This is a genomic window from Burkholderia sp. 22313, assembly GCF_052045245.1.
Taxonomy (GTDB): domain Bacteria; phylum Pseudomonadota; class Gammaproteobacteria; order Burkholderiales; family Burkholderiaceae; genus Burkholderia.
In genome coordinates this window covers 1-55,089 of record NZ_JBQEON010000019.1, presented here as the reverse complement: position 1 = coordinate 55,089, position 55,089 = coordinate 1, and the positions used below count along the sequence as shown (strand labels likewise).

Annotated in this window: 52 protein-coding genes and 1 pseudogene (1 of these 53 only partly in view); 24 read left to right on the top strand and 29 right to left on the bottom strand. The window is 67.9% G+C overall.

The window, feature by feature from the left end; genetic code table 11:
- Positions 1-246, bottom strand: the 5' end (the start) of a protein-coding gene (gene cydB, locus ACTJKF_RS17250) for a cytochrome d ubiquinol oxidase subunit II (protein WP_440624709.1). Its footprint begins 762 nt before the window's first position; only the first 246 of its 1,008 coding nucleotides appear in the window; it begins with the start codon at positions 244-246; its stop codon lies beyond the left edge, outside the window.
- A gap of 29 nt (positions 247-275) precedes the next feature.
- Positions 276-1,688 carry a cytochrome ubiquinol oxidase subunit I gene (locus ACTJKF_RS17245; protein ID WP_440624708.1) on the bottom strand — a complete coding sequence of 471 codons (1,413 nt, stop codon included), beginning with the start codon at positions 1,686-1,688 and terminating at the stop codon, positions 276-278.
- 444 nt (positions 1,689-2,132) lie between these two features.
- Between ACTJKF_RS17245 and ltaE the strand changes: the two genes are divergently transcribed.
- On the top strand, positions 2,133-3,146 hold the full coding sequence (ltaE, locus tag ACTJKF_RS17240; RefSeq protein ID WP_440624707.1) for a low-specificity L-threonine aldolase: 1,014 nt from the start codon (positions 2,133-2,135) through the stop codon (positions 3,144-3,146).
- Between the two features lie 39 nt (positions 3,147-3,185).
- Here ltaE and ACTJKF_RS17235 read toward each other — a convergent pair whose 3' ends face one another.
- Positions 3,186-4,094: an HTH-type transcriptional regulator ArgP gene (locus ACTJKF_RS17235; RefSeq protein WP_440624706.1), complete on the bottom strand. Its 909-nt coding sequence runs from the start codon at positions 4,092-4,094 to the stop codon at positions 3,186-3,188.
- A 250-nt stretch (positions 4,095-4,344) separates the two neighbouring features.
- Between ACTJKF_RS17235 and ACTJKF_RS17230 the strand changes: the two genes are divergently transcribed.
- Together ACTJKF_RS17230 and ACTJKF_RS17225 are read left to right on the top strand one after the other, a co-directional pair.
- On the top strand, positions 4,345-5,415 hold the full coding sequence (locus ACTJKF_RS17230) for an MBL fold metallo-hydrolase (RefSeq protein WP_440624705.1): 1,071 nt from the start codon (positions 4,345-4,347) through the stop codon (positions 5,413-5,415).
- A 132-nt stretch (positions 5,416-5,547) separates the two neighbouring features.
- Positions 5,548-6,207: a glutathione S-transferase family protein gene (locus ACTJKF_RS17225; protein WP_440624704.1), complete on the top strand. Its 660-nt coding sequence runs from the start codon at positions 5,548-5,550 to the stop codon at positions 6,205-6,207.
- 136 nt (positions 6,208-6,343) lie between these two features.
- Here ACTJKF_RS17225 and ACTJKF_RS17220 read toward each other — a convergent pair whose 3' ends face one another.
- Positions 6,344-7,039, bottom strand: coding sequence for a phosphatase PAP2 family protein (locus tag ACTJKF_RS17220; protein ID WP_440624703.1), 696 nt, complete (start codon positions 7,037-7,039; stop codon positions 6,344-6,346).
- Positions 7,040-7,474: 435 nt separating this feature from the next.
- A complete protein-coding gene (locus tag ACTJKF_RS17215; RefSeq protein WP_440624702.1) occupies positions 7,475-8,707 on the bottom strand; it encodes an MFS transporter in 1,233 nt (410 codons plus the stop codon).
- A 100-nt stretch (positions 8,708-8,807) separates the two neighbouring features.
- Between ACTJKF_RS17215 and ACTJKF_RS17210 the strand changes: the two genes are divergently transcribed.
- Positions 8,808-9,791, top strand: coding sequence for a LysR family transcriptional regulator (locus ACTJKF_RS17210; protein WP_440624701.1), 984 nt, complete (start codon positions 8,808-8,810; stop codon positions 9,789-9,791).
- Between the two features lie 6 nt (positions 9,792-9,797).
- Here ACTJKF_RS17210 and ACTJKF_RS17205 read toward each other — a convergent pair whose 3' ends face one another.
- The 4 genes from ACTJKF_RS17205 to ACTJKF_RS17190 all read right to left on the bottom strand — a co-directional run bounded on the left by ACTJKF_RS17205 (position 9,798) and on the right by ACTJKF_RS17190 (position 12,042).
- Positions 9,798-10,436, bottom strand: coding sequence for a 2-hydroxychromene-2-carboxylate isomerase (locus ACTJKF_RS17205; RefSeq protein WP_440624700.1), 639 nt, complete (start codon positions 10,434-10,436; stop codon positions 9,798-9,800).
- Between the two features lie 182 nt (positions 10,437-10,618).
- Entirely contained in the window at positions 10,619-11,095 is a 477-nt protein-coding gene (locus ACTJKF_RS17200; RefSeq protein WP_440624699.1) for an SRPBCC family protein, read from the bottom strand.
- A 121-nt stretch (positions 11,096-11,216) separates the two neighbouring features.
- Positions 11,217-11,702: an SRPBCC family protein gene (locus ACTJKF_RS17195; RefSeq protein WP_440624698.1), complete on the bottom strand. Its 486-nt coding sequence runs from the start codon at positions 11,700-11,702 to the stop codon at positions 11,217-11,219.
- A complete protein-coding gene (locus tag ACTJKF_RS17190; protein ID WP_440624778.1) occupies positions 11,665-12,042 on the bottom strand; it encodes an ArsR/SmtB family transcription factor in 378 nt (125 codons plus the stop codon). The genes ACTJKF_RS17195 and ACTJKF_RS17190 overlap by 38 nt, the downstream gene beginning before the upstream one ends.
- A 180-nt stretch (positions 12,043-12,222) precedes the next feature.
- On the opposite strand from ACTJKF_RS17190, the gene ACTJKF_RS17185 reads away from it, so the two are divergent.
- Positions 12,223-12,801 carry a hypothetical protein gene (locus tag ACTJKF_RS17185; RefSeq protein WP_440624697.1) on the top strand — a complete coding sequence of 193 codons (579 nt, stop codon included), beginning with the start codon at positions 12,223-12,225 and terminating at the stop codon, positions 12,799-12,801.
- A gap of 181 nt (positions 12,802-12,982) precedes the next feature.
- Here ACTJKF_RS17185 and fabV read toward each other — a convergent pair whose 3' ends face one another.
- On the bottom strand, positions 12,983-14,185 hold the full coding sequence (gene fabV, locus ACTJKF_RS17180) for an enoyl-ACP reductase FabV (protein WP_440624696.1): 1,203 nt from the start codon (positions 14,183-14,185) through the stop codon (positions 12,983-12,985).
- A gap of 208 nt (positions 14,186-14,393) precedes the next feature.
- On the opposite strand from fabV, the gene ACTJKF_RS17175 reads away from it, so the two are divergent.
- The 4 genes from ACTJKF_RS17175 (at position 14,394) to ACTJKF_RS17160 (ending at position 17,560) form a co-directional block, all read left to right on the top strand.
- On the top strand, positions 14,394-14,927 hold the full coding sequence (locus ACTJKF_RS17175; RefSeq protein WP_322022759.1) for a GbsR/MarR family transcriptional regulator: 534 nt from the start codon (positions 14,394-14,396) through the stop codon (positions 14,925-14,927).
- Positions 14,928-15,068: 141 nt separating this feature from the next.
- Positions 15,069-16,328 (top strand): SDR family oxidoreductase, encoded by a 1,260-nt coding sequence (locus ACTJKF_RS17170; RefSeq protein WP_440624695.1) that lies wholly within the window; start codon positions 15,069-15,071, stop codon positions 16,326-16,328.
- Positions 16,325-16,795, top strand: a complete 471-nt coding sequence (locus tag ACTJKF_RS17165) for a DUF2269 family protein (RefSeq protein WP_440624694.1) — start codon at positions 16,325-16,327, stop codon at positions 16,793-16,795. Before ACTJKF_RS17170 ends, ACTJKF_RS17165 begins: the two co-directional genes overlap by 4 nt.
- Positions 16,796-16,936: 141 nt before the next feature.
- Complete coding sequence (locus tag ACTJKF_RS17160) at positions 16,937-17,560, top strand: glutathione S-transferase family protein (protein ID WP_440624693.1); 624 nt, start codon at positions 16,937-16,939, stop codon at positions 17,558-17,560.
- 74 nt (positions 17,561-17,634) lie between these two features.
- On the opposite strand, the gene ACTJKF_RS17155 is transcribed toward ACTJKF_RS17160, so the two are convergent.
- Together ACTJKF_RS17155 and ACTJKF_RS17150 are read right to left on the bottom strand one after the other, a co-directional pair.
- Positions 17,635-19,050: a serine hydrolase domain-containing protein gene (locus ACTJKF_RS17155; RefSeq protein WP_440624692.1), complete on the bottom strand. Its 1,416-nt coding sequence runs from the start codon at positions 19,048-19,050 to the stop codon at positions 17,635-17,637.
- 193 nt (positions 19,051-19,243) lie between these two features.
- On the bottom strand, positions 19,244-20,410 hold the full coding sequence (locus ACTJKF_RS17150) for a hypothetical protein (RefSeq protein ID WP_440624691.1): 1,167 nt from the start codon (positions 20,408-20,410) through the stop codon (positions 19,244-19,246).
- A gap of 281 nt (positions 20,411-20,691) precedes the next feature.
- Between ACTJKF_RS17150 and ACTJKF_RS17145 the strand changes: the two genes are divergently transcribed.
- From ACTJKF_RS17145 to ACTJKF_RS17125, 5 genes are all read left to right on the top strand, one after another.
- Positions 20,692-21,111, top strand: a complete 420-nt coding sequence (locus ACTJKF_RS17145) for an HIT family protein (RefSeq protein WP_440624690.1) — start codon at positions 20,692-20,694, stop codon at positions 21,109-21,111.
- Between the two features lie 255 nt (positions 21,112-21,366).
- Positions 21,367-21,531 carry a hypothetical protein gene (locus ACTJKF_RS17140; protein WP_014900893.1) on the top strand — a complete coding sequence of 55 codons (165 nt, stop codon included), beginning with the start codon at positions 21,367-21,369 and terminating at the stop codon, positions 21,529-21,531.
- Between the two features lie 164 nt (positions 21,532-21,695).
- Complete coding sequence (locus ACTJKF_RS17135; RefSeq protein WP_440624689.1) at positions 21,696-22,355, top strand: methyltransferase family protein; 660 nt, start codon at positions 21,696-21,698, stop codon at positions 22,353-22,355.
- A gap of 378 nt (positions 22,356-22,733) precedes the next feature.
- Positions 22,734-23,171 (top strand): hypothetical protein, encoded by a 438-nt coding sequence (locus ACTJKF_RS17130; protein ID WP_440624688.1) that lies wholly within the window; start codon positions 22,734-22,736, stop codon positions 23,169-23,171.
- 879 nt (positions 23,172-24,050) lie between these two features.
- The gene (locus ACTJKF_RS17125; protein ID WP_096506528.1) at positions 24,051-24,887 is read left to right on the top strand and encodes a bifunctional allantoicase/(S)-ureidoglycine aminohydrolase; all 837 of its coding nucleotides are present in this window, start codon (positions 24,051-24,053) and stop codon (positions 24,885-24,887) included.
- A 102-nt stretch (positions 24,888-24,989) separates the two neighbouring features.
- On the opposite strand, the gene ACTJKF_RS17120 is transcribed toward ACTJKF_RS17125, so the two are convergent.
- Positions 24,990-25,784: an aminoglycoside phosphotransferase family protein gene (locus tag ACTJKF_RS17120; protein ID WP_440624687.1), complete on the bottom strand. Its 795-nt coding sequence runs from the start codon at positions 25,782-25,784 to the stop codon at positions 24,990-24,992.
- A 217-nt stretch (positions 25,785-26,001) separates the two neighbouring features.
- Between ACTJKF_RS17120 and ACTJKF_RS17115 the strand changes: the two genes are divergently transcribed.
- Both ACTJKF_RS17115 and ACTJKF_RS17110 read left to right on the top strand, forming a co-directional pair.
- Positions 26,002-28,116 (top strand): penicillin-binding protein 1A, encoded by a 2,115-nt coding sequence (locus tag ACTJKF_RS17115; protein WP_440624686.1) that lies wholly within the window; start codon positions 26,002-26,004, stop codon positions 28,114-28,116.
- 8 nt (positions 28,117-28,124) lie between these two features.
- Entirely contained in the window at positions 28,125-28,736 is a 612-nt protein-coding gene (locus ACTJKF_RS17110) for a trimeric intracellular cation channel family protein (protein WP_440624685.1), read from the top strand.
- A gap of 176 nt (positions 28,737-28,912) precedes the next feature.
- Here ACTJKF_RS17110 and ACTJKF_RS17105 read toward each other — a convergent pair whose 3' ends face one another.
- The 4 genes from ACTJKF_RS17105 to ACTJKF_RS17090 form a co-directional block, all read right to left on the bottom strand.
- Positions 28,913-29,140: a hypothetical protein gene (locus ACTJKF_RS17105; RefSeq protein WP_440624684.1), complete on the bottom strand. Its 228-nt coding sequence runs from the start codon at positions 29,138-29,140 to the stop codon at positions 28,913-28,915.
- Positions 29,141-29,211: 71 nt separating this feature from the next.
- A complete protein-coding gene (locus ACTJKF_RS17100; RefSeq protein WP_440624683.1) occupies positions 29,212-29,595 on the bottom strand; it encodes a DUF6232 family protein in 384 nt (127 codons plus the stop codon).
- A 133-nt stretch (positions 29,596-29,728) separates the two neighbouring features.
- Positions 29,729-29,989, bottom strand: a complete 261-nt coding sequence (locus ACTJKF_RS17095; RefSeq protein WP_440624682.1) for a DUF2866 domain-containing protein — start codon at positions 29,987-29,989, stop codon at positions 29,729-29,731.
- A 222-nt stretch (positions 29,990-30,211) separates the two neighbouring features.
- Positions 30,212-31,366, bottom strand: coding sequence for a porin (locus tag ACTJKF_RS17090; RefSeq protein WP_440624681.1), 1,155 nt, complete (start codon positions 31,364-31,366; stop codon positions 30,212-30,214).
- A gap of 306 nt (positions 31,367-31,672) precedes the next feature.
- On the opposite strand from ACTJKF_RS17090, the gene ACTJKF_RS17085 reads away from it, so the two are divergent.
- The gene (locus tag ACTJKF_RS17085) at positions 31,673-32,479 is read left to right on the top strand and encodes a MetQ/NlpA family ABC transporter substrate-binding protein (protein ID WP_440624680.1); all 807 of its coding nucleotides are present in this window, start codon (positions 31,673-31,675) and stop codon (positions 32,477-32,479) included.
- Between the two features lie 155 nt (positions 32,480-32,634).
- Here the strand turns inward: ACTJKF_RS17085 and ACTJKF_RS17080 are convergent, their stop codons facing one another.
- From ACTJKF_RS17080 to dkgB, 6 genes are all read right to left on the bottom strand, one after another.
- Positions 32,635-33,750 (bottom strand): succinylglutamate desuccinylase/aspartoacylase family protein, encoded by a 1,116-nt coding sequence (locus ACTJKF_RS17080; RefSeq protein WP_440624679.1) that lies wholly within the window; start codon positions 33,748-33,750, stop codon positions 32,635-32,637.
- 257 nt (positions 33,751-34,007) lie between these two features.
- Positions 34,008-34,790, bottom strand: a complete 783-nt coding sequence (locus ACTJKF_RS17075) for an ABC transporter substrate-binding protein (protein WP_440624678.1) — start codon at positions 34,788-34,790, stop codon at positions 34,008-34,010.
- Between the two features lie 225 nt (positions 34,791-35,015).
- Complete coding sequence (locus ACTJKF_RS17070; RefSeq protein WP_440624677.1) at positions 35,016-35,936, bottom strand: LysR family transcriptional regulator; 921 nt, start codon at positions 35,934-35,936, stop codon at positions 35,016-35,018.
- Between the two features lie 364 nt (positions 35,937-36,300).
- On the bottom strand, positions 36,301-37,689 hold the full coding sequence (locus tag ACTJKF_RS17065) for an NCS2 family permease (protein WP_440624676.1): 1,389 nt from the start codon (positions 37,687-37,689) through the stop codon (positions 36,301-36,303).
- Positions 37,690-38,254: 565 nt separating this feature from the next.
- Positions 38,255-39,370, bottom strand: coding sequence for an alkene reductase (locus tag ACTJKF_RS17060; protein ID WP_440624675.1), 1,116 nt, complete (start codon positions 39,368-39,370; stop codon positions 38,255-38,257).
- Positions 39,371-39,447: 77 nt separating this feature from the next.
- Positions 39,448-40,254 (bottom strand): 2,5-didehydrogluconate reductase DkgB, encoded by an 807-nt coding sequence (gene dkgB / locus ACTJKF_RS17055; protein ID WP_440624674.1) that lies wholly within the window; start codon positions 40,252-40,254, stop codon positions 39,448-39,450.
- A gap of 167 nt (positions 40,255-40,421) precedes the next feature.
- Between dkgB and ACTJKF_RS17050 the strand changes: the two genes are divergently transcribed.
- The gene (locus ACTJKF_RS17050; protein ID WP_440624673.1) at positions 40,422-41,363 is read left to right on the top strand and encodes a LysR substrate-binding domain-containing protein; all 942 of its coding nucleotides are present in this window, start codon (positions 40,422-40,424) and stop codon (positions 41,361-41,363) included.
- A gap of 138 nt (positions 41,364-41,501) precedes the next feature.
- Here ACTJKF_RS17050 and zwf read toward each other — a convergent pair whose 3' ends face one another.
- The 3 genes from zwf to ACTJKF_RS17035 all read right to left on the bottom strand — a co-directional run bounded on the left by zwf (position 41,502) and on the right by ACTJKF_RS17035 (position 44,326).
- A complete protein-coding gene (zwf, locus tag ACTJKF_RS17045) occupies positions 41,502-42,977 on the bottom strand; it encodes a glucose-6-phosphate dehydrogenase (RefSeq protein WP_440624672.1) in 1,476 nt (491 codons plus the stop codon).
- A gap of 351 nt (positions 42,978-43,328) precedes the next feature.
- Entirely contained in the window at positions 43,329-43,907 is a 579-nt protein-coding gene (locus tag ACTJKF_RS17040) for a peroxidase-related enzyme (RefSeq protein ID WP_440624671.1), read from the bottom strand.
- 116 nt (positions 43,908-44,023) lie between these two features.
- Positions 44,024-44,326, bottom strand: a complete 303-nt coding sequence (locus tag ACTJKF_RS17035) for a hypothetical protein (RefSeq protein WP_440624670.1) — start codon at positions 44,324-44,326, stop codon at positions 44,024-44,026.
- 380 nt (positions 44,327-44,706) lie between these two features.
- Here ACTJKF_RS17035 and ACTJKF_RS17030 point away from each other — a divergent pair, with 380 nt between their 5' ends.
- Together ACTJKF_RS17030 and ACTJKF_RS17025 are read left to right on the top strand one after the other, a co-directional pair.
- Entirely contained in the window at positions 44,707-45,897 is a 1,191-nt protein-coding gene (locus ACTJKF_RS17030) for a M20 aminoacylase family protein (RefSeq protein WP_440624669.1), read from the top strand.
- Between the two features lie 63 nt (positions 45,898-45,960).
- On the top strand, positions 45,961-47,292 hold the full coding sequence (locus ACTJKF_RS17025) for an MFS transporter (RefSeq protein WP_440624668.1): 1,332 nt from the start codon (positions 45,961-45,963) through the stop codon (positions 47,290-47,292).
- A 39-nt stretch (positions 47,293-47,331) separates the two neighbouring features.
- On the opposite strand, the gene ACTJKF_RS17020 is transcribed toward ACTJKF_RS17025, so the two are convergent.
- Positions 47,332-48,252, bottom strand: a complete 921-nt coding sequence (locus ACTJKF_RS17020) for a LysR family transcriptional regulator (protein WP_440624667.1) — start codon at positions 48,250-48,252, stop codon at positions 47,332-47,334.
- A gap of 107 nt (positions 48,253-48,359) precedes the next feature.
- Here ACTJKF_RS17020 and ACTJKF_RS17015 point away from each other — a divergent pair.
- Both ACTJKF_RS17015 and ACTJKF_RS17010 read left to right on the top strand, forming a co-directional pair.
- Positions 48,360-48,902 (top strand): annotated as a pseudogene (locus ACTJKF_RS17015) (transporter substrate-binding domain-containing protein); the annotation flags it as partial.
- A gap of 44 nt (positions 48,903-48,946) precedes the next feature.
- A complete protein-coding gene (locus tag ACTJKF_RS17010) occupies positions 48,947-50,062 on the top strand; it encodes a succinylglutamate desuccinylase/aspartoacylase family protein (protein ID WP_440624666.1) in 1,116 nt (371 codons plus the stop codon).
- Positions 50,063-50,322: 260 nt separating this feature from the next.
- On the opposite strand, the gene ACTJKF_RS17005 is transcribed toward ACTJKF_RS17010, so the two are convergent.
- Positions 50,323-51,111, bottom strand: a complete 789-nt coding sequence (locus ACTJKF_RS17005; RefSeq protein ID WP_440624665.1) for an IclR family transcriptional regulator — start codon at positions 51,109-51,111, stop codon at positions 50,323-50,325.
- Between the two features lie 227 nt (positions 51,112-51,338).
- On the opposite strand from ACTJKF_RS17005, the gene pcaF reads away from it, so the two are divergent.
- The gene (gene pcaF, locus ACTJKF_RS17000) at positions 51,339-52,541 is read left to right on the top strand and encodes a 3-oxoadipyl-CoA thiolase (RefSeq protein WP_124611489.1); all 1,203 of its coding nucleotides are present in this window, start codon (positions 51,339-51,341) and stop codon (positions 52,539-52,541) included.
- 103 nt (positions 52,542-52,644) lie between these two features.
- Here the strand turns inward: pcaF and ACTJKF_RS16995 are convergent, their stop codons facing one another.
- Positions 52,645-53,172: a DUF523 domain-containing protein gene (locus tag ACTJKF_RS16995; RefSeq protein WP_440624664.1), complete on the bottom strand. Its 528-nt coding sequence runs from the start codon at positions 53,170-53,172 to the stop codon at positions 52,645-52,647.
- A gap of 469 nt (positions 53,173-53,641) precedes the next feature.
- Between ACTJKF_RS16995 and ACTJKF_RS16990 the strand changes: the two genes are divergently transcribed.
- On the top strand, positions 53,642-55,089 hold a 1,448-nt coding region (locus ACTJKF_RS16990; protein ID WP_440624663.1), incomplete at its 3' end, for a methyl-accepting chemotaxis protein.

Genomic DNA, 55,089 nt, shown 5'->3' with positions numbered 1-55,089 from the left:
GTACAGCGCCGACAGCACCGTCGAATAGACGATCGGGAACACCGCGAACAGCCCGGCGCCGCCGAGCACGAGCCACGTCTCGTTGCCGTCCCACACGGGCGCGACGGTGTTCATCATCAGGTCGCGTTCCGTTTCGTCCGGGAAGAACGGGAAGACGATGCCGATGCCGAGGTCGAAGCCGTCGAGCACGACGTACATGAAGAGCCCCAATGCGATGATCGCGGCCCAGATTACGGTGACGTCCATAGGTTTTCTCGTTTGCGAATGGGATGGGCTCAGATGGTCTCGATCAGTTCGTCGACGGCCGACATCGGACGGCGTGCGGTGTGATCGAGGCGCGTGTCGGGGGTGTCGTCGTGCTTCGCGTCGGGCAGCGCGGGGCCGGCCTTCATCAGCTTCAGCATGTAGTACACGCCGGTGCCGAACACGAGGAAATACACGATCACGAACGTCATCATCGACAGGCTGACCTGCTGCACCGACAGCGGCGACACCGCCTGCGCGGTGCGCATCACGCCATACACGACCCACGGCTGGCGGCCCGCTTCGGTCGTCACCCAGCCCGCGAGCAGCGACACGAAGCCGGTCGGGCCCATCACGAGCGCGAAGCGCTGGAACCACTTCGATTCATACAGGCTGCCGCGGCGGCGCAGCAGCCACGCGAGCGCGGCGAGACCGATCATCGCGAAGCCGAGGCCGACCATGATCCGGAAGCTCCAGAACACGATGGTCGAGTTCGGGCGGTCTTCCGGCGGGAAGTCCTTCAGCCCGCGGATCTCGCCGTCCCAGCTGTGCGTGAGGATCAGGCTGCCGAGGTGCGGCACCTTCACCGCGTAGCGGGTCGTTTCGGCCTTCATGTCCGGAATGCCGAACAGGTTGAGCGCGGTGCCGCCCTTTTCGGTATCCCACAGCCCTTCGATCGCGGCGATCTTCGCGGGCTGGTGCTTCAGCGTGTTGATGCCGTGCTGGTCGCCGATCACGGCCTGCAGCGGCGCGAGCACCAGCAGCAGCCACAGCGCCATCGAGAACATCTTCTTCACGCCCTTGTCGCGGCGGCCCTTCAGCAGGTGCCATGCGCCCGTCGCGGCCACGACCAGCGCGGCGACGATGAAGGCGGCGATCGCCATGTGGAACAGGCGGTACGGGAACGACGGGTTGAAGATGATCGCGAACCAGTCGGTCGGCACGACGCGGCCGTCGACGATCTCGAAGCCCTGCGGCGTCTGCATCCAGCTGTTCGATGCGAGGATCCAGAACGTCGAGATGATCGTGCCGACCGCGACCATCAGCGTCGCGCCGAAGTGCGCGCGCGGGCTCACGCGGTTCCAGCCGAACAGCATGATGCCGAGGAAGCCGGCTTCGAGGAAGAACGCGGTCATGACCTCGTACATCAGCAGCGGGCCGGTGACCGAGCCGGCGAAGCTCGAGAAGCCCGACCAGTTGGTGCCGAACTGATAGCTCATCACGACGCCGGAGACGACGCCCATCCCGAACGCGACCGCGAAGATCTTCGACCAGAACAGGCAGAGGGTTTTGTAGTACTGCTTGCCGGTCTTCAGCCAGCGATATTCGAGCACGGCGATGAAGCTGGCGAGGCCGATGCTCAGCGCCGGGAAGACGATGTGAAAGGAGACGGTGAACGCGAATTGCAGGCGGGCCAGATCGAGGGCCGAAAATGCGGTGTCCATACCAGATGACCGAGGCTGACGATACCCGCCGGCGGGTGCCGGCGGCCCCCGACGGAGGGGGCGTCGGGGTTGGCTGGAGTATGGGTCGCGATGTTGCGCCGCGAAATGTGCCAACTCGTCGCAGATGTCCAGCCCGCCGGCCGCGATTTCGGGATAAATCGTTGATTCGTATCAAGAACGCCGCGTGCGACGCGGGCGGCCGCGGCGTGGCGGTCTGCCGCACGTGCGGCAATATGGCGCGTCGCATCATCGGAACGATGCGGCGGATGCGGAGACGTCGGCGCGCGGCGCGGTGCCGCCCGGTATCGGGCCCGGCGGCCGGCGGCCGGACGTGGTGCGCAGCCGGGCATCGGCACGTGCCGCACGAATTGCGTACACTCTGAGTCTCGTTTCGGCAGGGCCGGGCGCATCGGTTCCGGTCCGCGTTCACTCAGGGCACGAAGAATGATCGATCTACGCAGCGATACCGTGACACGTCCGAGCCAGGCCATGCTGGCCGTGATGACTGCCGCCGAAACCGGCGACGACGTATGGGGCGACGACCCGACCGTGCTGCGCCTCCAGGCGGTCGCGGCCGAGCGGGCCGGCAAGGAAGCCGGCCTGTTCTTCCCGAGCGGCACGCAGAGCAACCTGGCCGCGCTGATGGCCCATTGCGAACGCGGCGACGAATACATCGTCGGCCAGCTCGCGCACACCTACAAGTACGAAGGCGGCGGCGCGGCCGTGCTCGGCAGCATTCAGCCGCAGCCGATCGAGAACGCGCCCGACGGCACGCTGCCGCTCGCGAAGATCGCCGCGGCGATCAAGCCGCTCGACAATCACTTCGCCCGCACGCGCCTGCTCGCGCTCGAAAACACGATCGGCGGGCTGGTGTTGCCGGAAGACTATGTGCAGGAAGCCGTCGCGCTCGCGCGCGGTCGCGGGCTCGCCACGCACCTCGACGGTGCCCGTGTGTGCAATGCGGCCGTCGCATCGGGCCGCCCGATCGCCGCGTTGTGCGCGCCGTTCGATACCGTGTCGATCTGCTTTTCGAAAGGGCTCGGCGCGCCGGTCGGTTCGGTGCTGGTCGGCAATCGCGCGCTGGTCGAGCGCGCGCAGCGCTGGCGCAAGGTGCTGGGCGGCGGGATGCGACAGTCGGGCATTCTCGCGGCGGCCTGCCTGTATGCGCTCGACCACAACGTCGAGCGGCTCGCCGACGATCACGCGAACGCCGCGCATCTCGCCGAAGGGCTCGCGCGCATCGAGCCGGTGAAGGTGTTGTCGCACGCGACCAACATGGTGTTCGCGCAATTTCCCGAAGCAGACTGCGCGCCGCTCGAGGCGTGGTTGAAGGAACGCGGGATCCTCACGCAGATGCTGTATGCGTCGCGCTTCGTCACGCACTGCGACGTGTCGCGCGCGGATATCGACACCTTCATCGACGCGGTCGGCGCGTATTTCGCGCAGCGTCGCGCGTAAGGCCACCACGGTGCCGTGCGCGACGCGCGGTGCCTCACGTCACGTCGGCAGCGGCGCGAGCAGCCGGCGCGCCGCTTCGACCACCCGTGCGGACAGCGACGCCATCGTCGGCGACTGCACGGTCCACGCATGCCAGTACAGCGTGATGTCGGTCGGATGCACGGGTGCGAGATCGACGAGCCCCTGCGCATCGAGCGGCGCGCCGCCGATCAGCGGCTCCGGCACCATCGCGTAGCCGAGCCCGTGCCGCACCGCCGCGAAATGCGCGTGCGTGCCCGGCACGTAGTGGCACGGATACGCGCCTTCGGGCAACCCGAACTTCTCCTTCAGGAACGACGACTGCAGCGTGTCGCGCCGCGAATACGCGACGACGGGCGCCGCGCGCGCGCTCGTGCGATTCAGGCCGCGCGGGAACCAGCGCCCCGCGAACGCGGCCGCCGCGAGCAGCCGGTAGCGCATCGTGCCGAGCGGCGTCGCGACGCAGCCGCGCATCGGCTTCGGCTCGGTCGTCACGCAGCCGACGGCCATCCCGCTTTCGAGCAGCGCGAACGTGTGGTCCTGGTCCTCGACGATCAGCTCGAACAGGATGCGCTCGCCCGCGAGCACCGACGTCAGCGCGGGCAGGAACCAGGTGCCGAGGCTGTCGGAGTTCAGCGCGATCGTGACCGAGATCGGCGATTCGCGCTCGGTCGCGAGCGTGCTTTGCAGGTCGGCCTGCAGCAGCGCGACGCGGCGCAGATGCTGCAGCACGCGCTGTCCCGCGACCGTCGGCCGGCACGGCCGCGTGCGCAGCACGAGCGGCGTGCCGAGGCTCGCCTCCAGCGCGCGGACCCGCTGCGTGACGGCCGATGCGGTCACGTGCAGGCGCACGGCGGCCTGCTCGAAGCTGCCGGTGTCGGCGACGGCCAGCAGCGCGGCGGCCTGCTTCGGATCGATCGTCAGAGACATGGGACGCAATTCCTGTGAACGTAAGACGAGAACAGGCGGTAGTGTAAGGGCGTAAGGCAGCGCGCGCGATGGTCCGGGCGCGGCACGAGGTCCCGCCGCATGCAACGATGCGGGTGGCGCGCGCGTTTTGCACTACGCTGTAGGAACGCGCGCGCCGCGCGCCGGCGCGGCCGGTTGCGCAACCGGCACCATGCGCACGAACCGCACCCTCCACCCAACCCGCACGCCCAGCCGACGGAGCGACTTCGCCATGATCTTCCGGCAACTTTTCGACCCGCAATCGTCGACCTACACGTATCTGCTTGCCGACCGCGCATCGCGCGAAGCGCTGCTGATCGATCCCGTGTTCGAACAGGTGCGCCGCGACGCGGCGCTGCTCGACGAGCTCGGGCTGCGGCTCGTCGCGACGATCGATACGCACGTGCACGCCGATCACGTGACGGGCGCGTGGCTGCTGAAACAGCGCACCGGCAGCGCGATCGCGATCTCGGCCGCGAGCGGCGCGCAGGGGGCCGACCGCTACCTGAACGATGGCGATCGCTGCGCATTCGGCACGCGCTACCTGACCGTGCGCGCGACGCCGGGCCACACGAGCGGCTGCATCAGCCTCGTGCTCGACGACGAATCGATGGCGTTCACCGGCGACTGCCTGCTGATCCGCGGCACCGGCCGCACCGACTTCCAGCAGGGCGACCCGCGTGCGCTGTATCGCGCGGTGCACGGCCGGCTGTTCACGCTGCCGGCCGCCTGCCTGCTGTATCCCGCGCACGACTATCGCGGGCTGACGGTGACGAGCGTCGGCGAGGAGCGGCGCTTCAACCCGCGTCTGGGCGGCGATCTCAGCGAGGACGATTTCGCGGGCTACATGCGCAATCTCGGGCTCGCGCATCCGCGCCAGATCGACGTCGCGGTGCCCGCGAACCTGCGGTGCGGCTTCGCCGAGAACGCGCCCGATGTGCCGGTGCAGGCGGACTGGGCGCCGCTCGTCTACACGTTCGCCGGGTTCTGGGAAATCGATCCGCAATGGCTCGAGGATCACCTGCCGGCCGTGCAGGTCGTCGACGTGCGCGAGCCGGACGAATTCAGCGGCCCGCTTGGCCACCTGCCCGGCGCGACGCCGATTCCGCTCGGCGAACTGGCCGCCCGCACCGGCGAGCTCGCGCGCGACCGGCCGATCGTGACCGTGTGCCGCGCGGGCGGCCGCTCCGCGCAGGCGACGGTGATCCTGTTGAAGGCCGGTTTCGACGCGGTCGCGAACCTCGGCGGCGGGATGCTGCGCTGGCGCGGCGAAGGCCGCGTCGTGATGGACGGCCGATCGTAACGGCGGCGCGATACCGCACCACGGAAAAAAATAGTCGGACCGGTGTCGAATCGGCCTGATGCCGTTCGTCGTCAAGGTATCCGATCACATGGCGCCGCATGACGCGGCGCCGAAACCCCGGGAGCCCCCGCGATGACGCCGACGCTATACGCCCATCCCTTTTCGTCCTACTGCCAGAAGGTGCTGACCGCGCTGTACGAAAACGGCACGCCGTTCGACTATCGCGTACTCGCGCACGACGATCCGAAGCCGATGCAGGAACTGGCCGAGCGATGGCCGATGAAGCGCTTCCCGGTGCTCGTCGACGCGGGCCGCACCGTGATCGAGGCGACCATCATCGTCGAGTACCTCGACCTCTACCATCCGGGCCCCGTGCGGCTCGTGCCCGATGACCGGCGCGCGGCGCTGGACGTGCGGACGATGGATCGTTTCTTCGACAACTATGTCGCGACGCCGCAGCAGAAGATCGTGTTCGACGCGTTGCGGCCGGCGCACGAGCGCGATGCGCGGGGTGTTGCCGATGCGCGCGCGATGCTCGACACGTCGTACGCGTGGCTGGATCGCACGATGGCCGATCGCGAATGGGCGGCCGGCGACCGCTTCAGCCTCGCCGACTGCGGCGCGGCGCCGTTCCTGTTCTACGCGGACTGGACGCACCGGATCGATCCGTCGTTCTCGAACGTGATCGCGTATCGCAAGCGGCTGCTGGCGCGGCCGTCGTTCGCGCGGGCGGTCGACGAAGCGCGGCCGTATCGTGCGTTCTTCCCGCTCGGCGCGCCCGATCGCGACTGACGTGCGCGGTCGCGATCGCGGCTGCGGCGGCGACGCGGGCGGCGGCATGCACATGGCGCGATGCGACTGCACAGGGCCGGCAGCGCGTGCCGGGGCGTCGTGACGACAGCAGCGGATGCATCGCGGCGCCGTCCCGTTACATCGCCGTGTGCTTGACCGACCGCGCGAGCGTCAGCAGTTCGTCGAACTGCGTGATCAACTCGAAGCACAGCAGGAAAGCGAGCGTATAGGCCGGCGCGGGGAAGCGCCGGATCGCCTCCAGCACCTGCGGCGCGAATCGCGCGCGAATCCCGTCGCGCGTCAGCAGCCACGCGATCGCGATGCCGATCGCCGCACCGGCGATCAGGTCGGTCGGATAGTGATAGCCGAGATACGCGCGCGGCACGCAGATGAACACGACCGCATACAGCAGCGCGAACACGCCGGCGCGGCGCGCGATGATGAAGATGCCCGTTGCGATCGCCATCCACAGCATCGCGTGATCGCTCGGGAACGAGCTCCATGCCTGCAGCGTGGCCGCACGCAGTTCTTCGGACGGAAAGTGCAGGTGCAGATCGGGGTTGTAGATCGGCCGCACGCGAAACGGCAGGACCTTTGCGAGCAGCCGGCCGAACGCGAGCGCGAGGAGCCCGCTCGCGACCGTCGCGACGACCAGCTCGCGTTGCCGTTCGCGTTGCGGCCCCGGCTGGAACCATAGCCAGCACAGCACGGGGATGAGCACGAAACCCTTGAACGTATAGAGGCCGGCGATCACGCGGATCGCATGGTTCATCAATGGGTCGAGCGTGATGTGGGTGAGGAAGATCTGGATCGTGGTGTCGAAATTGTTCATGTTCTGCGACCCCGGCGGACACGCAGCGCATGACATGCGGCCGACAGGATCAGGAAGCGCGCTCCGACCGGAGCGCAATGGGTGGCAAGTATGTCACCGGTAATTTCGAAGAAAATGGGAAAAAATACCGGGAATCCCCTGAGAAAACGCGTTTTTTTGACGGGGCCGGATTGGAGGGGGCCGTGCGGCGCGGCCGGCCGAATCCTCATACGGTTGCGTGCGCATCCTTCCGTCAGGGCGGAGAAATAATCGGTTGAACTGGACAATGCCGCGAGCCGGCGCGGACCTTGCATCGGATGAGCGAATGCGGTTCGTGCCTTGCACGGCACTATCGCGCCGCGCCGTGTCGCGTAGCACCGAACGAAAACAAAAAGAAAAGGCGGGCAAGCCCTGCGGCCTGCCCGCCTCGCATTCGCGCTGCCAGCGCTGCCAGCGTTACCGGCGCCACACCCGCACGGCCAGCGCCGCGAGCGACGTCGCCACCGCCAGCACGATCACCGCATTCCAGCCCAGTTGCGCGAGCAGTGCACTGCCGAGCGCGGCACCGGCTGCCATCCCGATGAACATGCCGACGAACAGCACTGCATTGAGGCGGCTGCGTGATGCCGGATCGATCCGGTAGACAATCGACTGGTGCGCGATCAGCGTGGCCTGCGTACCGAGATCGAAGCCGATCGTCGCGGCGGCGAGCAGCGCGAGCTGCGCGTGCGGCGTCATCAGCGGCGCGGCGGCCATCACGGCGAACGACACCGTCGCGATCCCGATGCCGAGTCGCGTGACGCGCTCCGGTCCGTGGTGATCGGCGAGGCGTCCGGCCACCGGGGCGGCCAGCGCGCCGGCGGCGCCTGCGAGACCGAATGCGCCGGCGGCCGCGCTGCCGAGGTGGAACGGCGCGCCGTGCAGCATCACCGCGAGCGTCGACCAGAACGCGCTGAACCCGATGGCCAGCAGCCCTTGCGCGAGCGCCGCGCGGCGCAGCGCCGGATGACGGCGCCACAATTCGCCGAGCGAGCCGATCAGCGCGCGATACGACAGCTGCGTGGTCGGTTCGAAGCGCGGCAGCCGGCGAGCGGCCACGATGCCGATCGCGGCGACGCTGGCGGCCGCGAGCGCGAACATCGCGCGCCAGCCGGCCGTTTCCGCGACGAAGCCGGCGACGACGCGCGACAGCAGGATGCCGAGCAGCAGCCCCGTCATCACCGTGCCGACGATGCGGCCGCGATGCGTGTCGTGCGCGAGCGTCGCGGCGGCCGGCACGACGTCCTGCGCCATCGTCGCGGTCAGGCCGATCGCGAAACTCGCGGCCAGCAGCAGCCCGAGCGACGGCGCGAGCGCCGCGAGCAGCAGCGCGCCGACCAGCGCGGCGGCTTTCGTCACGATCACGCGGCGCCGGTCGAAGCGATCGCCGAGCGGCGCGAGCAGCAGGATGCCGAGCGCATAGCCGAGCTGCGTGAGCGTCGGCACGAAGCCGATTGCGCGTGCCGACGCGCCGAGATCGGGGCCGAGCGCGGCGAGCATCGGCTGCGCATAGTAGAGCGGCGCGACGCCGAGGCCGGCCGCTGCCGCGAGCAGCAGCACGAGGCGGCGATCGGGCATCGAGAAAGCGGCCGCGGGGGCCGAGGCATGGGCCGCGCGGGGCGCGGCGGCGAGGCGGGTCGGAGTGGACATCGCGTACATCCTTGTTCGGGTAACGGATGGACGGCAGTGTGCCGACCGGCGGCCGGCCACGGTAGTGCCGCCCGGCGCAGATTTGTTATACGCTTCGCGAATGACCGAGAAGACCTCTGCTTTGCCCGCTGCTGGCGGGTTTCAGCGCATTCAGACGGTGCCAGTCGACGGTGCCGGCTATCGTTTCGAGCTGATGGAAACCTTCGTGCGCATAGTCGAGTCCGGCAGCCTGTCGGCTGCCGCCGTGCAGTTGCATACGACGCAGCCGACCGTCAGCCGACGGCTGCAGGCGCTCGAACGCTCGCTCGGGATACGGCTGCTGCAGCGGACGACCCATGCGATGCGGCTGACCGTCGACGGCGAGCGCTGCTTCACGCGCGCGAAGGCGTTGCTGGCGAACTGGGCGGCGTTCGAGGCCGATCTGCGCGGCGCGCAGGAGGAGCCCGACGGGCTGCTGCGGGTCGCGGTGCCGCACGCGTTCGGGCAGGAGCGCTTCGTCGCGCCGCTCGCGCAGTTCCTGCGCGACTATCCGCGGGTGTCGGTGGAATGGCTGCTGCAGGACGAGGTGCGCGACTTCGTCGGCAGCGGGATCGACTGCGCGATCCAGGTTGGCGAGCCGACCGATCCGGGTGTCGTCGCGATCCGGCTGACGAAGGTGCCGCGCTTCGTGGTGGCCGCGCCGTCCGTGCTGAACGGCGCGGACGTACCCGCCGATCCCGACGCGCTCGCCGCGTTGCCGTGGCTCGCGCTGCGCACGTACTACCGGACCGAGCTGACGCTGACGCACACCGTCACCGGCGACACGCGACGCATCGCGATCCGCCCGCGCTTCACGACCGAGAACCTGTACGCATTGCGCAGCGCATCGCTGCTCGGGGTCGGCGCGTGCGTCGGTTCGTCGTGGCTGCTGGCGGACCCTCTCGCGCGCGGCGAGCTCGTGCATCTCGCGCCGGACTGGCAGGCCGCGCCGTTGCCGGTCTACCTGACCTACCCGCACGCGCAGTTCTATCCGTCGCGGCTCGTGCGCTTCGTCGCGATGATGCGGGAGGCTGTCCCCGCGCTCGTCGAAGGGCGCGAATCGTAGGCGCCGTCAGCCACGCCGGATACCTTCGGGCAGCGCGCTGATGCGGCGCACTTCGGGCGAGTCGAGCCACGCGCGGGAGGTTGCGCAGTCGACGAACATGTCGGTCGCGTCGTCGCCCCAGAACAGGTCGCCGTCGAGTTCGAAGGTCGGCACGCCGAACACGCCATGCGCGATCGCCTGATCGGTGTTCGCGCGCAACGCGTCCTTCACCGATGGGGCTTCGACGGCCGTCACGCCTTCCGGAAAGCCCACGGCCTCGCACAGCGCGGCGAAGCCGTCCGGCGTCGCTACGTCGTGGCCGTCGCGCCAGATGTGGCGGAAGATCCGCCGGATCGCGTCGGGCGAGTTGCCCATCGCGATCGCGAGACGCAGCGGCCGGATCGGGTTGAACGGATGCGCGGGCGGCATCCGGAACGCAATGCCGAGCTTGTCCGCGCGGTATTGCGCGTGGCGATAGGTGAAGATGCGCTTCGCCGCGATCTCGGCCGGCGCCTTCTGGCCCCAGTGCGTGAGCAGCGCGCCGAGCACGATCGGCTTCGGCGTGTAGGCGGCGGCGGGCGGCAGTTGGTCGAACCGTTCCTGCTGCAGATACGCGAACGGCGAAACGAAATCGAAATACCAGGTGGCGGTACGCGCGGCGTTCATCGTGCGGGGCTCCTCGTGCGGATCCGGATGGGCGCGTGCGCAGGCCGGGCGGGGTGGCGAGCGAGGCACGCGGGGGCGGGCCAGTGTCGCACGCGGCGGCGTTTCGTGCTGCCGGGCAGCGCGAGCGGGGGAATCCTGGATGTGGCCGGGGCGGCTCCGGCGCCGCGCAACGCGAATGACCGCTAATCCTGCTCCACCAGCGCCGCGAGCCGGGCGAGCGCCATCCGCCAGCCAGTCTCGTTGTCGGCCGCCGGCACGCCGGGCGGCACCCCGTCGTGCACCGCATCGACGCGCGTGCCGCCTGCTTCGTCGGACAGCGTGATCGTGATCGTCATGGCGCCGCGCAGCATCGGATCGTCGGTTTCGAACACGTCGATTTCGACGATCTGCCGGTCGGGCACGAGCGTCACGAAGCGGCCGTGATAGGTGTCGGTGTGCGCGGTGGTCTTGCCGGTGCCGTCAGACGATTCGTCGTGACTCAGCGACACCCGCAGCGCGCCGCCTTCGCGCGCGTCATAGGCGTCGACGCGGCATGTCATGCCGTCGGGCACCTTCCATTGTTCGACGGCATGCGGGTCGAGCAGCGCGCGGTAGACGCGCCCGCGCGGCGCGTTCAGGTGCCGGCTGACCCGGGTCGAATGCGTGTGCATGTGCAGCATGTCGCCTCCCGCGGAACGCGCACGACGGTGCACGCCGGATGCCGGCGTGTCGTCGTGCTTCCATCTGGAATCCTAGGCGCCCACGTGACGGCATGCAATCGAACCGTACACTCGGCCGCATTCAGCGCAACGCGGCCGCGAATTCGTCGAGCTGCGTGATGCAGATGTTCCAGCCCTCGAAGAACCCGAGTGCCTCGTGCCGCTCGCGCGTCGCCGCGTCGGGATGCATCACGCGTGCTTCGTAGCGGCAGCCGCCGTCGTCGTCGGCCATCGTGATGACGGCCGTGAAGCCCATCCACGGTACCTGCGGCCGCCAGCCGCCCGCGAGCATCGACGTGAACGCGATCCGCGCTTGCGGCACGATCTCGAGGAAGCAGCCGGGGTTGTCGCTCGTGCCGCCGTCCGGGCCGCGCATGAACGTATGGAAGGCGCCGCCCGGGCGCAGGTCGAATGCACGCACTTCGGTGGTCCACGGTTTCGGGCACCACCATTCCTTCAGCAGTTCGGGGTCGGTCCACGCGCGCCAGAGCGCGTGGCGCGGCGCGCGCAGCGTGCGGGTGATGACGAGGTCATGGGCTTCGGCGGGGTCGACGTGGCTGGCAGACATGTGCTTGCTCCTCCTGGTGGCGGCGTTCGACGAATTCCACGAGACGATCGGAGCGCGCTTCCCACAGCGCGCGCTGCGCGGCGAGCCACTGCTCGGCTTCCGCCAGCCGGCTGCCGACCAGCTCGCAGGTGCGCGAGCGGCCGGCTTTCCGGGTCTGGACGAGGCCGCTGCGCTCGAGCACGGTGATGTGCTTCATGAACGACGGTAACGCCATGTCGAACGGCGCGGCCAGTTCGGAAACGGTCCGCCCGCCGCCGCCGAGCGCGCTGACGATCGCGCAGCGTGTCGGATCGGCCAGTGCGTGGAATACGTCGTCGATGCCGGGTTGAAAGTTAGCCATGCGGCTAAGTATAGGCGATGCAGCGGGCATTTTCATCGGGTAGGATGATGGGGCCGTAACACGCGCCGGCCGGGCCGGGCGGCGGCGAGCGCCGCGGCATCAATAGCCGCGCCGCGCGTCGCCGGTCCGATATAGTGGCGCTGGAAATCGCCCCGGAACGCCAACGGAATTGCCGCCTCGATGAAACGCTCCCATGTCGCTTTTGTCCTCACGGCGCTGCTCGTCGCGCTGCCGATCGCCGCCTGGGCGCTCGTCAAGCCGCTGCGCGTCGTCGCGCCCGCGCTGCTGCCGGGCGTGTCATGCCCGAGCGCGGACATCTGCACGGACGATGCCGCGAAGCTCGGCGACGCGCAGCAGCTCTATCGCGACGGCTACGCGCGCGCGGCGGCGGCGGTGGGCCCGTTCCACGCCGCGCCGCGCGTCGTGTTCTGCTCGACGCGCGCGTGTGCCGACCAGTTCGGGCTCGGCGAACGCGCGGCACTGACGCTCGGGAATTTCGGCGTGGTGATCGCGCCGCGCGGCTGGCAGACCTACTTTCTCGCGCACGAACTGATTCATCACCGTCAGGCTGAAGTGCTCGGCAACCTCGCGGTCGCGACCAAGCCGCGCTGGCTGATCGAGGGGATGGCGTATGCGCTCAGCGACGATCCGCGTCATCCGTTGAAGGAGCCGTTCGAGTCGTGGCGCACGCGATTCGAAGCGTGGCATGCGGCGCTGGGCCAGCGGCCGCTGTGGGACGCCGCAAGGGCGGTGGAGTAGAGGTGGAGTAGCGCGGGACGCGGTCGCCCCGGGATGCGGAGGGGGCCGCCGATGCGTTCGCGCGGCAAGGGGAGTCGCGTTGCCGGCGCGGGTGTGTCCGGACGAGGCGACGCCGTGTCGACGTCGCTCGCGGAAGCGGCCGCCCGCCGCCCGCGCATGCGCGCGGCGGGCACGGCAATCGTCAGACCGTCGTATCGATGATGCCCGGGATCTTCACATCCGGGTTCACGTCCGCGTCGTAGTCGACGCCGGCGATCTCGAAGCCGAACAGGCGCAGGAACTCGGTCTTGTAGCCGGAGAAGTCGGTCATCTCGTACAGGTTCTCGTTCGTGACCTTGTCCCACATCGCGACGACCTTGCCCTGCACTTGCGGATCGAGCTCCTTGTAGTCCGCGCGCAGGCGGCCTTCTTCGTCGATGTGCGGCGTCGCGCCGTACAGGCTGTCCTTCAGGAGCCCGTACACCTGCTCGATGCAGCCTTCGTGCGTGCCGGTTTCCTTCATCACCTTGAACAGCAGCGACAGGTAGAGCGGCATCATCGGGATCGCGGAGCTTGCCTGCGTGACCACCGCCTTCAGCACCGACACGCGCGCGTCGCCGCCGTGCGCGGCCAGCTTGTCGCGGATCGACAGCACCTTCTTGTCGAGATCCTTCTTCGCTTCGCCGATCGAGCCGTTCCAGTAGATGTCGTGCGTAATTTGCTCGCCGAGATAGGTGAATGCGGTCGTCTTCGCGCCGTCGGCCAGCACGCCGGCTTCAGCGAGCGCGTCGATCCACATCTGCCAGTCCTCGCCGCCCATCACGGCGACGGTGCCGTCGATCTCTTCCTGCGTCGCCGGCTCGAGCGACACTTCGCGAATCACTTCCTTGTCGGTGTCGAGACCGCGGAACGTGACCGCCTTGCCGACCGGCTTGAGCGTCGAGCTGATGGTTTCGCCCGTCTTCGGATGCGTGCGGCGCGGTGCCGCGAGGCTGTAGACGACCAGGTCGATCTTGCCGAGATCCTGCTTGATGGTGTCGATCGTGATCTGCTTGACCTTGTCGGAGAAGGCGTCGCCGTTGATGCTGCGCGCATAGAGGCCCTTTTCGGCGGCGAATTTCTCGAACGCGGCGCTGTTGTACCAGCCGGCGGTGCCCGGCTTCGTTTCGCTGCCGGCGCGCTCGAAGAACACGCCCAGCGTGTCCGCGCCCGAGCCGAATGCGGCCGAGATCCGGGCGGCGAGGCCGTAGCCGGTCGACGCGCCGATCACGAGCACCTTCTTCGGGCCGTTGGCGATCGGGCCGTGCGAAGTCACGTAGTCGATCTGTTCCTTGACGTTGGCTTCGCAGCCGACCGGATGAGTCGTCACGCAGATGAAGCCACGCACGCGCGGTTTGATGATCATGGAAACCTCTGTCTATCAGGAAAGGCGGGGACGGCCTGAAATCGGAAAAATCCCGCGCATTGTAATGGAAGCGGGCCGGCACGGCGGGAAAGGCGCGGCACGGCGACGGGCGCAATCGCCGAGGGTCCGACCACGCACGTGACGATTCGTGTCGGTGCCATTTATTTCTCTCTTGACAGAAATAACTGAAAAAACTAAATTTCCCGTCATGGAACTCACACCGATTGCCGAACGATTCATTCTCCACTGGGGCGAGATGGGCTCGCGCTGGGGCGTCAACCGCACCGTCTCGCAGATCCACGCGCTGCTGTACCTGGCCGGGCGGCCGGTCGCGGCCGACGAGATCGCCGAGACGCTCAACGTCGCGCGCTCCAACGTCAGCACGAGCCTGAAGGAGTTGCAGGCATGGCGGCTCGCGAAGGTCGTGCATGTGCTGGGCGATCGCCGCGACCATTTCGAGACGTCGACCGACATCTGGGAACTGTTCAAGCTGATCGTCGAAGGGCGGCGGCAGCGCGAGATCGAACCGACGCTCACGGTGCTGCGCGATTGCCTGACGAGGCCGGAGATCGCCGACGAGAGCCGCGAGACCGAACAGCGGATTCGCGACACGCTGCAGTTCGTCGAGACGCTCACGACCTGGTCCGACGAAATGCTGCGGCTCAAGCCCGACACGCTGATGAAGGCGCTCGGCATCGGCGCGAAGATCAGTCAGACGGTCAGGCGCAAGTCGTCGAAGTAAGCGGTACCGGACGTGCGGGCACGCAGCCCGCTTTTTTTGGAATCTGCATTTCTGTCGTTACAGAAATAACTGTAAATAGAGGATGAAAATGAGCACGGCATGGTTGTCGATGCGCCGGCATGCGGCACCGCGGAGCGCGACATGAACATCCTCGTCTGCGGCGCGAACGGCTTCATCGGGCGGGCGCTCGGCGCGCGGCTCGAAGCCGATGGCCATCGCGTGCTGCGCGGCGTGCGTCATGCGACCGGCCCGCACGACGTCGCGATCGATTTCGCGAAGGATATCGATGCCGATGCATGGCGCGCCCGGCTGGACGGCGTCGACGTCGTGATCAACGCGGTCGGGATCCTCGCCGGCCGGCGCGGTGCGACGCTCGATGCCGTGCACCGGGCGGCGCCGTGCGCGCTGTTCGCCGCATGCTGTCGCGCCGGTGTGCGACGCGTGATCCAGATTTCGGCGCTGCGCGTCGAGCGTGGCGATACGCCGTACTTCGCCAGCAAGTACGCGGCCGACTGCTTCCTGCAGACGTTGCCGATCGATTACCGGATCGTGCGCCCCGCGCTCGTCTACGGGGCGTCCGGCACGTCGGCACGGTTCTTCCGGATGCTTGCGAGCCTGCCCGTGCACGTGTTGCCTGCGGGCGGCCATCAGCGGTTGCGTCCCGTGCATGTCGACGATCTCGCCGAACTCGTCGCGCGGCTCGTCGATGCGCGGGCGTCCGGCAATCCGGTCATCGAAGCGGTCGGTGGCGACGAAGTCGAGTACCGCGAGATGCTGAGCGTCTATCGCACCGCGCTGGGCTTCCCGCCGGCCGCGCGCGTGGCGTTGCCCGGTCCATTGGTCGGCGCGGCCGCCGCGCTGCTCGGCACGATGCCGGGCGCGATGCTGACCCGCGACACGTGGACGATGCTGCGCGGCGGCAACACCGGCGATCCCGCGGCGCTCGCGGCGGTGCTTGGCCGGCCGCCGCGCGGGCTGCGGCGTTTCATTGAAGCGGACGCGGACGCAGCCGCACTGCGCCGCGACGCGCTTGCGATGTGGCGGCGGCCGCTGCTGCGGGGCGCACTCGCGATGGTCTGGATCTGGACGGCCATCGTCAGCGCATTCATCCATCCGCGGCACGACAGCCTCGCGATGCTCGCCCACGCACATCTGACCGGACTGCCTGCGCTGATCGCGCTCTATGCGGCCTGCGCGCTGGACTTCGCGTTCGGCGTGGCGACCCTCGTGGCGCCGTCGCGGCGTCTATGGGCCGCTCAGGCCGCGCTGATCGTCGCGTATTCGGCCGTCATCGCGGCGACGATGCCCGGCCTGCTCGCCGAGCCATTCGGCCCGGTGCTCAAGAACGTGCCGATTCTCGCGATCCTGTTGATCCTTTTTTCAGAAGAAGAACGCGCATGAACACCTATCTGGTCGTCAAGACGCTGCATATCCTGTCCTCGGTGCTGATGGTCGGCACCGGCTTCGGCACCGCGTTCTACCTGTTTTTCGCGAACCGCACGCGCTCGGTGCCGGCGATCGCCGCCGTGTCGCGCCTCGTGGTGCGCGCGGATTGGTGGTTCACGACGCCGGCCGTGCTGTTCCAGCCGGCATCGGGGTTGTGGCTCGCGCATACGGCCGGCTGGCCGTGGGACACGCCGTGGCTCGTCGCGTCGATCGTGCTGTATGCGATCGCGGGCGCGTGCTGGCTGCCGGTCGTGTGGCTGCAGATCGAACTGGCCGCGATCGCGAAGCGCGCGCATGCGGACGCCGCCGCCGCGCTGCCGGAGCGTTACTGGCGCTATGCGAAGCGCTGGGAACTGCTCGGCTATCCGGCGTTCTTCGCGATGCTGACCGTCTATTTCCTGATGGTGCTCAAGCCGATGTAAGCAGGCGCGGCGGGCCGGAATGCCGATTTTGCGTGCGGACCCTGTCGATTCTCGTGAGCTCGTGTATAAATTCGGCGTGACCCCGTTCGGGACGTGTCGCGCGTCCCGAACGCTTCGCATTCGACCTCACAAGGAGCCTGCATGCTGCACATCCTCGGCAAGATCCCGTCCATCAACGTCCGCAAGGTGCTGTGGCTGTGCACCGAACTCAACATCCCGTTCGAACAGGAAGACTGGGGTGCGGGCTTTCGCACGACCAACGACCCGACCTATCTCGCGCTGAATCCGAACGGCCTCGTGCCGGTCATCAAGGACGACGACTTCGTGTTGTGGGAGTCGAACACGATCATTCGCTATCTCGCGAACCGCTATGGCGGCGACGCGCTCTATCCGGCCGAGCCGCAGGCGCGTGCGCGAGTCGACCAGTGGATCGACTGGCAGGGCGCGGACCTGAACCGGTCGTGGGTCGGCGCGTTTCTCGGTCTCGTGCGCAAGTCGCCCGATCATCAGGATCCGGCGGCGATCGCGCAGTCGATCGCGGGATGGACGAAGCATATGAAGGTGCTGGAAGCGCAGCTCGAGGCGACCGGCGCGTTCGTGGCCGGCGACCATTTCACCCTCGCCGACATTCCGATCGGCCTGTCGGTCAACCGCTGGTTCGGCACGCCGTTCGAGCATCCGGATTTCCCGGCGGTGAGGCGCTATATCGAACGTCTGGCGACGCGCGACGGCTTCAAGCAGTACGCCGGCAGCGCGAACCCGTAACGCACCGCAGGTCACGGACGGTGCGGCGGCATGGCGGCATCACTGCTACCGCCGCCGCGCCACGTCACGACACGTCACGAGCCGGATGCCGGCACGGCCGCGAGCACGCGCGCGAGAAACGCCTCATGATTCCACGCGGATTCCGGCCGCGACAGCCCGAGCCGCACGACCACCAGCTCGCGGCTCGGCACCACGCTGACGAACTGGCCCTCATGACCGACCGCATGGAACGCGTCGGCGGGCAGCGGGCTCGCGTGCGGATCGCGATCGTTGAACGGCTCCGGCACCTTGACCCACAGTTGCGCGCCGAATTCCTCGCGCGTCGATAGCGGCGTCGCACGCGTCAGGTAGCGCACCCAGCCTTCCGGCAGCAGCCGCTGCCCGTTCCACACCCCGTCCTGCAGCAGAAGCTGCCCGAAGCGCGCCCAGTCGCGCGCGCTCGCATACATGAACGACGCGCTGCCGAGCGTGCCGGCCGCATCGGGCTCGAACACCGCGCTGCGCATCCCGAGCGGCGCAAACAGCGCGCGGCGCGGAAACGCGAGGTAGTCGTCCTCGGTGCCGCCCATCGCGACGCGCATCACGCGCGCGATGATCGCGCTCGTGCCGCTCGAGTAGTGCCACTGCGTGCCGGGTTTCGCAGCGAGCGGCTTCGCGGACGCGAAGCGCGCGGTGTCGGGCTGCGTGAACAGCATGACGGCGACGTCGGACAGCGGGTCGTCGTAGTCCTCGTTGAATTGCAGCCCGCTCGTCATCCGCAGCAGCTCATCGAGGGTGATCGCCGCGCGCGGATCGCCGCTGTCGCGCCATTCGGGCAGCAGCGCCGACGCATCCGGCGACAGCTTGTGTTGCGCGACGAGGATGCCGGCCAGCGCGGCCGTCACGGTCTTCGTCATCGACCAGCCGGGAAGCGGCGTGTCGGCCGTGAAGCCGGGCGCATAGCGTTCGGCGATCACCTGGCCGCGCCACATCACGACGACCGCACGGGTGCGGCGCGGCCGTGCCGGATCGGGTTCGTCGAACGCACGGTCGAGCGCGTTCCGCAGCTTGCGTGCGTCGATGCCGGCGGGCGGCGCGGCCTGCGCGACGGGCACCGCCTGCGCGGGTGGCGGATCGGCCTCGGGGGAGGGCGGCAGCGCGGCCGGCAGCACGCCGGGCGACGGCCCGAGCGCGAGCGTGCAGCCGAGCCCGGGCCGGAAGTCCGCTTCGCGTTGCGCGAAACCGGCGAACGTCGCGACCGCGCGATGATGCTCGGGATCGATCGACGGCCGCACCAGTTTCAGCAGCGGATGCACGCCGGCCATGATGTCGACGTCGATCACCGACGCGGCCGGACGGCCTGACACGAATACGCCGGAACACAGCGCCTTCGCGGCATAGCCTGTCGCGATCGGGGCGAGCCGCGACAGCATGTATCCGGTGTAGCCGAGCGCGGCGACGAGCGCGATGGCGGCACCGCGCAGGATCAGCGATTTGAAGGGGATCGTCATGCGCGAGCGTCCTCGGTGGCGTGCCGGCAGGCACCGATCCGGCAGTGTCGCAGGTTCGGGCGAGCGGTGGCAATCGCGGGGGTGACGACGCCGGGCAGCGTCGCTCAGGCGGCATGGTGCCCGGCGTGTGCGAATCGCATGTGTCGATCGCGCAGGTTCGAACGGGCCGGATGCGGCCCGTCCACGCAGTGCGTCATTGTGCGTTGTCGTTGTCCGAACGCAGGGTCCAGACCGTCGCGGTATTCGTGTTGTCGTCGACGGCCGCGAATTGCGGCTGGCCCTTGCTGCCTTGCCCGAACGCGAGGCCGAAGGCCGACCCCGGCACGGTATCGACCTGCATCTGGGCGATGAAGCGTCCGTTCACGGTGAATTCGACGATCTCGCTCGGTTGCAGCGGGTCGGGGTTGACCGCGTCGCCGTTCGCGGTCACGAGATGCCCGTTCGGCGCGAGCGCCAGCGCGAGCGGGCCGTGCAGGTGCGTCGCGTCGAAGTAGATCATCTGCCCGAGGCCGACGTCACGATTCGTCGATGCGGCGTTGTGGATCGCGAACACCGCGTTGTCGCCGGTGGACGCGACATACAGCACGTCGATGTTCGGGTCGTACGCGAGGCCGGTCGGGCCGACGACGAGCGCATTGGCATCGGGCCGGTGCAGGTAGCCCGACGCGATGATGCGCGAGCCCGGCAGCATCCTGACGCCGTCGCTGCCGATCGCCAGCTCGATCCGTGCGACCGTTCCGTTCAGCACGTTCGACACGAACGCGGTCACGCGCTGGCCGCGATCGATCACGGTCATGTCCCACGGCCCGTCGAGCAGCGTGCTGCTGGACAGTTGCGTGACGAGCGTGCCTTGGGGCCCGATGACGAGCAGCGAGCCGGGGGGGACGACGGTGCCGTTCGGCGCGGGGACGTTGCCGACCAGCACGAAGCCGCTGCGCAGGACCGCGAGCGCGGTCGTCAGGCCGAGATTGCTGCCCTGGAAGAAGGTCGCCGGCGTCTTGCCGGGCGACAGCTTCACGATCGTCGTGCCGGTGCCTTGCACGTTCGACATTGCGTTGAAGTTGGACACGACGACGTCGCCCGGTTTCAGCGTGCTCCAGCTCGGCACGCCGCGCGGCACGAACGCGATGCCGTACGGATTGAGGTCGCCGTTGGCGGGCACGGTCGACGCGGTGACGGACGAGACGACCGGCAGGATGATGTTACTGCCGCCGGCCCACGCGAAGGCGGACGACAACGCAACCAGCCCGGCGCCGCAGGCCGCGCGGCATAGCGTGCGCGCCAGCGTGCGGCGAACATGCGCGAGGACGGGCGGGTGAAGGGCTGCGGCGGGCGAACGACAGGACGGGAGAGGGTCCATGGCATGACTCCGGTTGATGATCGCGAGCAGTCATCCCGGCTGCCGGCCTGCGCAGCCGACGGGTGTCCGGCGCGGGTTCGCGATCCTGCAATGCGACACCGCACCGGGAGTAAACGGATCGCGCCGGCCGAATATTCCATCCGGCGAGCGATATTGCGTGCGCGCCGGCGCGGATTGTTCACCGCAAGCGCGACACGGCCTGACACGTTGAAATCCGTCCCGTCGTCGGCCGATAATCGTCCGGCATCGATCTCCCATTCAAACCGCCATCGGAAAACGCCATGTCCTACGACAACAACAACCCGTTCGCCAAAATCCTGCGCGGCGAACTGCCGTGCGTGAAGGTCGCCGAAGACGACGCAACCCTCGCGATCATGGATCTCATGCCGCAGGCCGACGGTCACGTGCTCGTCATCCCGAAGGAGCCGGCCGCGCAGATCTTCGAGCTGTCCGGCGACGCGGCCGCGGCCGGCATCCGCATGACGCAGCGCGTCGCGGCGGCCGTACGCGCGGCGCTCGGCCCGGACGGCGTGTTCATCGGCCAGTTCAACGGCGCGGCGGCGGGCCAGACGGTCCCGCACGTGCACTTCCACGTGATCCCGCGCTGGGAGGGCGTCGAGTTGCGGCTGCACGCGCGCGACATGGCCGATTCGGCCACGCTCGAATCGGTCGCGCAGCGCATCCGCGCACGTTTCGTGTAACACCGGCACGGCTCGTGGTGCGGGCGGCGCCAGCGGGCATGTGCCGTGACGCCGTTCGCCCGTGTTTCAACGGTCACGCGAGGTAACACGTGTAACCGCTCGCGAAACTCGTCCGGGCGGCGCCGGCGCTAGACTCCGCGCATTGCTTCATCGAGCGACAGGAAGGGCGGATCGCCTCTTCGTGCCAGCCGTCGCGGGCCGCGGCGGCGCGGCGTTCGCAAGGTGCCATGTGTCCTCTTCGCCGGGAATCGAGCCATGTACAAAGTCCTCATCACGTTTGCGCTGATCGCCGGCCTGTCCGGCTGTTACGTCGCGCCGCCTTACGGCTATGCACCCGCGCCGGCCTATTACGGCTATGCGCCCGCGTATTACGCCCCGCCCGTCAGTGTCGGGATCGGCGGCAACTTCCGCATCCGCTGACCGGCCGCCGCCGCGAGCGCCGCCCGCCTGTCGCACGATCGCCTCGTTCGATCGACCGCCGCCGCACCTGCAGGAACGATTCGCGCGCCGCATGACGGCGCGCGTGCGCTTCGCCCGCCCGGGTTCCTATACTTCACGGGAAAACCCATCCCGACGAGGCAGCCATGGCCGTGACGCGCAAGGTCGCAATCGTGTCGAGCGTGTCCACGCTCGTCTATCTCGGGCTCGCCGTGCTCGGCATCGGCGGGTTCGCTGCCTTCTTCTCACATCCGCAACTCACCGTCATCGCCGTCGCGACGCTCGCGCTGGCCGCCGCCGCGTTGTTGACCGAAGGCAACCTGAGCGCCGGCGAGCGCGAGAACCGCGACAACCGCTGGGTGCTCGCGGCCTTCGCGGCCAGCGGCTTCCTGCTCGCCTATCTGCCCGCGCTGACCGACCGGCTCGACGTGTGGACCTTCGGCGGCGACACGGTGCGCTGGAGCGGCGTCGTGCTGTATGTCGCGGGCGGGGTGCTGCGCATCTGGCCCGTGTTCGTGCTCGGCAAGCGCTTCAGCGGGCTCGTCGCGATCCAGCCGGGCCACACGCTGGTGACGGACGGCATCTATCGCCGGATCCGCAACCCGAGCTATCTCGGCCTGCTCGTCAATGCGGCCGGCTGGGCGCTCGCGTTCCGCTCGGGTGTCGGCCTGCTGCTCGTCGCGCTGACGATGGTGCCGCTCGTCGCCCGGATCCGCTCCGAGGAAGCGCTGCTGCGCGCGCAGTTCGGCGCCGAATACGACGCGTACTGCGCACGCACCTGGCGGCTGCTTCCGGGCGTGTATTGACCCTCGTTTGTCCCGGCGACGGCCGGAGCGATCCCGCCGGTTCGCGGCGTGCGTCCGATGTGTTGCCACGTGTGTCCGAACCGGGGTGCCGGGCGCTTTCCGAGCGGCGATTTCACGGGGACGGACCGCTGTCGGAGCCCATGCCGACGGGCTTTGACGGCGTATTCCGGCAACCTTTTCCAGTCCGCTTTCGGCACACAACTTGTTACCAGAATGTCGACGGCAAGGATGCTCGACCGGTGCTATTCTTCGCCGCAAGCTCATTGAAATGAATTGGTCCGGGATTCGGCACAATGCCGGCATCGACGTCGATCGATTCAGATCGTCGTCATGAGCGGACCTTCAATAACCAGATTGCGAACAAGGAAGAATACGGGAATGTGGAAGAAAATCGCCCCCGCTCTCGTCGTCGCCGCCCTGGCCGGCGCGACTGCACTGCCGGCAGTGGCCGGTGACTTGAACAACGCGCTCGGCGGCGCGCTCGGCGGGGTTGCCGGCGCAGCGGTCGGCGGCGCGGTCGGCGGCAGCACCGGCTCCGTGATCGGCGGCGCGATCGGTGGTGGCGCAGGCGGCGCAGTGACGTCGAACCGTCGCGAGCGCACCGGCGCGATCATCGGCGGCGCCCTCGGCGGCGGCGCAGGTACCGCAGCCGGCAACGCAATGGGCGGCCGCACGGGCGGTCTGCTGGGCGCGGCCGTTGGCGGCGGCGCCGGTGCGGCGCTCGGCGGCAACATGTCGCGCAGCTCGTACGAACGCGATCACGGCGATCGCGGCTATCGTCACCGCAAGCATCGCCATCACCGCGACTGGGACTGATCGCCGCGGGCGCGGCACGGTGCGCGGCGTGCGCACCGGCGCGCCCGATGCGTCGGCACCCGATCCGACCGCCGGCCCGGCGGCCTCAGCCGGGCCGCCATCGCCGGCCAGCCCGGCGGCCTTCCCCGGTTTCAGCCGTTCATGCCCAGCCCCGCTCGACGGGCCGGCACTTTCCCTCCCGCTTGACCTTTCCCCTCCGGAAGCGACATTTTCGCCAGTTGCATCGACATGCAACCGGACCGGTTTGGCCAACGTCATTCGACGTCGCTGAGCGACGCGTCGACCGGTCACGGCCCGAATACGTCGCGTGGCCCGCATGCGGCGGTCGGCCACTGCGTGCGTGTCGACATCGGACGGATCCTTGATCGGCATGACCGTGCGTGGCGCGAACGGTTTGACCGTCCGCGATCGACGTGGGCCGGCGCGCATCGCCACACCCTTCCTGCGGGCCGACGCACGGCCTCCCGTCATCAGGATTTCCCTGATGCGCCGACGGTTTGCGACACGCGCTCACCGGCCATCGCGGGCGCCCGCGGGTAGTGGGAAATCGAATGGATGCCATCGCAACATTTAATTGGTCGATCAGGATCGACTTCGCTATCGTCAGCTCTGCCCGCGTACGGAACCGAACCGTGCCGTCCCCCGTGCCCCGCCGCATGACCCCGAGTGTCCGCGGCCCGGCCGCCGGACCCACAAGCATGGGTCGCCCCGCCCGTTGAACCGGACGGGCCCGTCGCGAAGCCTGGCCGACCGAACGAAGGCGCCCGCGCTTTCAAGCCACCCCGGCAACGATGTCCCGCTGCCGCATGCGTGCCCCACACGCGTGCCGCGCCTGGCCGTTGCGACCGGGGCCGGACCAACCCATTGCCTGGATGCTTTATGTCTAAGACAACGTATTACGCGCCGCATGGCGGCCACCCGCCGCAGACCGATCTGCTGACCGATCGCGCGATGTTCACCGAGGCGTACGCGGTCATTCCGAAGGGAGTGATGCGCGACATCGTCACGAGCTGGCTGCCGTTCTGGACCAACACGCGCCTGTGGGTGATCGCGCGTCCGCTGTCGGGTTTCGCCGAAACCTTCTCGCAGTACATCGTCGAAGTGAACCCGGGCGGCGGCAGCGACAAGCCGGAGCAGGACAAGAACGCCGAAGCCGTGCTGTTCGTCGTCGAAGGCGAAGCGGAGCTGACGCTGCAGGGCAAGCAGCACACGCTGAAGCCGGGCGGCTATGCATTCATTCCGCCGGGCGCCGACTGGACGCTGCACAACGTCAGCGATGCCGCGGTGCGTTTCCACTGGGTTCGCAAGCACTATCAGGTCGTCGACGGCATTCCGCTGCCGGAAGCGTTCGTGACCAACGAGCAGGATGTCGAGCCGATCCCGATGCCGGGCACCAACGGCGCGTGGGTGACGACGCGCTTTGTCGACATGAGCGACATGCGTCACGACATGCACGTGAACATCGTGACGTTCGAGCCGGGCGGCGTGATTCCGTTCGCCGAAACGCACGTGATGGAGCACGGGCTGTACGTGCTCGAAGGCAAGGCCGTCTATCGCCTGAACCAGGACTGGGTCGAGGTGGAAGCGGGCGACTTCATGTGGCTGCGCGCGTTCTGCCCGCAGGCATGCTACTCGGGTGGCCCCGGCCGCTTCCGTTACCTGCTGTACAAGGATGTAAACCGTCACATGAACCTGACGCTGAATCCGGCGCGCTAAGCGTCGCGCAGGTCGGACACGAAAACCCGCTGGTGCATGCCGGCGGGTTTTTTTATGCGCAATGCGGTGCGCTACGACCGGCGTGGCGGCGTGCGTCGCGCGCTACTCGCCGAGCGCGGTGGCGGCCAGCCTCGCGACCTGCAGCCGCGTATCGGGCGGCAGGTCGTCTTCCATCAGCCAGACTGCCGACAAGCCGGCCCACGCGAGTATCCACTGCAGCAGCCGGCGCCGGTCGAGCTGCGCCGCGTCGGCGACGAGCATCACGCGACGCGCGAAGCGCCCGGGATCGACCGCGATGTCGGGCGCGGGATTGCAGAACAGGTTCGCGTAGTCGAATGCGCGGTTGCCGCGCAAGCCCTTCGGGTCGATCGCAAGCCAGCCGCGATCGCCGAAGTGCAGCAGGTTGCCGTGATGGATGTCGCCGTGCAGCACGACTTCGTCGGCGACCGGCATCGCCAGCAGCCGGTGCGCCGTCGCGGCCGACCGGCGCAATACGTCGTCGTCGGTATCGTGCGACAGCAGCGCGTAGAACCAGTCGTGCAGCGGCACGACCGCGGGCGGTGCCGCTGCGCGATGCGCATGCAGCCGCGCGACCGCGCCACACGCGATCCGGATCGCATCGTCGTCGTGACCGGCCGCGGACAAGCCGGCGAGCGTCGGCGCCGGCTGCGCGCGCTCGAGCAGCACCGCGTCGCTGTCGTGCAGCCACACGCGTGCGGCGCCATCGCCGTTCCACCACGTCATCAGCGCATTGCCGCGACGCGCTTCGTCGCAGGTCGCGACCTTCAGCATCGCGGCCCGCGCATGCCAGACGACGGGCAGCACGCCGCCGCTCGCGGTCAGGATCGGGCCGCCGTCGGGAATGAGTTCCCACAGGCGCAGGTAGGTATCGAACATGCAGACGATGGTACAGGCGAAGCGCCGCATGCACGGCGCGGTTCGCTGGACGCTGCCGCTCGCGCGGCTCCCGCCTTTCCTAAATAAAATTTAGCCGGCCCAACTTGGACTAAAGAATGTTCCGGTTTCCGGGCATCCCTTCGACAATGCGCGCCTTTCCGTGACCGACGGACGCCTGTTGCGCGTCCGCGCTCGCCGCATCGAAGAAGGAGCCCGCATGACCGACCACACCGCCAACCCTCCGCCGCCACCGGCCCCGCCTCCCGCCTCGCCGCGCCGCCGCGCATGGCGCATGCTCGCGGGCGCGCTGCTTGGCCTGACGCTCGCGTGCGCGGGCATCGGTGCGTGGACGGTCCAGCATATCTGGACGCAGTTGCCGTCCGTCGAACATCTGGCCGTCTACCGTCCCGCGCTGCCGCTGCGGGTTTTCTCGCGCGACGGCGACCTGCTGGCCGAGTACGGCGTCGAGCGCCGCGAGTTCGTGCCGCTCGAACGCATTCCGCCGTTGATGCGGCACGCGCTGCTCGCGGCCGAGGACGCGAAATTCTATCGGCACGGCGCGATCGACGTCGGCGGCCTCGCGCGTGCGACCTTCGCGAACGCCGTGACCGGGCAGCCGGGGCAGGGCGGCAGCACGATCACGATGCAGGTCGCGCGCAACTTCTACCTGACGCGCGACAAGGTGCTGAGCCGCAAGCTTGCGGAGATCCTGATGGCCATCAAGCTCGAACGCGAATACAGCAAGGACAAGCTGCTCGAGCTGTACATGAACCAGATCTATCTCGGCGAGCGTGCGTACGGCTTCGCGGCCGCCGCGAACGTGTATTTCGGCAAGCCGCTCGACGCGCTGAGCGCGGGCGAGGCGGCCGTGCTCGCCGGGCTGCCGAAGGCGCCGTCCGCGTTCAACCCGGTCGTGAACCCGGCGCGCGCGACCGCGCGGCGCAACTACGTGCTCGGCCGCATGCATGCGCTCGGCGCGCTCGACGATGCGACCTATCGCGCGTCGGTCGACGCGCCGCTCGCGCTCGCGACCACGCCGCCGCCGGGCATCGTCGCCGCGCCGTACGTCGCGGAGCGCGCGCGCCGGATGATGGTCGAGCGCTTTCACGTCGACGCGTATACGCTCGGCCTCGACGTGACCACCACGATCTCGATGCGCGACCAGCGCGCGGCCGAAGCCGCACTCGAGCGCACGCTGCGCCGCCAGCCGGGCAAGCGCGATGCGCGCAACGGGCTCGAAGGCGCGCTCGTGTCGCTGGATGCGGAGACGGGCGACATGCTCGCGCTCGTCGGCGGCGCGGATTTCAACCGCAACGCGTTCGATCACGCATTGCAGGCGTATCGGCAGCCGGGTTCGAGCTTCAAGCCGTTCGTCTATTCGGCGGCGCTGGAGAGGGGGTATTTCCCCGGTGTGCTGGTCGACGATACGCAGCGCACGCTCACCCATGCGGAGACCGGCGCGCGGCCGTGGCGGCCGCGCAATTTCGGCAACCGCTACGAAGGCTTCATCCCGGTGCGGCGCGGCCTCGTGCGCTCGAAGAACCTCGTCGCGGTCAGCCTGATGCAGGCGGCCGACGCGCGCTACGTGCAGCAGCACGCGATGGGCTTCGGTTTCGACGCGCAGCGCAATCCGGCGTCGCTGCCGCTCGCGCTCGGCGCGGGCGCCGTGACGCCGCTCGAACTCGCGAGCGCATATGGCGTGTTCGCGAACGGCGGGATGCGGATGGTACCGCGGCTGATCCTGTCGGTGAAGCAGCGTCATGGCGGCGCGCTGTACGACGCGACGGTGCCGGACGGCACACGTGTCGTGTCGGCACGCAATGCGTTCGTGATGGACAGCATGCTGCGCGACGTCGTGCGTGCCGGCACCGCGCGCGGCGCGCTCGCGCTGCGCCGTGACGACGCGGCCGGCAAGACGGGGACGTCGAACGGTTCGAAGGACGTGTGGTTCGCCGGCTATTCGTCGGGGATCGTCGCGGTCGCATGGCTCGGCTACGACACGCCGCGCCCGATGGGACGCGCGACCGGCGCGACGCTCGCGCTGCCGGTCTGGCTCGACTACATGAAGACGGCCGTCGACGGACGCACGCCGGTCGATGCGACGCCGCCGCAGGATGTCGCATTGGTCGACGGCGATTTCGTGTACGCCGAATACGTGCACGGCGCGTGCACGGCCGACGTGCCGCCGTTCATCCGCAGCCGCTTCGCGTGCGGCGGCAAGCCCGCATCCGACGCGCCGGACGCGCGCGGCAAGCCCGACGGGCCGATGCCCGCCGCCGTCGATGCGGCCGAGCGCGAGCGGGTGCTCGACCTGTTCCGTACTGAAGACTGAGGCGCGCGATGCATACGCTGTATCTGATTGCGATCGTCGCGGAAGCGATGTCGGGGGCGCTGATGGGCATGCGGCGCGGCATGGACCGTTTCGGGCTCGCGCTCGTCGGCGCGGTGACCGCACTCGGCGGCGGCACCGTGCGCGACGTGCTGCTCGGCCACTACCCGCTCGGCTGGATCGCGCATCCCGAGTACCTGGTGATCACGCTTGCCGCGGCGACCGTTGCATCGTGGGCCGCACGGCACGTCGCGCGGATGAAGACGCTGTTCGTGACGGTCGACGCGATCGGCCTCGCCGCGTTCGCGATCATCGGGTGCGACATCGGGGCGTCGACGGGCACCGCGCCGATCATCGTCGTGCTGGCCGGTGCGATCACCGGCGTGTGCGGCGGGATGCTGCGCGACCTGCTGTGCAACGAGATGCCGCTGATCCTGCGCGAGGAGCTGTACGCGAGCGTCGCGTTCTTCACGGGCACGCTGTATGTCGGGATGCAGCATCTCGGCATCGACGCGGCTGTCGCGACGGTGGCCGCGCTGGCGGCGGGCTTCACGATGCGGATGCTGGCCGTGCGGCTCGGATGGAAGATGCGGACGTTCGGTGTCGCGGACGTCGAGCACTGAGCAAGGCTGCCGCGCGGATACGGCGCCACACCAGCGTAAATGAAAATGATTATCAATAAAACAATGGGGCGCGGCGTGCACGGGTGCGCGCCGCCGGCGCGGATCGGGCGAGCCGCGCGCGGGGCAATTCGGGAGAGGCGAGGTTGGTCGCGGCCCGCAATGGGCGCGAACCCGCGCTAGGCCAGCGACTCGATGCGAATCAGCAGGTTGCGCGCATGCACGATGAACGCATCGTGGGTCGCGCGATCGCCGTGACCCTCGAAGCCAGCCTGTTCGGCGAACGCAAGCTGTTCGGCGTAGAGGCCGACGAGCGCGCTGCGTGCATCGGGCGGCAGCGCGCGGATCATCGAGACGAGCAGCAGTTCCTGCGCGCGCAGCATGCCGGACAGCGATTGGGCGTTCATGCCGACCTCCTCGAACGATGCGGCGGCGTGCCGCTCGTTTAATAGTAGGTGGTCGGCGCGTGCAGCGGAAATCAGCCGGCGGCTGTCGCCGCCCGGGCATTGCGCACGACCTGCGCGACGCGTTCGACGAACTCGGCGTCGGCGCTCGACAGCGCTTCGCGCTTGCCGTCGGGCATCTCGACCATCAGCCGGTACGTGATGTCCTGCGTGGCCCACGCGAGATAGCCGACGACGACGAGCATCACGCCGACGACGAGCGCCGCGCTCGATGCGCCGATGCCGCCGGCGATGGCGACGGCCACGCCGATCAGCGAGATCAGCGACGGCACGAGGCGATTCTTCGGGATCTTGACGACGTCGACGTTGCGGATGTCGCGCAGCGGGAAGACCTGGCCGGCGGCCGACAGGCCGTTGCGCGTGATCATCACGCCACGTTCGTTGAATGCGTTTTCCATCGTGTATTGCGTGGACGAAAACGCGCAGCGTAGCAGACTTCGTTGCCGCGTCAAACGAGACTCAGTGCCGCACGATGCGTGCGGGCCGGTCGCGCGGCGCGCAACGACGGGCGAGGCGGGGGAAGCGGAGGAGTCAGAACTGCAGCCGGCCGTCGCCGTACAGGCGGCCCGGCACGTGCGATGCGACGACCTCGGCGATCTCCTCGTCGGTCGATTCGGCCGGCACGATCTGGCGCCGCGCGGGGGCGTCGAGATGCATCGTCCATTCGACGAGGCGGTACGGGCGGCCCCACGGGCGCTGCATGGCCACCGACACGCGGCAACTCTGGACGGGAAGCGAATGCTGGCGCGTCAGAATCGCGTGCAGTTGGCTGAAAACGGTATCTTCGATCATCTTGGCCTCCGATCCTGTCTTGTGGCAGTTGATGGCGGTGCCGTAGTGGGTCTCAAAAAAAAGAAGCCGCCGATGCTCAGGCGGCCAACAGGGGGGGTGAGAGCATCCTCTCAGCCCAGAATTAAGCGAAACTTAAAAGCCTATAAAAAAGCGCCCCGCGTGGAGCGGGGCGCTTCTTGCCGTCGTGATCCGCGCGTTTTCGCGGATCGTTAAGCGGATGCTTTAGAACTTGTGACGGATACCGACGCGAGCCGCGATCTGGTTCTGTGCACCGTTGCCCGACGTGCTGAAGTAGCTCGTGCTCGAGCCGATCTGCGCTTGCACGTTGTTGCCCGATGCGTTCTGACCGACGACCAGGGCATACACGTCCGTACGCTTGCTGAGCGCGTAGTCCAGCGCCAGGTTGCCCTGGTTCCAGTGCGCCGAGCCGCCGCTTTGCGTCGCGTTCGTGTACGTGTAGCCGACTGCTGCCGACAGGGCCGGCGTGATCGCATACTTCAGGCCTGCTTCGTATGCGTTGTAGAACGTGCCCGATGCGCCCGCCGCGACCGGGGTGAACTGCGTGCGCGTCCAGAGCAGCCATGCCGTTGCCGGGCCGAAGATGTAGCGGCCACCGACGCCATACGTGCGCAGGTCGCGGATGTTACCCGTGCTGATGTTCGCGATCGTCGTCGAGAATGCCGGCGTCGACTGGCTCGGGAAGCGGATGTCCGTGTAGGCCGCGCCGAGTGCGAACGGGCCGTTCGCGTAGTTCACGCCGAAGCTGTATGCACGCGACGAGCCGCCCGTGTTCGTGGCGCCCGTGCCCGCTGCGCCGGCGAAGTCGGTCGAGTTCGAGAAGCCGTACAACGCGCCGAACGTGAAGCCGGCGTAGTTCGCGCTCTGGAACTTCACCGCGTTGTTGATGCGGCTCGACGTGAGCTGGTCGACGTCGTTCACGTGGTAAGCGTAGTTACCCGCGACCGTGTTGCCGCCCGTCGAGTAGTTCGAGCCGAGGATGTCGGTCGAGAACGAGTACTGGCGGCCGAGCGTGAGCGTGCCGTATTGCGCCTGGCTCAGGCCGACATACGCTTGACGGCCGAAGAGCGCGCCGCCCTGGCCGAGCGTGCCGTTGCCGCTGTTGAAGCCGTTTTCGAGCACGAAGATCGCCTTCAGGCCGCCACCGAGGTCTTCGGTGCCGCGCAGGCCCCAACGGCTGCCCTGGGCCACGCCGTCGTCATACTTGAACAGCTTGCCGCTGCCGCCGTTCGCGGTCTTGCTGTGGTTCACATAGCTGATACCGGCGTCGATCACGCCGTACAGGGTCACGCTGCTTTGTGCGTGTGCCGTGCCGGCCGTTGCTGCGAGGATGGCGATGGTCAACAGTTTCTTGTTCAAAGGATTCTCCGAGCGAATAAATGGCGTGTCCAGTTGCGGTTCCGGCGCTCTCTGTGGGCGCTTTCACGGACCGGTCGCAACTTTATCGGCGGGCCACGTAAGGAATGTGACAGTCTTGTCATATGACGAATCTGTGGTGCCGATGCGACATTGGATTTTGCCCGGTTGTATAGCAGGGAGTTATACCGATTCCGCCTGAGATTCTGTCGGGCCTGGGAATATGCACATGACATAAGCTTGGTTGGTGCCGTTCCGGCCCCGTGCCACGATGCGCGCTTCAACAACGACACGGGACAAGAGGACACCATGCGACGTTCGATCCTGACCGGCCTCGGCGCGCTTGCCGCGGCACTGGCCTTTGCCGCGCCCGGCGCGCACGCCGATTCGCAGACGCTGAAGATCGGCACGATGAGCGGCCCCGACGCGCAGATCTGGACCGAGGTGACGAAAGTCGCCGCACGCGAAGGGCTCGCGATCAAGGTCATCGAATTCAACGACTACGTGCAGCCGAACGCGGCGCTCGATGCGGGCGATCTCGATGCGAACGGCTTCCAGCACCAGCCGTTTCTCGACAGCCAGATCAAGCAGCGCGGCTACAAGATCGTCAACGTCGGGCTGACCTACACGGCGCCGATGGGCTTCTATGCGAAGAAGCTGAAGTCGCTGAAGGACCTGCCGGTCGGCGCGAAGGTCGGGATCCAGAACGATCCGTCGAACGGCAACCGCGCGCTGCTGCTGCTGCAGAAGTACGGGGTGATCAAGCTGAAGGCGGGCGCCGGCACCAACGGTGTGAACGCGACGCCGCTCGACGTCGCCGAGAACCCGAAGAAGATCAGGATCGTCGAGCTCGACGCCGCGCAACTGCCGCGCGCGTTGCCGGACCTCGACGCCGCGTCGATCAACACCGACTACGCGGTGAAGGCCGGCCTCACGCCGGTGAAGGATGCGATCGCGATCGAGGACTTGCGCGGGCCGTACGCGAACCTGATCGCGGTGCGCGCGCAGGACAAGGACAAGCCGTGGGTGAAGAAGCTCGTCGCGGCCTACGAGTCGGACGACGTGCGCAAGTTCATCGACCAGAAATTCGGCGGCGCGATCGTGCCGGCGTTCTGAACGCCGGCAGCGCGCCGCACCGCGGCCCGGCCGCGTTGCCGGGCATGGCGCCCGGCCCGAAAGCAAATCGCCCGCGCAAGCGGGCGATTTCGTTGGTGCGCGCGCGATGCGGCGCACGGGCCGGCGGCCGGGGCCGCCTGGCCCGTTCCGGGCGCTCAGGCCGACAGCAGCGACCCGGTGCGGATCGGGTTCGCGCCGGCAATGCGCGCGACTTCCATCCCCGCGGTCGCGAAGCGCACGATCTGGCGCGCGTACAGCACGCCCGACACGCTGCTCTTCAGCGTGATCGTGCGATCGGTCAGCGGATCGACGATGTCGGCCACGGCCTGGCCGGCCTCGATCCACGCGCCGACCGGCGTGCGGAACACGATCATGCCCGACACCGGCGCGACGAGCGGATCGGTGCCCGCGAGCGGCGTGGCCGGATGCGCGAGCGGCGGCAGCGGCGCCGGCGTGCCGTCGATGACACCGCGCTCGGTCAGGTATTCGACGAGCGCCTGCGAATCCTTTTCCGCGAGTTCGTACGACACCTCGCGCTCGCTGCGCAGCTCGACCGTGACCGAAATCGCGCCGTTCGGGATCGGGAAGCGATCGCCGAACCGGCTGCGCAGATCCGACCAGCAGAAGCTGTGAATCTCGTCGAACGGATTGCCGACCGAATTCAGCGCGAGCAGCGATGCTTGCGCATCCAGATAGCGCGACAGCGGCTCGACGTCCGCCCACAGGTCGGGATTCGTGTAGAGGTGCATCACCGCATCGCTGTCGCAATGCAGGTCGAGCACGATGTCGGCGTCGAACGACAGCTTCTGCAGCGCGAGACGCTGCGATTCCAGCTCGGTGCGCGGCTTCTGCTCGTCGAGCGCGTCGCGCATCGCGGCGCGTACCGCGGCGAGGTTGCGCTGCGCGTCGTGCGTCAGGTGGCCTTCGATGCGCGGCAGCACGAGCGCCGCGAGATCATGGAAATTGCGGTTGAAGTTTTGCATCGAGCCGAGCTCGAAGCGGCCGAGGTGATCGCCGAACACGTGTTGCGACAGGCCGATCGGGTTCGGCACCGGCACGATCACGACTTCGCCGCGCAGCTTGCCGGCAGTCTCGAGCGCCGCGATCTTGCGGCGCAGCAGCGTGGCGACCAGCATGCCGGGCAGTTCGTCCGCGTGCAGCGACGACTGGATGTAGACCTTCTTGCCGCCGCGCGGGCCGTAGTGGAAGCTCGTGATCTGGCGTTCGGTGCCGACGGCGGGGGAAATCAGCGGATGGGTCTGCGTTTGCATGATGAGGGGAGGCGGCGCAGCCGCGAGTGATCCGGTATGCGTGGAAGATCGATTGTACGTTGCCTGCCGCGAACCGATCAAACCGCTCCCCCGGCCCGCCATTTTCCTTTGCGAATCATCGGGTTGACACGTAAAAAATAACGTTGCCGCCGTTCTTCGCACATGCGGGTCGCACGGATTTTCGCCGCGCGCGGACAAAAAAAACGGGCTCCTTGGGGAGCCCGTCTGCGCGGATGCGAAGTGCGCGTGGTGCGCGATTACTTGCCGTACACGTCGAAATCGAAGTACTTCTTCGCGATCTTCTGGTACGTGCCGTCCTTGCGCATGGCGGTGATCGCGCCGTCGATCTTCGCCTTCAGGTCGGTGTCTTCCTTGCGCAGGCCGATGCCGGCGCCGTTGCCGAGCGTCTTCGGATCGTCGATGTCCTTGCCGGCGAAATCGAAGCCCGCGCCGCGCGGCGTCTTCAGGAAGCCGATTTCAGCCTGCACCGCGTCCTGCAGCGCGCCGTCCAGACGGCCCGAGATCAGGTCGGCGTAGACCTGGTCCTGGTTCTGGTAAGGCACGACGTTCACGCCCTTCGAGGCCCAGTACGTCTTCGCATAGGTTTCCTGGATCGTGCCCTGCTCGACGCCGACCGACTTGCCCTTCAGCGATTCGGCCGTCGGCATCAGGCCCGAGCCCTTCTTCGTGACGAGGCGCGTCGGCGTGTTGAACAGCTTGTCCGAGAACGCGATCTGTTCCTGGCGCGCCGGCGTCATCGACATCGACGACAGGACGCCGTCGAACTTGCGTGCCTTCAGTGCCGGGATCATCCCGTCGAAGTCGTTTTCGATCCACACGCACTTCGCGTTGATGCGGTGGCAGATCTCGTTGCCGAGATCGACGTCGAAGCCGACCACCTTGCCGCTTGCGTCTTTCGATTCGAAAGGCGGGTAGCTTGCGTCGACGCCGAAGCGCACGGTCGACCAGTCCTTCGCGTAGGCGGTGCCTGCCGATACGGCGAGCACGGCAACGGTCACAGCCGCAAGAATCTTTTTCACTCGGTCACTCCTCGTTTTGTTCGATGGGTGCGCGGTTGTGCCGCGCCGTAAGCCTCTGGCCCGGCGCGGCTTCGCGTCGGACTGTCCGTTTCGCTTGCCCGATGCGGGCACGCGACGTGCGCAAGATTATCAAGACAAAATACCGGCAGGGCGCCTAGGACAAGCCCCGATACCGGCCCGACGGCCGCGCATGCGCCGCGCGACCGTTTCAGACCAAGGAACGATTCAACCGAGCGTTTCGTTGACCGCGCGCTGCAGGCACGTGACGAATTGCGATACGGCGGGCGTCGGCAACAGGTCGCGGCGCGCGATGATCGACAGGTCGAAGCGCGGCATGTTTTCGTCGAGCTCGGCCGTGCGGATGCCGAGCGGCGCCACCATCGCGGCCAGCGGGCGCGTGAAGCAGCCGATCACGTCCGAGCGCGCGACGAGCCCGAGCGTCACCGCGAACGACATCGGCGAGCGCAGCAGGCGCTTGGGCAGCGGCAGCCCGCGCGCCTCGAACATCCCGACCATCACGCTGTGCGGGAACTGCTCGGCGCCGACCGTGACGATCCACTCGGCGTCGAGCAATTCCTCTAATCGCCGTGCATGCGCGAGCGGATGGCCTTCGCGCATCACGACCGTGAATTCGGTCGACAGCAGCGGCACCTGCGTGAAATCGCGGTCGAGCGCGGGCACATGGTGCATCGCAGCGATGTCGAGCGTGCCGTTGCGCAGCTGCGCGAGCGCGTCGGGCACCGTCACTTCCTCGAGATGCAGGCTCACGTTCGGCATCGACTGGCGGAATGCCGTGACCGCGTGCGGCAGCGCGGTCAGCGCGATCGACGGCATCGTGCCGACCGCGACACGCCCGGACATTTCCCCCTTCACCTGTTCGACGGCCTCGACGGTGCGGCGCATGTCGCCGAGCAGCTGCTCGGCGCGCGGCAGCAGCGCATGGCCGCAGGCGGTGAGTTCGACGCCACGTACGCTGCGCACGAGCAGTTCGGCGTTCAGCGCCGTTTCGAGTTCGCGGATCGTGTGCGTGATCGCGGGCTGCGTGACGCCGAGTTCGCGCGCGGCGGCGCGCAGGCTCTTGTGATGCGCGGCGGAGACGAACGCGTGGAGCTGCGCGATGTTCAGGTGGTTGCGGATGCGGGTCATCGGTCGGGTCGAGTCTGGCGACGGGCCGGGGCGCCGGCGCGAAGACCGATAGGGTAGCGCGCCGCGACGGCGGGCGCCGGGCGGAACAAAAATCACGGGGCGGTGAACGGCATGGCTCGTCGCGTGCGCGGGCAGACTGATCAGGATGACGAATGACGGCGCTTGCGTGTGCGTGACGCACCGCAGGCCGCATCGCGTTCCGGCCCGGCGCGAACCTGCGCTCGACAGCCGTGCCGCACCGGAAAAAAAAGCCTGGAAACATGCGTTTCCAGGCCGGGAGACCATCAACGACGATGGTGGAGGAGACGTTGTCGTCCCGCTGCGCGCCGCCCTTTTCGCAAGCGACGTCGCGCATGATCCGCGGTCAGATGGCCCAGCCGCCGAGATAGAACGTGACGAGCACGGCCGCGATGAGCACGGTGCCGACGTTGAGCTTGCGAAATTCGCCGCTGGCGATGCGGCCGATCACGAGCGTCGAGAAGCCGAGCATGATGCCGGTCACGATGTTCGCGGTCAGCACGATGAACACCGCGCACACGAGGCCCGACATCGCATCGACCGTGTCGTCCATGTGCAGCTTGCTCACGCTGCCGAGCATCAGCAGGCCGACGTACATCAGTGCGGGCGCCGTTGCGTACGACGGCACGAGGCCCGCGAGCGGCGAGAAGAACATCACGACCAGGAACAGCAGGCCGACCACCGCGGCCGCGAGGCCGGTCTTCGCGCCGGCGGCCACGCCCACGCTCGACTCGATGTACGCCGCCGCCGGCGCGCCGCCGAGGAAGCCGGAGAAAATGGAGCTGATCGAATCGGCGGTCAGCGCGCGGCCGCCGTTGATGATGCGACCGTTCTCGTCGAGCTGGCCCGCCTGGCCCGCGACCGCTCGGATCGTGCCGGTCGCATCGAACACGGCGGTCATCACGAGCGCGAGCACGCTCGGCAGCACGGCCATCGACAGCGCGCCCTTGATGTCCATCGCGCCGATCAGCGATGCGTGGCCCGGTGCGCTCAGCGACGGCAGCGCGAAGATGCCGCGGTACTTCACCGCGGGATCGAACGCGAGGCCGATCAGCGAGATCGCGACCACGACGAGCAGGATGCCGCCCGGCACGCGCCGCTTCTCGAGCCCGAAGATCGCCGCGAGGCCGACGACCGACATGATGACCGGGAACGCGGTGATCTGGCCGAGCGAGACCGGCAGGCCGGCGCCCGGGTTCTTGATCACGAGCCCGACGTCGTTCGACGCGATCAGCAGCAGGAACAGGCCGATGCCGATCCCGGTGCCGTGCGCGACGCCCGCGGGCAGGTTGCGCAGGATCCACGAACGCACGCCGGTGACCGAGATGCCCGTGAACACGAGGCCCATCAGGAACACGGCGCCGAGCGCGACGGTCGGATGCAGGCCCTTGCCGAGCACGAGGCCGAACGCGGTGAACGCGGTCAGCGAAATCGCGCAGCCGATCGCGATCGGCAGCTTCGCCCACAGGCCCATCAGCAGCGAACCGAACGCGGTGGTGAGGCAGACCGCGACGAAGACCGCGCTCGTGTCGAAGCCGGCCTTGCCGAACATGCCGGGAACGACGAACACGGAATAGACCATCGCGAGGAAGGTGGTCACGCCCGCGACGATTTCGCGACGCTGCGTGCTGCCGCGCGACGAAATGCCGAAGTACCGGTCGATGACTCCCTTGGTGCCGAAGTCCGTTTCTTCCGCGCCGACGCCGACCGTCGGCTGCACCGGGGTATCACTCATGAGCTTGCTCCTTTATCAGCATGCTGAAACGGGCCGTGGCGGACCGTCGTCAGGGTGTCTCGAATCTGGTTGGAATGATCGGCAACGTCGTGGGGACGCATGACGCGTGATTCGTGTCGTCGTACGCGCGTCGAAGGGCGCGAGTGTGTCGCGTCATGCGACGCGTGGTGTGGTCGCCCCGTCACGTGTGCTTTGCCGTAGCGAAGGTTAGGCGAACGGCCCATCACGTCCCATTGGGGGAAGAGCATGCAGCGCATGTCGCAGCGCTTATATCGGCGTGCAACGGGGCTTCGTCGTCGCGGAACGCGTGTATACGCCTAGTTCGAATCCGTTAAGGCGATTATTTGAATGCGGGGTCGGCGGGGAGGGCGGCGGCGGCGGACGCATCGAATCTTACCAATTGCTTTCGGTGAGGCTGCGCACGCGCGTGAGAACGGCCGCGTATGAGGCAATGTGCCGCCGTTGGCAACCTGCAGGCGGATGATACCGGGGTCGCGCGCGTGCCGCGCTCGCGTGCGTCCTGGCCCGCCTTGCATCGAGCGCACGGTTGCCGCGCGTATCCGGCTCAGGCTGCGGCCTGAGCGAGCGTCGGGTAGTCCGTCAGGCCCGTTGCGCCGCCGCCGAACAGCGTGTTGCGATCGTGCGGCGTGAGCGGGGCGCCGGTGCGCAGGCGCTCGGGCAGGTCGGGGTTCGCGACGAACGGGCGGCCGAATGCGACGAGGTCGGCCCAGCCGGCGGCGATCGCTTCGCGAGCACGCTCGGCGGTGTACGCGCCCGCGTAGATCAGCACGCCGGGGAACGCCGCGCGCAGTTGCCGCTTGAATGCGGCCGGCATCAGCGGCGCGTCGTCCCAGTCGGCTTCCGCGATGTGCAGGTAGCCGACGCCCAGTTCGCCGAGCAGTTTCGCGGCGGCGAGGTAGGTCGTTTCCGGATCGTCGTCGACGCAGCCGTTCAGCGTGGTCAGCGGCGCGAGGCGGATGCCGACGCGCGATGCGTTGCCGGTGCCTTCGATCAGCGCCTGCGTGACTTCGCGCAGGAAGCGCAGCCGGTTTGCCAGCGAGCCGCCGTAGGCATCGGTGCGCGTGTTCGCGTTCGAGTCGATGAACTGGTTCACGAGATAGCCGTTCGCGCCGTGCAGCTCGACGCCGTCGAAGCCGGCTTCGATCGCGTGGCGGGCGGCGGCGCGGTACTGATCGACGATCCCGCGGATTTCCTCGACCGACAGCGCGCGCGGTTCGGAGGCCTGCACGAAGCCCGGCGTGCTGCCGTCTTCGCCGGCGATGAACACGTTCACGCCCTTCGCCTGGAGCGGCGACGACGACACGGGTTGCTCGCCGCCGAGCAGGCTCGTGTGGCTCAGCCGGCCGACGTGCCAGAGCTGCGCGAAGATGCGGCCGTGCGCGGCGTGGACGGCGTCCGTCACCTTGCGCCAGCCGGCGACCTGCGACAGCGTATGGATGCCGGGCGTCCATGCGTAGCCCTTGCCGAGCGGCGCGATGTAGGTGCCTTCGCTGACGATCAGGCCCGCACTCGCGCGCTGCGCGTAATACGCGGCCATCAGTTCGTTGGCTTCGTCGCCGGGCTGGCTGGCCCGCGAGCGCGTCATCGGCGGCATCACGATGCGGTTCGGCAGCGTCAGCGCGCCGAATGGCAGCGGTTGGAAAAGCGGATCCTGGGTCATGATGATGTCCTGTCGGTGTCGCGGCCGTCGGGCCGCGGCGGATCAAATGGAGAATCGCGGGCAGCGCGCTTGGGTGTCTAGTCCCACTGCGGCGCGAGGCCGGCCGGGTCGACTTCGCGGCCGTTGCGCTCGAGCGCGGCGATCTGCGCCATGTCTGCATCGGTCAGGCGCAGCGTCTGCGCGAGCAGGTTGCTCGCGAGGTTCTCGCGCTTCGTCGACGAGGGAATCACCGAGTAGCCGAGCTGCAGTGCCCATGCGAGCGCGACTTGCGCCGGCGTCGCGTGGTGACGTTGCGCGATCGCGCCGATCACCGGGTCGCCGAGCACCTTGCCGTACGCGAGCGTCATGTACGACGTCACGTGGATGCCTTCGGCATTCAGGAACTCGACCAGCTTGCGGTTCTGCAGGTACGGGCTCAGTTCGATCTGGTTCGTCGCGATCGCATCCTTGCCGACGGCCGCGATCGCTTCCTTCGTCAGTTCGATGTTGAAGTTCGAGATGCCGATCTGGCGCGTGAGGCCCCGCGCCTTCGCGTCGGCCAGCGCGGTCATGAATGACTGGATCGACACGCCGTTGCCCGGTGCCGGCCAGTGGATCAGCGTCAGGTCGACGGTGTCGGTGCGCAGCTTGCGCAGGCTTTCCTCGAGGCTGGCGACCAGCTTTTCCGGTGCGTAGTTGTCGACCCAGATCTTCGTCGTGACGAACAGGTCTTCGCGGCGCACGCCCGACGCGGCGATCGCTTCGCCGACTTCGGCTTCGTTGCCGTAGATCTGCGCGGTGTCGATCGCGCGGTAGCCGACGTCGAGGCCGTTGCGGACCGAGTCGATGACGACCTGGCCTTGCAGGCGGAAGGTGCCGAGGCCGAATGCGGGAATGTTGCTCATCGTGGCTCCTGGGAAGGTGGAACGGGTTCGACGCGGCAACCGGGACGGTAGCGGAAGCGACTCAAACTCGAATGACGCTCGAATGACGCGCAGTGTGCCGACTTTACTTTTGCGGAAAAACGGGTTTATAAACCAAATTGTTTTGATTTGAGATCAAGAATGCAGTCATGAAGATCACGCTCGACGAACTCCAGGCCTTTGTCGCCGTAGTCGACACCGGTTCGATCACCGCCGCCGCGCAGCAGCTCGACCTGACCGTGTCGGCCGCGAGCCGCACGCTTGCGCGGCTCGAGGAAAAGCTGAAGACCACGCTGCTGCGCCGGACCACGCGCCGGCTCGAACTCACCGAGGAGGGGCGCGCGTTCCTGCAGGATGCACGCGCGATCATCGAATCAGTCGAGAACGCCGAGGAGCAGATGCTCGCGCGGCGCGAGATGCCGTCGGGGCGGTTGCGCGTCGACGCCGCGACGCCGTTCATGCTGCACGTGGTCGTGCCGCTCGTGCGCGGATACCGTGAGCGCTTCCCGAAGGTCGACCTGGAGCTGAACAGCAACGAGGGGATCATCGACCTGCTCGAACGGCGCACCGACGTCGCGCTCCGGATCGGCCGGCTCAAGGATTCGACCTTGCATAGCCGGCGGATCGGCAACAGCCGGCTGCGCATCCTCGCGAGCCCGGCCTATATCGAAGCGCACGGGCAGCCGCGCAAGGTCGAGGATCTCGGCAAGCACACGCTGCTCGGCTTCACGCAGCCCGAATCGCTGAACGTGTGGCCGCTGCTCGGCGCGGACGGCGAGCCGTTGCGCATCGAGCCCGGCATCGGGTCGTCGAGCGGCGAGACGCTGCGGCAGCTCGCGCTGGAGGGCGCGGGTGTCGTCTGCCTGTCGGATTTCATGACCGGGCAGGATCGCGACGCCGGGCGGCTCGTGCAGGTGCTCGCGCGGCAGACGCTCGACGTCGAGCAGCCGATCAACGCCGTGTATTACCGGAACACCGCGATTTCGTCGCGGATCGCGTCGTTCGTCGATTACATGATCGAGGTGCTGGGCGGCGGGAGCGGCACCGATGCGCCGGGGCGGCGCAAGGCGGCGTGGATGGGGACGGTGTAGCCGGGGCGGCGGCATCGCGGCAGCCCGGTGCCGTTCCGACGCAGGACGGCTCGGCGGAATTCTTCCCGCCGAAGCGAACGGCGGCGCGACCCGCGGTGTGCAGCGGGCGCGCCGGCATGCCGTCGCGTGCTGCGCTTGTTACGCCTCTTCCGACCACGACATGTTGTCGCGCGCCAGCAGTGCCGACGATGCGGCCGGCCCGAACGTGCCTGCGGTGTACAGGCGCGGACGGTCGCCGAGTTGCTTCCAGCCGTCGAGGATCGGTTCGACCCACGACCACGCGGCTTCGAGCTCGTCGCGGCGCATGAAGTGGGTGAGGCGCCCGCGGATCACGTCGATCAGCAGCCGCTCGTACGCTTCCGCGCGCCGTTCCGGAATCGCCTGCTGCAGGTCGAGGTTCAGGCTCACGGGCACCATCTTCATCCCGCTGCCCGGCTCCTTCGCGAGCATCTGCAACTGGATCGACTCTTCCGGCTGGAGCTGGATCACGAGGCGGTTGCTGTAGTGGCGCGGGCCGCTCGGGATGATCGAGAACGGCATATCGGCGAACTCGATCACGATTTCCGACTGGCGGCGCTGCAGCCGCTTGCCGGTGCGCAGGAAGAACGGCACGTTCGCCCAGCGCCAGTTGTTGATGTGCGCACGCAGCGCGACGAAGGTTTCCGCGTGGCTGTCCGCCGGCACGTTCTCCTCGTCGAGATAGCCCTTGACCGGCTGGCCGTCGACCGCGCCGGCCGTGTACTGGCCGCGCACCGTGTCGCGCGCGACGTCCGACAGCGCCATCGGCCGCAGCGAGCGCAGCACCTTCAGCTTCTCGTCGCGCACCGCGTCCGGGTCGAGCGACACCGGCGGCTCCATCGCGACGATGCACAGCAGCTGCAGCAGGTGGTTCTGCACCATGTCGCGCAGCGCGCCGGTGTGATCGTAGAAGCCCGCGCGGCTGCCGACGCCGACCGTCTCCGCCACCGTGATCTGCACGCTGCGGATGCTCGGCGCCTGCCACAGCGGCCCGAAGATCGGGTTGCCGAAGCGCAGCACCATCAGGTTCTGCACGGTTTCCTTGCCGAGGTAATGGTCGATCCGGTAGATCTGCGATTCCGCGAAATGCTTGCCGACCGCGTTGTTGATCGCCTGCGCCGACGCGAGATCGTGGCCGAGCGGCTTTTCGAGGACGACGCGCGAGCGCGCATCGACCAGATGCGCGGCCGACAGGTTGTCGCAGATCGTCGTGAACAGTTCCGGCGACGTCGACAGGTAGAACACGCGGATCGCATCGCCGCGCGCCGCGTCGGCGAGCCGGGCGTAGTCTTCCGGCGCGTTCACGTCGATCAGGACGTACTTGAACAGGTCGAGGAAACGGGCCCACGCTTCGGCGTCAAACGCCTTGTCGTCGATGAACGGGCGCGACTGCTCGTCCATGAACGTGCGGTAGCCGTCGATGCCCCAGTCGCGGCGGCCGACGGCGATGATGCGCGTCTCCGGCGGCAGGTTGCAGTGCAGGTGCGCCATGTACAGCGCGGGCAACAGCTTGCGGGCGGCCAGGTCGCCGCCGCCGCCGAAAATGATCATGTCGACGGGGTGCTCGGCTTCGGTCTGGTTGGGCTGATTCGTCATGAGTGGTTCGCGGTCTGAAACGGGTGAGCGTGGAACGGACGTCGAAGCGCTGGGCGCCGGTGCATCGGCGTGCCAGTACGTGAAAACGCTAATAGTGCACGGTTTTGATCGATTGCGTGCAGGTTCGCGTTCGATGTGGCGAGCGATCGGGACGGCTGCAGGGTCGCCCGGGCGCCGTGCTTGCTTACAAGGCTTTCGAGTGCGAGCCGGCGGTCTGTCGTGCGATGGTGCGGCGAGACGGCAAGGTGGCTGCCGGCGGCACGGACCGGTGCGACGACAACATGACGGGCCGAACGCATGCGCGCCGGCCTTGCTTCGTGACGGCGTAAGGATCGCCGCGCCTGGCGGCGATCAGCGTCCCAGCGCGTAGAACTCTGCGTTGGGCCGCATGTTCGTCACGTTCGCGATGCGATTCGACATCCCGAAGAACGCCGAGATTGCCGCGATGTCCCAGACGTCCTCTTCAGTGAAGCCGTGCGACTTCAGCGTGTCGAAATCCGCTTCGCCCACCTGGTGCGCCGTTTGCGACACCTTCATCGCGAAGTCGAGCATCGCCTTCTGCCGGGCGGTGATGTCGGCCTTGCGGTAGTTGGTCGCGACCTGGTCGGCGATCAGCGGATCCTTCGCGCGGATGCGCAGGATCGCGCCGTGCGCGATCACGCAGTACTGACACTGGTTCACGCTGCTGGTGGCCACGACGATCATTTCCCGGTCGGCCTTGGTGAGGTTGCCCGGCTTGTCCATCAGCGCGTCGTGGTACGCCATGAACGCGCGAAACTCGTCCGGGCGATGCGCGAGCGTGAGGAACACGTTGGGGATGAAGCCCGACTTCTCCTGAACGGCGGCAATCCGTTCGCGGATGTCGTCGGGCAAGTCGTCCAAAGCCGGTATCGGGAAGCGGCTGACGGGGGCGTTGTCTGCAGCGGTCATGGGGTCTCCTGAGTAAGGTGGCACCGGCCACCTCGATGCACGAGTCGTGGCTGAAACGATACCCTGTTTCTTGCCGACTTCCCGGGTTTCCCGACGGAACCCGGTCAGCCTCGTCCCTATGACGGCGGCACCGATTCCGCGCTTGCCGCTTTCAGCCCGGCAAGCACCAGCGACACCGCCGCGCTTTGAGGTTCAGCCGTCAACACGCCGACGCGTTGCACCGCCGTCGAGATCTTCAACGGCAATTGCCGCAGCTCGCCATTCAGATCCGTTTCGCCGTGCCGCAAAGGGGTCGATACGAACAGGCATGGCACGCGCCGCGCCACGGCGCAATTGGTCAGGTGTGACGTCGATTCCATCAACACGTGCGGCGGGGCAACCCCCGCTGTCGCGAACTCGACTTCGAGCGCGGTTCGCATTGGCGAGCCCATCGAAGGCATGAAATGGGAAGACGGGTACGGACTCTCAGGCCATTGTTGATCCAGGAATCCGTCACGCACTTCCCAGTGCGCCGTGACACCGTGTAGCTTTTGATTAGATGCGGATACGACCTTCGATTAGATATGGATACGGGCGCCAACGGTATCGCTGGAACGCCCGTGACATAAGGCGCATCCGCATCTAGCCGCAAGCGACACACCGCCGACCCGTGACCGTACTAACCCTGATTAACAAAACTTATCGCGGTGAAAAATTCCGCATCTTATTGAACGGATATCGGCTCGCTATAGTGGCTCGCTTTCCCGCACGCAACCCTGCGCGTGCGGCTGACACGCTGACGATCAGCAGGAGCCGCTTGATGACCACCGACGTCCGATTCACCGAAATCGAGGATCTGATGCCCGCCGCCGGCGGGCTGCGCGAGATCCGACATCACATCCACCATCACCCGGAACTCGCATACGAGGAGCACGAGACGGCGGCGCTCGTCGCGGACAAGCTCGAGCAATGGGGCTGGCAGGTGACGCGCGGGGTCGGTCAGACGGGGGTCGTCGGCACGCTGCGCGTGAGCGACGGCACGCGCAGCATCGGCATCCGCGCGGACATGGACGCGCTGCCGATCCTCGAGGCGACCGGCCTGCCGTATGCGAGCGGCACCCACGGCAAGATGCACGCATGCGGCCACGACGGCCACACGACGATGCTGCTCGGCGCCGCGCAACACCTCGCGAAGACGCGCAACTTCTCCGGCACCGTGCACCTGTATTTCCAGCCGGCGGAAGAGCACGGCGTCGACAGCGGCGCGAAGAAGATGATCGACGACGGCCTGTTCGAGCGTTTCCCGTGCGACGCGGTGTTCGGCATGCACAACCACCCGGGCGCGGCGCCCGGTGTGTTCCTCACGCGCCGCGGCCCGTTCATGTCGGCCGGCGACAAGGCGATCATCTCGATCGAGGGGGTCGGCGGCCATGCGGCGCGCCCGCACCTGACGGTCGATCCGGTGGTGGTCGCGGCAAGCATCGTGATGGCGCTGCAGACGATCGTCGCGCGCAACGTCGACCCGTCGCAGCCGGCGGTGGTCACGGTCGGCTCGATGCACGCGGGCACCGCGAACAACGTGATCCCGAACGGCGCGCGCCTGGAACTCAGCGTGCGTTCGTTCAGCCCCGACGTGCGCGCGCTGCTCAAGCGCCGCATCGTCGAGCTCGCCGAGTCGCAGGCCGCGAGCTATGGCGCGACCGCGCACGTCGAATACATCGAAGGCTATCCGGTCGTCGTCAATACGGATGCCGAAACGGATTTCGCCGCGCAGGTCGCGCGCGAACTCGTGGGCGATGCGCACGTGGTCGAGCAGGCCGACCTGCTGATGGGCAGCGAGGATTTCGCGTTCATGCTGCAGCAGCGGCCCGGCTCGTTCGTGCGGCTCGGCAACGGCGAAGGCGAGGACGGCTGCATGGTGCACAACCCGAAGTACGACTTCAACGATCGCAATCTGCCGATCGGTGCGGCATTCTGGACGCGTCTCGTGGAGCGTTATCTCGGGCGGTAATCCCGGCGGCGGCGGGTGACGACCGGCCGGCGCTTCCGGCCGCATTGAGAGGAGACACGAACGATGCAGAAAGACCATCTCGCGCTGCACCCCGCGTCGACGGGGGCCGCCGCGACCGATGCGCACGGCGCGCCGGCCGTCACGAAGCGCGGCGCGATCGCGGCGGCCGTGATCGGCAACTGGCTGGAGTTCTTCGATTTCACCGTGTACGGCTTTTTCGCGGTGCTGATCGGCAAGCTGTTCTTCCCGTCGAGCGACCCGACCACGTCGCTGCTGCTGTCGGTCGCGACGTTCGCCGCCGGCTTCTTCACGCGGCCGCTCGGCAGCGTCGTGCTCGGCGTCTATGCGGACCGCAAGGGCCGCAAGGCCGCGCTGAACCTGACGATCATGCTGATGGCGCTCGGCACCGGCCTGATCGCGATCGCGCCGACCTACGCACAGGCTGGCGTGGCCGCGCCGCTGCTGGTCGTCTTCGCGCGGCTGATGCAGGGCTTCTCGCAGGGCGGCGAGTTCGGCGCGGCGACCTCCACGCTGATCGAGCAGGGCGGCACGTCGCGCCGCGCATTCCGCGCGAGCTGGCAGCTTGCGACGCAGGGCGGTGCCGCGTTGATGGGCTCAGGCTTCGCGGCGCTGCTGTCGAACACGCTGACGAAGGATGCGCTCGAGGGCTGGGGCTGGCGCCTGCCGTTCCTGGTGGGCGTGCTGATCGCGCCGGTCGGCATGGTTCTGCGCCGCCGGCTCGCGGACGATGCGCCCGGCGACAACCCTCACGGGATCGAACGCGGCGTGCTGCGCGAGCTGTTCTCGCAGCACACGCGCACGGTGCTGCTGTTGATGCTGACGGTGATGGGCGGCACGGTGTCGACCTACATCCTGACCTTCTACATGCCGACCTATGCGATCCATACGCTCGGGCTGCCGATGAAGCTGTCGATGTTCGTCGGCGTCGCGTCGGGCTGCGTGATGCTGGTGACGTGCCCGCTGTTCGGCTGGCTGTCGGATCGCCTCGGCAGCCGGCGCATGCCGATCTTCGTCGGGCGCGGCGTGCTCGTGCTGCTGCTGTTCCCGGCGTTCTGGCTGATGAACCATCATCCGACGCTGTCGGTGATCCTGCCGCTGACCGCGTTGATGCTGCTGTTCTATTCCCTCGGCTCGGCCTCGGAGATGGCGCTGATGTGCGAATCGCTGCCGCGCCACGTGCGGGCGACCGGCATCTCGATCGCGTATGCGCTCGCGGTGACGATCTTCGGCGGCACCGCGCAGCTGATCGCGACCTGGCTCGTGAAGACGACGGGCAGCAAGCTCGCGCCGGCCGGCTACGTGGCCGCGTGCGTGGTGCTGTCGCTGATCGCGGTCGCGATGCTGCGCGAGACGGCACGGGAATCGATGGACTGACGCGACGTGACCGACCGTGCCTCGGGCGGCGCGCCGCGCCTATCGCCCGCGCACGGTTCTCAGGTACGACGCGAGCATCGTCGCCAGTTCCTGCGCGGCCGGCGTCAATGGCACGGCCGCGCGCTGCAGCAGGCAGATTTCCTGCGATTCCGCGTGCTCGCGCACCGGCACCTTCGCGAGCGCGCCGGCGAACGGCCCGTGCCGCGTGACGGCTTCGGTTTCGAGCGCGAGGCAATCGGTCTGCGTGACGAGCTGCAGCGTCTCGAACATCCCTTCGACGGTCGCGATGATCTTCGGCGGCGGCTGACCGTGTACGTCGAAGTACGCGAGCAACCGGTTGACGACCGGATCGGCGCTCAGGTTCGGCGAACGCGTCGACACCCACGCGTAGTCGGCCAGCTCGGCAAGCGATTGCGCGCGCCGCTTCGGATGGCCGCTGCGGCAGACGACCACCGGCGCCGACGCATGCAGCGGCGTGACCGCGAGATCGGTCGTGTCGGTCTGCTTCGCGACGAGCGCGATCGCGAAATCCACCGCGCTTTCGCGCAGCCAGCCGATCATCATCCGCGACGTGCCGGTGCGCAGGTGCACGTCGACCTTCGCGAAGCGCGCGCGGAATGCCGTCAGCACCGGCGCGAACGCGTCGATCAGCGGTTCGGCCACCAGGCCGAGCGTGACCGTGCCTTCATAGGCGCCGCTCAGTTGCCGGATCTCGTGCTCGACCTGCTCGCATTCGCCGAGGATCGCGCCAGAACGCGCGAGCAGCCGCTGGCCGACGGCGGTCGGCACGATGCCGCGATTGGTGCGCGTGAACAGCGTCGCGCCGAGTGTTGCCTCGAGGCTCTGCAGCTGCTGGCTGACGCCACTCTGTGCGAGATCGAGCGCGCGTGCGGCGGCGCGCAGGCTGCCGTGTTCGACGACGGCCTGGAAGATGCGGAGCTGGGACAGCGTGAACGCCATGGTCGAGCGCGAGGCCGGTGATCGGAAATACCGATCATGATAAGACAGCGGGCAATTCCGGCGGCGACGCGCGCACACTACGATCGCAGGCAGTCCGGCCCATGCCGATTCCGGCGCTGCAGGCGCGCAAGATCGACGCGATCCTGTCGTCGATGGCGATCACCGAGAAGCGCGAGAAACAGATCCTGTTTTCGTCGAAGCTGTTCCGCTTCAAGTCGCGGCTCGTCGCGCGGCCCGAGCGCGGGCTCGGCAGCACCACCGCGTCGCTGGCCGGCAAGCGCGTCGGCGTGCAGTCGGGCACGCAGTTCGAATCGTGGGCGCTTGCGCACTGGGCGCCGGCCGGCGTCGGCGTGGTGCCGTACAAGAGCCAGGACGACGTGTTCGCCGACCTCGTCAACGGCCGGCTCGACGCCGCGCTGCTCGGCACGGTGGAAGCCGACTACGGCTTCCTGCGCCAATCGAAGGGCAAGGGCTTCGCGTTCGTCGGCGCGCCGCTCGACCTGGGCGATCGCGGCGTCGGCATCGGGATGCGCCGGTCGGACACGGCGCTCAAGGCGTCGATCGACGGCGCGATCGCGTCGATGCTGAAGGACGGCACGTACGACCGCATCGCGAAGCAGTACTTCGATTTCAACCCGTACGGCGACTGAGCCGCGCGCCCCGTTTTCCCCGCATTTTTCATTCGAGACCATCGATGCAGATTCGCACCACGCCGCTCCTGCCGCCGTCGATCGGCACGCAGCGCACGCTGACGAGCTTCCATTTCGGGCCGGCCGACGCCGGGCGCAAGATCTACCTGCAAGCCGCGCTGCACGCGGACGAGACGCCCGCGATGCTGGCCGCCGTCGCGCTCAAGCAGCGGCTCGCGCAACTCGACACGGATGGCCGGCTCGCGGCCGAAATCGTGCTGGTGCCGGTCGCGAACCCGATTGGACTCAATCACCATCTGCTCGGGCAATTCATCGGGCGGTTCGATCTCGCGAGCGGGCGCAACTTCAATCGCGGCTTCCTGCCGCTCGCGGAGATCGCCGCGCGGGCGCGCGACCGGCTCGGCGACGACGGCGCACGCAATCGCGCGATCGTGCGCGAATGCGTCGGCGCGGCGCTCGACGAGATCGCGCCGCGCACCGAGTTCGACGCGTTGCAGCTGGCGTTGCTGAAGCTGTCGCATGACGCCGACGTCGTGATCGACCTGCATTGCTCGCTCGAAGCGGTGATGCACGTGTACACGAGCGACACCGCGTGGCCGCAGGTCGAGCCGCTCGCGCGCTATCTCGGCGCGGAGGTGTCGCTGCTCGCCGAGGATTCCGGCGGGCATGCGTTCGATGATGCGCATCACCTGCTGTGGTCGCGGTTGCGCGCGTATTTGCCGGACGGCACACCGATGGCGGCCGGCACCGTGGCCGTGACGGTCGAATGTCGCGGCCAGCGAGACGTGACATACGAATATGCACAGCGCGACGCGGGCGCGCTCGTCGACTATCTCGTGTGGTGCGGCGCGGTGCGTGGCGAGCGCACGCCGTTGCCGCCGCTCGTCGCGCCAGCCACGCCGCTCGCGGGCAGCGAGCAGTTCTACGCGCCGGTGAGCGGGATTCTCGTGCACCGCGCGACGATCGGCGCGACGATTCGTGCGGGCGATCCGCTGTTCGACATCGTCGATCCGCTGACGGATGCGGTCACGACGATCTCGAGCGCGACCGATGGCGTGTTCTACATGCGCCGCGCGATCCGTTTCGTGACGGCCGGGGCGCCACTCGGCCGCGTGACGGGCACGGTGCCGGTGCGAAAGGGGATGTTGCTGGGCGCGTGAGCGGCGGGTACGGTGTCCGAGAGGCGCCGCGCAATTTCGTTCTCGTCAAATTGACCGGGCTGTGCCGCATCACTAATTTGAGCGGTGCGGAGTTCGCTCCGCGTTCCGTGAGAAGGCGTTATAGCAGAGTCAGAGTTGAGCGGGCGGCCGGGTGCCGCCCGTCTTTTTATGCGTGAATTGTCGTATCGCCGATACGGCAAGCGAAGCCGACGCCGCGGCGCGCCGGCTTTGGGGGAACGCCCAGCCGCTGGCCCGCCCCCTCACCCGCGCCGCGCCACCAGTTCCGACACCGTCTGCGCGGCCTGCTGCAGCGGCCCGAGAAACTCCTTCACCATCTGCTTCGCGGTGTGCCGCTGCGCGTTGCCGCTGATGTTCATCGCGGCGATCACCTGCCCGCGCCGGTTGCGGATCGGCGCGGAGAGCGACATCAGGCCCATTTCGAGTTCCTGGTCGACCACGGCCCAGCCTTGCTGGCGCACCTGCGCGATCGTCGCCTTCAGTTCGCCGATGTCGGTGATCGTATGCTGCGTGTGCGCGCGGATGCCGCTCTGCGCGAGCGTTTCGTCGAGCGCGGCATCGTCGAGCGCGGACAGCAGCACGCGGCCCATCGACGTGCAGTACGCGGGCAGGCGGCTGCCGATCGACAGGTTGATCGTCATGATCTTGTGCGTCGGCACGCGCAGCACGTAGACGATCTCGGTGCGGTCGAGCACGGCGGCCGAGCAGCTTTCATGGATCTGCGCGGACAACTGCTCCATCACCGGATCGGCGAGATTCCAGAACGGCATCGACGTCAGATACGCGAAGCCGAGCTCGAGGATCTTCGGGGTGAGCCGGAACAGCCGGCCATCGGCCTCGACGTAGCCGAGCGTCTGCAGCGTGAGCAGGATCCGGCGCGCGCCGGCGCGCGTGAGCCCGGTGGCCGACGCGACCTCGGTGAGCGTCTGCTCCGGGCGCTGGGCGTCGAAGGCGCGGATTACCGCGAGGCCGCGCGCGAACGACTGCACATAGGAGTCGCCGGGTTTCGTCTGGATGTCTTCGGTGGTCATGAACGGTCGGATTGTCGTGCAGCCGAGAAGATAGCGCATGGGGCCCGGCACGCCAACCGCACCGCGGACCGGGCGCTTGACAGGTCGTCCCCGCACTCCCTATGATGCGTTGAACGTTCGATACACGATCTTATGTTCGTATATAGAACATTTAAGCGCATCCCGGCGGGCAAAGCAAGGGGCGCGTTTCATTCATTTCCCAGCCTTGCATGAGACCGGAGACACCGATGACCGAAGCTTTTCTGTGTGATGCGATCCGTACCCCCATTGGCCGTTACGGCGGCGCGCTGTCCGGCGTGCGCGCCGACGATCTCGGCGCGGTGCCGCTGAAGGCGCTCGTCGAGCGCAATCGCGACGTCGACTGGACAGCGATCGACGACGTGATCTACGGCTGCGCGAACCAGGCTGGCGAGGACAACCGCAACGTCGCGCGCATGTCCGCGCTGCTCGCGGGCCTGCCGGAGGGCGTGCCGGGTTCGACGATCAACCGCCTGTGCGGTTCCGGGATGGACGCGGTCGGCGTGGCCGCGCGCGCGATCAAGTCGGGCGAAGCCGCGTTGATGGTCGCCGGCGGCGTGGAAAGCATGACGCGCGCGCCGTTCGTGATGGGCAAGGCCGCGAGCGCGTTCGCGCGCCAGGCCGACATCCACGACACGACGATCGGCTGGCGCTTCGTCAATCCGCTGATGAAACAGCTGCATGGCGTCGACTCGATGCCGGAGACGGCCGAGAACGTCGCGGTCGACTACAACATCAGCCGCGCCGATCAGGACCTGTTCGCGCTGCGCAGCCAGCAGAAGGCCGCGCGTGCGCAGCAGGACGGCACGCTGGCCGAGGAAATCGTGCCGGTCACGATTCCGCAGAAGAAGGGCGATCCCGTCGTGTTTTCGCGGGACGAGCATCCGCGCGAAACGTCGCTCGAGACGCTCGCGAAGCTGAAGGGCGTCGTGCGCCCGGACGGCTCGGTGACGGCCGGCAACGCGTCGGGCGTCAACGACGGCGCGGCCGCGCTGCTGCTCGCGAACGAGGCCACCGCGAAGCGTTTCGGCCTGACGCCGCGTGCGCGCGTGCTCGGCATCGCGACGGCCGGCGTCGCGCCGCGCGTGATGGGCATCGGCCCGGCGCCCGCCACGCAGAAGCTGCTTGCGCGGCTCGGGATGACGATCGACCAGTTCGACGTGATCGAGCTGAACGAAGCGTTCGCGTCGCAGGGGCTCGCGGTGCTGCGCATGCTCGGTGTCGCCGACGACGATCCGCGCGTGAATCCGAACGGCGGCGCGATCGCGCTCGGCCATCCGCTCGGCGCGTCGGGTGCGCGTCTCGTGACGACCGCGATGTACCAGCTGCATCGCACCAATGGCCGCTTCGCGCTGTGCACGATGTGCATCGGCGTCGGCCAGGGCATCGCGATCGCGATCGAGCGCGTCTGAGCGCGTGATGCGGTGAAGCGTGCGCGGGATGCGCGCGGCTTCGCCGGGTTTCCTTTCTGGAAGAGGTGGCCGGCACGAGAAGATCGTCGTGCCGGCCACATCGTTATTCAGCCTGCGATAGTCGTGCAACGCGTGCCGCGAGCGCGTCGATCTCGGTGTCTGCGAACACCTCGATACCATGCTCGCGCAGCAGCGCCGCCGTGACCCCGGCACCCGCATGCCGCCGGCCCGTAAAACTCCCGTCGTAAATGAAGCTGCTGCCGCACGACGGACTCCCGTCCGCCAGGATCGCGAAGCGGCAGTCGTGCGCGTGCGCCAGCGCAAGCGCGGTTTGCGCGCCGTCGACGAATTGCGCGGTCACGTCGGTGCCATGCACGTCGACGATGCGCGCGGCACCCGCCAGAACGCGTTGCCCCGCTTCGCCGTTCGCGATTTCGGCGGGCGGACGCGGCACGCTCAATCCCCCCGCCAGTTCCGGACACACGGGCACCAGACGCCCTTCGCGCTGCCATCGTTCGAGCATTTCATGCGCGGCGGTCTTCGCCGAGCCGTTGTAACGGACGGGGTGACCGAGCACGCACATGCTGACGAGGATCTTTGGCGTGGCCGCGGGCCGTGGCGCATTCTGCAATGTCGTTCTCCGTGTTGGCGGGGGCGAGCGAGCGGAAATTCTACGCGCGGGTTGCGTTTGCGCGCGTCAGGCCGTCGGTGCTTCCAGAGGGACGTACTCCGGTGCGACCGACTCGATTGATACCGGAATTTTCTCAATGCGCTCACATGCCGGTTGAATGAAGCCGATCCGGCTGAATCGCTTCGCCGTGTGCAACGGTTGCCTGGATTGGCCCGTTGTCCGACGTTATCCCATAAAGCATCGGGCCACTTCGGCAAGGTGCCGGACGCGAGTATCGCGGGATTATTTGATCGAAATCATCGTGGCGGTCGAATTCGACATTTTTATGCGTTTCCGCATTAAGGTTTTTCCGGAGCCTGCCGACAGCAAGGACGAGACTGTCGTAAAGCGATAAACCGTTTTTCGGCTACTGAGCGCGATTTTCGCGCCGCGCGGGTTCTGCATCCGGACCCGCCTTTCGGAGCCCTGCATGCGCAACAACCAGCCTGTCACCCAACAAGAATTCGAATTTCCCGACGACGTCACGCTGATGTCGACCACCGATGCCGACAGCATCATCACATACGCGAACACGACATTCGCGTATGTGAGCGGCTTCTCGAACGACGAACTCGTCGGCCAGCCGCACAACGTCGTGCGGCACCCGGACATGCCGAAGGAGGCGTTCGCCGACATGTGGGCGACGCTGAAGAACGGCGAGCCGTGGACCGCGCTCGTGAAGAACCGCCGCAACAACGGCGACCACTACTGGGTGCGCGCGAACGCGGTGCCCGTGATGCGCAACGGCGCGCCTCACGGCTACCTGTCGGTGCGCACCCGCGCACCGCGCGACGAGATCGCGGCCGCCGACGCGCTGTACCGCGCATTCCGCGAAGGCAAGGCAGGCGGGCGCCGTTTCCACAAGGGCTTGATCGTCCGCACCGGGCTGCTGCGCATCGCGTCGCTGCCGCAGACGATGTCGGTGCGCGCGCGCGTTCACGCCGCGCTGGGCGTGGTGGCGCCGGCGGTCGTCGGCGCGGGTTGGGCATGCGGGCTGGCCGGCGGCGGGCTTGCGGCATTTGCGGCCGCGGCGGTGGGCGTGTCGGTGGCCGCCGGCTGGTGGTTCGATGCGCAGATCGTGCGTCCGCTGAAGCGGCTGCACGACCAGGCGCTGAACGTCGCGACCGGCGAAAGCCGCCGCGGCGTGAGGATGAACCGGGTCGACGAGATCGGCATGACGCTGCGCACGATCAACCAGCTCGGGCTGATGTTCCGCTGGCTGGTCGACGACGTCAGCGAGCAGGTGCACAACGTGCAGCGCGCGAGCAACGAGATCGCGCAGGGCAACAACGACCTGAGCGCGCGCACCGAACAGGCTTCGACCAGCGTGCAGCAGACGGCCGCATCGATGGCCGAGATGACGGCCACCGTGTCGAGCAATGCGGAGACGGCGCTGCAGGCGAACCAGTTGTCGGTGTCGGCGAGCGAGGCGGCCGAGCGCGGCGGGCAGGCGGTGAGCGAGGTCGTCACGACGATGAACGACATCACGGCGAGTTCGCGGAAGATTTCCGACATCATCGGCGTGATCGACGGCATCGCATTCCAGACCAACATCCTCGCGCTGAACGCGGCCGTGGAAGCGGCGCGTGCGGGCGATCAGGGGCGCGGCTTCGCGGTGGTCGCCGGCGAGGTGCGGGCGCTCGCGCAGCGCAGCGCGAACGCGGCGAAGGAGATCAAGACGCTGATCGGCGCGAGCGTGGACCGGGTCGAATCGGGCGCACGGATCGTCGATGGTGCCGGCAAGACGATGGAGGACATCGTCACGCAGGTGAAGCGCGTATCGGACCTGATCGCGGAGATCAGCTCGTCCACGGCCGAACAGAGCACCGGCGTGGCGCAGGTCGACCAGGCGGTCGTGCATCTGGACAACATCACGCA

Excerpts from the sequence above, each read along its gene's own strand:
- ACTJKF_RS17225 (WP_440624704.1), top strand. The coding sequence starts at position 5,548 with ATGACGCCGACGCTATACGCCCATCCCTTTTCGTCCTACTGCCAGAAG.
- ACTJKF_RS17120 (WP_440624687.1), bottom strand. The coding sequence starts at position 25,784 with ATGTTCGATACCTACCTGCGCCTGTGGGAACTCATTCCCGACGGCGGC.
- ACTJKF_RS17200 (WP_440624699.1), bottom strand. The coding sequence starts at position 11,095 with ATGCTGCACATGCACACGCATTCGACCCGGGTCAGCCGGCACCTGAAC.
- ACTJKF_RS17160 (WP_440624693.1), top strand. The coding sequence starts at position 16,937 with ATGCTGCACATCCTCGGCAAGATCCCGTCCATCAACGTCCGCAAGGTG.
- ACTJKF_RS17020 (WP_440624667.1), bottom strand. The coding sequence starts at position 48,252 with ATGGCGTTCACGCTGTCCCAGCTCCGCATCTTCCAGGCCGTCGTCGAA.
- ACTJKF_RS17175 (WP_322022759.1), top strand. The coding sequence starts at position 14,394 with ATGGAACTCACACCGATTGCCGAACGATTCATTCTCCACTGGGGCGAG.
- ACTJKF_RS17230 (WP_440624705.1), top strand. The coding sequence starts at position 4,345 with ATGATCTTCCGGCAACTTTTCGACCCGCAATCGTCGACCTACACGTAT.
- ACTJKF_RS17085 (WP_440624680.1), top strand. The coding sequence starts at position 31,673 with ATGCGACGTTCGATCCTGACCGGCCTCGGCGCGCTTGCCGCGGCACTG.
- ACTJKF_RS17140 (WP_014900893.1), top strand. The coding sequence starts at position 21,367 with ATGTACAAAGTCCTCATCACGTTTGCGCTGATCGCCGGCCTGTCCGGC.
- ACTJKF_RS17215 (WP_440624702.1), bottom strand. The coding sequence starts at position 8,707 with ATGTCCACTCCGACCCGCCTCGCCGCCGCGCCCCGCGCGGCCCATGCC.
- ACTJKF_RS17165 (WP_440624694.1), top strand. The coding sequence starts at position 16,325 with ATGAACACCTATCTGGTCGTCAAGACGCTGCATATCCTGTCCTCGGTG.
- ACTJKF_RS17030 (WP_440624669.1), top strand. The coding sequence starts at position 44,707 with ATGACCACCGACGTCCGATTCACCGAAATCGAGGATCTGATGCCCGCC.
- ACTJKF_RS17050 (WP_440624673.1), top strand. The coding sequence starts at position 40,422 with ATGAAGATCACGCTCGACGAACTCCAGGCCTTTGTCGCCGTAGTCGAC.
- ACTJKF_RS17150 (WP_440624691.1), bottom strand. The coding sequence starts at position 20,410 with ATGGACCCTCTCCCGTCCTGTCGTTCGCCCGCCGCAGCCCTTCACCCG.
- ACTJKF_RS17130 (WP_440624688.1), top strand. The coding sequence starts at position 22,734 with ATGTGGAAGAAAATCGCCCCCGCTCTCGTCGTCGCCGCCCTGGCCGGC.
- pcaF (WP_124611489.1), top strand. The coding sequence starts at position 51,339 with ATGACCGAAGCTTTTCTGTGTGATGCGATCCGTACCCCCATTGGCCGT.
- ACTJKF_RS17035 (WP_440624670.1), bottom strand. The coding sequence starts at position 44,326 with ATGCGAACCGCGCTCGAAGTCGAGTTCGCGACAGCGGGGGTTGCCCCG.
- ACTJKF_RS17065 (WP_440624676.1), bottom strand. The coding sequence starts at position 37,689 with ATGAGTGATACCCCGGTGCAGCCGACGGTCGGCGTCGGCGCGGAAGAA.
- ACTJKF_RS17220 (WP_440624703.1), bottom strand. The coding sequence starts at position 7,039 with ATGAACAATTTCGACACCACGATCCAGATCTTCCTCACCCACATCACG.
- ACTJKF_RS17105 (WP_440624684.1), bottom strand. The coding sequence starts at position 29,140 with ATGAACGCCCAATCGCTGTCCGGCATGCTGCGCGCGCAGGAACTGCTG.
- ACTJKF_RS17025 (WP_440624668.1), top strand. The coding sequence starts at position 45,961 with ATGCAGAAAGACCATCTCGCGCTGCACCCCGCGTCGACGGGGGCCGCC.
- ACTJKF_RS17210 (WP_440624701.1), top strand. The coding sequence starts at position 8,808 with ATGACCGAGAAGACCTCTGCTTTGCCCGCTGCTGGCGGGTTTCAGCGC.
- ACTJKF_RS17235 (WP_440624706.1), bottom strand. The coding sequence starts at position 4,094 with ATGTCTCTGACGATCGATCCGAAGCAGGCCGCCGCGCTGCTGGCCGTC.
- fabV (WP_440624696.1), bottom strand. The coding sequence starts at position 14,185 with ATGATCATCAAACCGCGCGTGCGTGGCTTCATCTGCGTGACGACTCAT.
- ACTJKF_RS17070 (WP_440624677.1), bottom strand. The coding sequence starts at position 35,936 with ATGACCCGCATCCGCAACCACCTGAACATCGCGCAGCTCCACGCGTTC.
- ACTJKF_RS17145 (WP_440624690.1), top strand. The coding sequence starts at position 20,692 with ATGTCCTACGACAACAACAACCCGTTCGCCAAAATCCTGCGCGGCGAA.
- ACTJKF_RS17170 (WP_440624695.1), top strand. The coding sequence starts at position 15,069 with ATGAACATCCTCGTCTGCGGCGCGAACGGCTTCATCGGGCGGGCGCTC.
- ACTJKF_RS17155 (WP_440624692.1), bottom strand. The coding sequence starts at position 19,050 with ATGACGATCCCCTTCAAATCGCTGATCCTGCGCGGTGCCGCCATCGCG.
- ACTJKF_RS17205 (WP_440624700.1), bottom strand. The coding sequence starts at position 10,436 with ATGAACGCCGCGCGTACCGCCACCTGGTATTTCGATTTCGTTTCGCCG.
- ACTJKF_RS17080 (WP_440624679.1), bottom strand. The coding sequence starts at position 33,750 with ATGCAAACGCAGACCCATCCGCTGATTTCCCCCGCCGTCGGCACCGAA.
- zwf (WP_440624672.1), bottom strand. The coding sequence starts at position 42,977 with ATGACGAATCAGCCCAACCAGACCGAAGCCGAGCACCCCGTCGACATG.
- ltaE (WP_440624707.1), top strand. The coding sequence starts at position 2,133 with ATGATCGATCTACGCAGCGATACCGTGACACGTCCGAGCCAGGCCATG.
- ACTJKF_RS17060 (WP_440624675.1), bottom strand. The coding sequence starts at position 39,370 with ATGACCCAGGATCCGCTTTTCCAACCGCTGCCATTCGGCGCGCTGACG.
- ACTJKF_RS17010 (WP_440624666.1), top strand. The coding sequence starts at position 48,947 with ATGCAGATTCGCACCACGCCGCTCCTGCCGCCGTCGATCGGCACGCAG.
- ACTJKF_RS17005 (WP_440624665.1), bottom strand. The coding sequence starts at position 51,111 with ATGACCACCGAAGACATCCAGACGAAACCCGGCGACTCCTATGTGCAG.
- ACTJKF_RS17190 (WP_440624778.1), bottom strand. The coding sequence starts at position 12,042 with ATGGCTAACTTTCAACCCGGCATCGACGACGTATTCCACGCACTGGCC.
- ACTJKF_RS17195 (WP_440624698.1), bottom strand. The coding sequence starts at position 11,702 with ATGTCTGCCAGCCACGTCGACCCCGCCGAAGCCCATGACCTCGTCATC.
- dkgB (WP_440624674.1), bottom strand. The coding sequence starts at position 40,254 with ATGAGCAACATTCCCGCATTCGGCCTCGGCACCTTCCGCCTGCAAGGC.
- ACTJKF_RS17040 (WP_440624671.1), bottom strand. The coding sequence starts at position 43,907 with ATGACCGCTGCAGACAACGCCCCCGTCAGCCGCTTCCCGATACCGGCT.
- ACTJKF_RS17095 (WP_440624682.1), bottom strand. The coding sequence starts at position 29,989 with ATGATCGAAGATACCGTTTTCAGCCAACTGCACGCGATTCTGACGCGC.
- ACTJKF_RS17135 (WP_440624689.1), top strand. The coding sequence starts at position 21,696 with ATGGCCGTGACGCGCAAGGTCGCAATCGTGTCGAGCGTGTCCACGCTC.
- ACTJKF_RS17185 (WP_440624697.1), top strand. The coding sequence starts at position 12,223 with ATGAAACGCTCCCATGTCGCTTTTGTCCTCACGGCGCTGCTCGTCGCG.
- ACTJKF_RS17110 (WP_440624685.1), top strand. The coding sequence starts at position 28,125 with ATGCATACGCTGTATCTGATTGCGATCGTCGCGGAAGCGATGTCGGGG.
- ACTJKF_RS17245 (WP_440624708.1), bottom strand. The coding sequence starts at position 1,688 with ATGGACACCGCATTTTCGGCCCTCGATCTGGCCCGCCTGCAATTCGCG.
- ACTJKF_RS17100 (WP_440624683.1), bottom strand. The coding sequence starts at position 29,595 with ATGGAAAACGCATTCAACGAACGTGGCGTGATGATCACGCGCAACGGC.
- ACTJKF_RS17115 (WP_440624686.1), top strand. The coding sequence starts at position 26,002 with ATGACCGACCACACCGCCAACCCTCCGCCGCCACCGGCCCCGCCTCCC.
- ACTJKF_RS17125 (WP_096506528.1), top strand. The coding sequence starts at position 24,051 with ATGTCTAAGACAACGTATTACGCGCCGCATGGCGGCCACCCGCCGCAG.